Genomic DNA, 55,551 nt, shown 5'->3' with positions numbered 1-55,551 from the left:
TCCACCGAATGGCCACATGCGGAGAGTGCTGATCTCAACAATCACAAAAAAAGTTCGAGATATCAGCCAGATCGTGCGACACGCCGGCCCAATTGGCGGATGGCCCCGCGCAAACCCCTCTACCGTGTGAGTCGTGAGAAGCAGCGGCCTCATCTACGCAGTCATCGTCGGGGCCTGGGCTGCCTACTTGGTGCCGATGTGGCTCCGTAGGCAGGACGAGCTGAACGAAGCGCGTCCCACGGAGCGCTTCAGTACGGCCATCCGGCTCCTCTCCGGCCGTGCGGCCATGCAGCGCCGCTACGACAAGGAGCAGGACGACCTCACCGACGATGTCGCCGACGAGCAGGAACCGGACCACCAGCCCGACGAGGCCGACGTCCGGCCCCCCGGCGAACCCGCGACCGACCCCCGCACCCGGGTCGCCGCCCACCTGCCGCGCCCCTCGCTCACGGAGCGTGCCAAGCGGGCCAAGGTCCTCGCCCGCCGTCGGCGCACCATCACGGTCCTCTTCCTCGCCTTCACCGTCGGCGCGGTCGTCGCCGCGGTCGGCGGCACCGCCTTCCTCTGGGCCCCCGCTGCCCCCGCCCTCCTTCTGAGCGCGTACATCGTCTACCTCCGCACCCAGGAGCGCCGCCGCTTCACCTTCACCATGGACCAGCGCAAGGCGGAGGCGGCGGCGCAACGGCTGCGGGAAGGCCGCCCCCGCCCTCCGCGGGCGGCCGACCAGCCGCCCGCCGCCGACCACCCGGCCGACCCCGTCGCTGACGCCCCGGCCGAACCCCACCCGGAGCCGCGCCCCGAGCCCGCCCACACGGCCGGCCGCCGCGCGCTCGTGGAAGAGACCGACCACGCCGAGTGGGTCGACCAGCAGCGCGAGCGGGAGCGCCCGCACCCGGCGTCCGGCAGCTGGGAGCCGGTCCCCGTACCGCTCCCCACTTACGTCACCGCGCCCGTGGCCCCCCGCGCCACCAGCCACGTCGACCTCGACACCGACGACGCCTGGAGCTCCGCCCGCTCCAGCGCCGCCGCCGAGCACCCCGAGCCGCAGCGCCAGGAGCAGCCCGCCCCGTCCCGCCGCCCCAGGGGCCGCACCCCGCTGTTCGACCAGTACGCCTCCCCGGCGCCCGCCGACCACGACGCGGCCCCGGACGACTACGAGAGGCCGCGCGCCGCGAACGAGTAGCCCCCCGCTGACCAGCACGGGAAGCGATTTCCGGGCACCGCCATCGGGATGCTAGAGTTTCACACGTCGCAAGGGCCTGTGGCGCAGCTGGTAGCGCACCTCGTTCGCAACGAGGGGGTCAGGGGTTCGAATCCCCTCAGGTCCACCGCACGTCAGAGCCCCCGCCGGAGAGATCCGGTGGGGGCTCTTTCGCGTGGTGCAGCAACTGCGTGGAGCACCGCGAGAAGCGATCCGCAGGCGTGGCGTGCCGTGCAGTCGGATCTTCCGAACGCCGGCCTTGGCCGAGCGGGCATCGGACTTCCGGTTGATGTTCCTCGCATGCAGGCGAGCCCGGAGGAGGGGATGGGCGACACGGCCCGAGGCTGATGCCTCTTCTGCGCGTACAAGGTGGAGTCGACGGACTTCAGGCGTCCGCTGCCATCCTTTGAAGTGTGCAGATGCTGTCGCCCCGCCTCCTGAAGGCGCTTGAACGGTTCAACGCCACCTACCCCTGGGACCATAATGCCCACTACCACCGTTGGATCCTGCAGCAGTTGCCGAGGCGGTTCGACCGGGCGCTGGACGTCGGATCCGGCAGCGGGGGCCTGGCGAGACTCCTGGCCGGACGCGCGGCCACCGTGGAAGGTATCGACGCCGATCCGGTGATCACCGCGCGGGCGCGGGAACTGACCCCTGAAGCGCTCCCGGTGACCTACACCGTCGCCGATGCGGTGACCGGCCTCCCCGAGGGGCCCTACGACGCCATCAGCTGTGTCGCCACGATCCACCACCTGCCTTTCGCCCAGATGCTCACCGGCTTCCGTCGCCGTCTGGCGCCGGGAGGGACCGTGGTGGTCGTCGGCCTGTACCGTGCTCAGACCCCTGGGGACCATGTGCTGGCGGCTCTCGCCAGTCCGACCAACGCCGTCGTGGGATGGCTGAGGAACAGAGGTCGCCCCACGCCCCGGCCGGTCTCCATGACAGCCCGTACCCGGCCTGCGGACATGACCTTCGGCGAAATCGTTCGGGAGGCCGGTGTGGCCCTTCCCGGGGTGCGGGTGCGGCGGCGTCTGTTCTGGCGGTACACCCTTGTGTGGCGGCGACGGTGAACGGGCTGAGGCTCGCACGGGAAGAGCTGTCCGGCGTGGGTACCGCCACCGGGCGTGGGGGCGCTGCGGACCGTAGGGGTTCCGGCGATCCGGCCTCCGGCAGGTTTTCCCGCCGAGGTGCACGGCCGGGGAGACGTAGGACGAGGCGGGCGTCGTTTAACCGGACGGCGCGCGGCCCTGGATGCGGCGGGCCACGGCGAGCACGATCGGCGCTGCGAGCCAGCACAGGTACGCGCCGGAGCCCATGGGCAGGAACGAGAGGGGAACGGACGCCCCGAACACCGCGGCCAGGCAGATGCTGCGCACCAGGCTCTCGGCGACCACCCGGGGCGGGACGTCCGTGCGGTACAGGTGTGCGCGCCGGATCTCCCGGATGATCAGCGCGAACGACGCGGACGCCAGGACCTGCACGAGCGCGTACAGGCCGAACCGGGGCGGGAGGCGCCGTCGGCGGTGATCACCCGGGTCGCGAACGGCATCAGGACCTGCATGAACAGCCATGCCAGGGTGAGGCTGGTCAGGCGGCTGTTCAGCGAGCGGACATGCCGGAAGATCTCGTGGTGGGCGCGCCAATGGGCGGCGATCACCACAAAGCTGAGCGCGAAGGCCAGGTACTCCTTGCCGTGGGCCGACACCGAACTCAGCATGGCGCCGGTGCTGTCGCCGGCAGGGACGGGGAGATCCAGCGCCAGCAGGGTGAGTGCGATCGCGATCGCCGCGTCGACGAACGCGATGAGCCGCTCGGCGGCGAGCGCTCGCGCCTCGCCGGTCTTGTCGTCGGGCTTGTGGCCGGTATGAGTCGCCATGGTGAGGAACAGCTCCCTGCGGCTCAGGCGCCGGTTTCCGCGGTCGCCCGGGGCGTGGCCGCCAGGCGCCGGGACCGCACGGCCAGGATGATCATGACCGCCGGGATCAGGAGGTCGTTGACGAGGACTCCGCCGGTGTTGCCGGGGGCGTGGTCACCGTTGACGAACCACTGGTAGAGGTGACCGGCCACGGCTCCCCAGAGGAGCATCCCGCCGCCGATCCCGATGGTGATGCGCTCCCGCGCGGATGCCGAGGCGGCCCGGAAGCCCATGACGGCCAGTCCGAGGTTGGCGAAGGCGATCTCGAACATGAAGGGCGTCCGGCCGAAGCCGATCGCCGTGGCCATGACATCCGGGAAGGCGAGGAACGCGACCGTCATCCACAGGCTGCCGCACCCGAAGGCGCCGATGGCCCACCAGCGCTGCCAGGTTTCCAGCGCCTGCTGGGGTGACCGTGCGCGGCGGGTCCGCACGAAAGCCCCGACGGCCGGCACCAGGATCCAGACCAGCGGGAAGGCGGACTGAGCGAGGTAGGAGAAGTTGTCCATGACCCCATTCTTAACTGGTTAATATTAACCCGTCAACAGTCGGGTACAGTGGTAGCTGTGGATGACGGACTCGCAGACGCGCTGCACCGCGTGGTCATGCTGCTGGGTGAGGCGGCCCGGCGGCGCACCGATGACCCCGGCGGCTTGACCTACAGCCAGATACGACTTCTGGGCACGCTGGAGGACATCGAGCCGGTGACGCAGCATCGGCTCGCGCAGGCGCTGTCGGTGTCCGACCCGGCGATCAGCCGGGCGCTACGACCGCTCGAAGCGGATGGTCTGGTGCAGATCACCATCGACCCCGGACACGCGCGGCGGCGGCTGGTCCGCCTCACCGAAGCCGGCCGGGATGCCTTCCACGCCGCCGGAAAGCCACTCGGCGACGAGTTCCGGGCCGCGCTCGTCGCGGCCGGTTTTCCCTACGAGCGCTACTTCGAAGACACCCTTCGGCTGGCCGAGCTGCTCGCATCCGACTGAGAGCGCCGCCACGCGTTCCGCGACAGCACCGCCCACGCCCGAACCACGCCCCCGCCCAGCCCCGGACAGAACCGCGACGCTCCGGCGAGCAGCGCGGGTCCGGTCATCGAGTACGAGCACAGCTTCACCAGGCAGGGCAACAGGCTCCGGCCCGGCGAGTCCCCCGGACCTCTACCTGTTCGGCCACGAGGAGCTGCACATCCGTGTCATCGCCGCATTCGGCGAACGGCTCGCCGCCTACAGGGAGCAGCTGCACGCGTGGGCCGGCGGATATCACGGCCCACGCTGGTCATCCGGCCCCCCGAGTACCTGCTGCGCGGCTACCACTCGATGCCGCCGGCGGAAGAGGAGATCGAGCGAGCGGTCAAGCCGAGCACGGACCCGGACCACCACGACCGCATGTCAGCCACTGGACCTTGCCCGGCACTTCCGATACACGCCCTAGTGTTCTGAGTCGGGAATTCTGTTCAGATGTATAGGTTTGGTCTGTGGTGCGTACTGGGCGGCCGAAGGCCGAGTTGATCCTGTCGGATGAGGAACGGGCTGCGCTGGAGGGGTGGGTGCGGCGCCGTTCCACGCCGCAGGCGTGGGCTCTGCGCTGCCGCATCATCCTGGCCTGCGCGGAGGGGATGTCGAATAAGGATGTGGCGGTTCGGCTCGGCTCGACTGCGCATGCGGTGGGCCGCTGGCGGGCGAGGTTCGTCGAGCACCGGATCGCCGGTCTGGGAGACATGCCCCGCTCGGGTGGTCCCCGGTCGGTCACCGACGAGCAGGTAGCCGCACTGGTCGCAAAGACTCTGGAGTCCGCCCCGAAGGATGCGACGCACTGGTCGACGCGGTCGATGGCGAAGCAGACGGGACTGTCGCAGTCGACGGTGTCACGGGTGTGGCGGGCGTTCGGTCTGCAGCCGCACCGCTCGGAGACGTTCAAGCTGTCGACAAATCCGTACTTCGTCGACAAGGTCCACGACGTCGCCGGACTCTATCTGGACCCGCCCGAGCGGGCTCTGGTGTTCTGCGAAGTACGGACGGCCTCGAAGTCCACCTTGTGCTGGACAACTACGCCACCCACAAGACCCCGGCGATCAAGACGTGGCTGCTGGCGCACCCCCGGTTCCACCTGCACTTCACGCCGACGGGATCGTCCTGGCCCAACCTCGTGGAGCGGTGGTTCGCCGAGCTGACGAACAAACAGATACGGCGAGGCGTCCACAAGACCGTCCAAGCCCTGGAGAACGACATCCGGACCTGGATCGCCGCTTGGAACACCGACCCCAAGCCCTACGTCTGGACCAAGACCGCGGACGAGATCCTCGAACGCCTCGCCTCATATCTGAACAGAATTCCCGACTCAGAACACTGGTCGTTGTCGTAAGGGTGCCGTTGATGGGCCATCCGCCCGCCGCCGGCGCGGCGTCCACGCCGTCACCGGTGGACGATGCGGTGCCGAAGGCCCTTCGTGCTTGGTTTGTTGGTGTTCGGGGCCGGGGCTGGGCAGTTGTCCGCCGCAGGGACGGAAGTTGGGGCAGGGGAGGGGCCCGTGAGACCCGATGGCCGTCTGTCGCCGTGTGAGGCGAGGTCAGTCGCTGACGAGGCCCTCCGGGGAGGTGCGGGCGAGGGCGGCGAGGGTGCCGAGGGCCTGGGCGAGGACGTCGGGCTGGGGTGAGGCGAGTCCGACGCGGAGGGCGTTCGGGGCGTGGGCGCGGCCGACGGTGAACGCGGCGGCGGGCACCACCCCGATGCCGTGCCGGGCCGCGGCGGCGACGAACGTCTCCGCGCGCCACGGACGGGGCAGCCGCCACCAGCAGTGGTACGAGCGGGGGTCGCTCCGTACGGCGAACCCGTCGAGGTGCCGGGCCGCGAGCTCCTGGCGTACCGCCGCCTCCCGCTTCTTGGCCGCCACCAGCGCGGCGAGGGTGCCGTCCTGCTGCCACCGGTGGGCGGCCTCCAGGGCGAACCGCATCGGGGACCAGCCGCCCGACCGGAGCGCGGAGGAGATCTCGCCGCTCAGCGCGGCGGGCGCGACCACGAAGCCGAGGGTCAGGCCGGGGGCGACGCGTTTGGAGAGGCTGTCGATCAGGACGGTGAGCTCGGGCGCGTGGGCGGCCAGCGGCGGGAGTTCGTCGCGGAGGAAGGCCCAGATCGCGTCCTCGATCGCGGGGAGGCGGAGCCGCAGCAGGGTCTCGGCCAGCTGCTCCACGCGGGCGTCGGGCATGGTGAGCGAGAGCGGGTTGTGCAGCCGCGGCTGCACGTAGACGGCGTGCAGCGGGGCGGCGGCATGGGCCTCCGCGACCGCCTCGGGGACCAGCCCCGCGTCGTCCATGGCCAGCGGTACGAGGGTGATGCCGTGCCGGGCGGCCACGGCCTTGACGACCGGGTAGGTCAACTCCTCGACGCCGAGCCGTCCGCCGGGCGGCACCAGGGCGGTGACGGTGGCGGCGATGGCCTGCCGCCCGTTCCCGGCGAAGAGGATGCGCGCCGGATCGGGCCGCCAGCCGCCGCGCGCGAGGGCGTCGGCGGCGGACTCCTGTACGGCGGGGAGCCCGGCCGTGCCGACGGGACGCAGCGCGTACGCGAGGCCGTCGGGCCGCAGCAGCCCGCCGAGCCCGGCGGCGAGGAGGGCGCTCTGCTCGGGGACGACGGGGTAGTTCAGCTCCAGGTCGATGCGGCTTCCGGCGGGTTCGGTGAGCGCGGGGGAGGCGGCGGGGGCCGTGGGCTCGGCGCGGACGAAGGTGCCGCGGCCCACCTCACCGACGGTCAGGCCGCGCCGGGCGAGCTCCTGGTAGACGCGGGTCGCGGTGGAGGCGGCGATGCCGTACTTCCGCGCGAAGGCGCGCTGCGGGGGGAGGCGGTCGCCGGGCCGGAGCGCGCCGGTCCGGATCTCCTCGGCCACCGCGTCGGCGACGCTCCGGTAGTGGTGCACGGTGCTCTTCCTGTCGTCGTTCCGGTCCGTCGCCGTCCTGGTCGGTCGGCCCCGTCCGCGCTCGGCGGTTCGGCCTGGAGCCCGTCCAGGGTATTGCACTCGGTGCAATATTTTTATTGCACTGAGATGAGGGCGGTTCTAGGGTCTGTCGTAGTGGCCGTGTGGCCCTCGCATGCAGGCATGTTGGCGCTGGTTTCCGCTCGGGGCAATGTGTGGTGCCGTCGCGATTGTTCTGAGGGGTGGACGAGGTGGGCGGCCTGCGGTGGGTGGTGCTCCCTTGGGTGCGTGATGCGAGGGGCGCGGCATGCAACCCATCGGCGTGCGGCGGGTTTTCCTGAACGAGGAGGTTCCATGCTGGAGTTGAGTGGGGTTCTCGGGGTGTCGGCGGTGGCGCTGGGTATGGTGCTCACGCCCGGGCCGAACATGATCTATCTGGTCTCCCGCAGCATCACCCAGGGGCGGCGGGCCGGGATGATTTCGCTGGGCGGGGTGGCGCTGGGCTTCCTGGTGTATCTCCTCGCCGCCAACCTGGGCCTGTCGGTCGTCTTCCTCGCCGTGCCCGAGCTGTACGTCGCGGTGAAGCTGGCGGGCGCCGCCTACCTCGCCTACCTGGCGTGGAACGCCCTGAAGCCGGGTGGCCTCGCGGTCTTCGCGCCGCAGGAGGTGCCGCACGATGCGCCGCGCAAGCTCTTCACCATGGGGCTGATGACCAACCTGCTCAATCCAAAGATCGCCGTCATGTACCTCTCGCTCATACCGCAGTTCATCGACCTGGACGAGGGGTATGTGCTGCTCCAGGGGCTCGCCCTCGGTGCGGTCCAGATCGTGGTCAGCGTCGCCGTGAACCTCGCCATCGTCCTGACCGCCGGCGCGATAGCCACCTTCCTCGCCCGCCGCCCCTCCTGGCTGAAGCTCCAGCGGTACGTGATGGGCGGGGTGTTGGGGGTGCTCACGGTCATGCTGGCCGCGGACACCTCGGGTCCGGTCAGGGCGGGTTAGGGCGAGTCGGGGCGGGCTGCGGCGAGTTGAGGTGTGGTGTGCCTGACTGCTGACCCGTCAGCGCCCCCTCCTCTCTTCCGTTCAGGAAAGTGCTTTCCACGGTGGAAAGTGTGTGGCAGGGTGGGGTTGTACGGCGAAGTGCGGCGCCCGGTTGGGGCGTCGGGGAGAGGGGACGGTGAGCGTGATGGCGGCGCAGGAGAACGCACCGGCTGCGGTGGGCGACGGAGCGGGTGTTTCGGCTCTGGACGCGACGGGCGGGCTGCGGGAGGCGGAGGCGGCCCGGGTGCGGGCCGGACTCCGGGCGAGGCTTTTCCCTCGGTGGTACGGCCCGGTGCTCGCGTTGGTCGTGGCGGTGCCCGGCGTCGTGCAGAGCTGGAGCGTGGGGCGGCGCGGGTACCCGGTCCTGGTGTCCCTGCTGGTCTGGTGCGTCGGGATGGCGCTGCTCCTCGTGATACGGCAGTTCGGCGCGCGCAGCACGGGAGTTGTGGTGTCGGAGTCCTTGTCGGACCGGCTGCGGCGGAACCGCCTCTGGATGCTGGCCGCCTTTGTGGGGTGCGGGGCGACGTGGGGCGCGGGGCTGTTGCTCGGGGCCGGGGAGTCCGCGCTGCGCCTCGCGGTGTCCGTGGTCGCGGGCCTCTTCATCTGGGGCCTGTTCGCGTGGCGCAACGCCACCGTCCGGCGGGAGTTGTCGCAGCTGCGGGGCGCTCCGGGGGCGGCGTGAGCGGCGATGCGGGCTCCGGCGCGTCCGGGGCTCCGCAACTGGACGCGGCGATCCACCAGCCGACGCGGCTGGCGGTGGTGGCCTTCCTCTCGGCCTGTGACGAGGCGGAGTTCGCTGCCGTACGCGACTGCTGTCAGGTGTCCGACTCGGTGCTCAGCAAGGCCGCGTCGGCGCTGGAGGCGGTCGGTTACGTCGCCATCCGCAAGGGGTACGCGGGCAAGCGCGCCCGCACCTGGCTCTCCCTCACCGATGCCGGGCGCCTGGCGCTCACCGGTCACCTGGCGGCGCTCCAGGGGATCGCGGATGCGGCCCGGAGTGCGGGCACGCGGGCGCGCGCCGGTGGGGTGGGGGAGTAGCTGGGGTGAGTGCCCTGGGGCCGGTGTGACCACGCCTGGTGCGGCTCGGCCTTGTCCGGCCCGCTTCGGTGCGGCCCGGCCTCGTGCGAACTGGTCCTGTGCGGGCGGCAGGTCAGTCGGCCAGGCGCGCCACCGCGGAGACGACGGCGGCGATGCCGTCCTCCGCCTCCATCCGGCGGGCGGCGCCGTTGGCGCGGGTGCGGTGTGTGGGCTCGGTGGTGGCCCTGATGAGTGCCGAGGCCAGTCGGTCGGCGGACTCGTCGTCGGAGAGGTCGGCGAACGGGATCGGGGGTGTGGCCGCCCCCAGTGTGGCCAGGCGGCCGGCCCAGAACGGCTGGTCGGCGGTGACCGGTACGGGCACGCTCGGGACGCCCGCGCGGAGCGCGGCGGCCGAGGTGCCGGCGCCCGCGTGGTGCACCACCGCCGCGGTGCGGGGGAAGAGTAGGGCGTGCGGGACCTCTCCGATGGTGAGGACGTCGGACGCGGTGTGCGTGGTGTGCGTGCGAGGCCCGGCGGTTGGGGCGGGCCCCGTACGGGTTCCCGTAAGGGGCTCCGTGATGCCCTTGACGGGCGTGGGGGAGAGCCCCGTAAGGGGAGCACCGCTGCCGCTGCCGCTGCCGGTGCTGGTGGCGGCGCCGGGCTCGGAGTAAGTGCCGGTGTGGGCAGGGGCGTCGCTGTAGGAGACGGGTTCGGCATCCGGGGACGTCAGGCCCGCGTTGCCCGACTGGAGGATGCCGCGGACCTTGGCGCGGCGTAGGGCCCGTACGGCGAGGGCGCCGAGGCGTTCGCCCCCGCCGGACGCCATGCTGCCGAAGCCGATGAAGACCGGGGGCGGGCCGTCGGCCAGGAAGTCTTCGAGGTCGGGTGGGAGTTGGGCGTCGGGGGCGTGCCAGGGCCACCAGTTGCCGACGACGTCGAGGCCGGGGCGCCAGTCGGCGGGCCGTGGCAGCAGGACCTCGCTGAAACCGTGCAGCACCCGCGGCCGGGCCGCCTCGGTGCGGCGGCGGACGGCGCCCGGGGTGGCGGGCGGCAGGCCGAGGCGGGCGCGGAGGGCGCGGGTCGCGTCGGCGTGGAGCCGGTCGACGATGCGTGGGGTGAGGCGACCCGCGAGGAGGTTGCCCCAGCGGCCCAGGTTCCGCCCGCCGGACACCACGGGGGCGAACTCCCTTGTGGGTGCGGTGGGTTGGAGGGAAAGGTCCAGCGCGGGGATGTCGTGCGCCTCGCAGAGGTGGCGGCCGAGCGGGGCGGTGGTCGTGGAGAGCAGCAGGAGTTCCGTGCCCGGGGCGACGGCGTCGGCCATGCCCGCCCCCAGTTCGTCGATGAACGCGGCGGCGGTGCGCATCAGGGCCCGTTGACCACCGCGCCCGGTACCGGGACCGGCGCCGCCCGGACGCCGGGCGTGTGGATCGGCGGGCAGCCGCCGGAACTCCGGCCCGGCGGCGCGGACGAGCGGGGCGAAGGTGTCGTGTGTGGCGATCGCCACGTCGTGACCTGCGGCGATGAGGGCGGCGCCGATACCGGTGTACGGGGCGACGTCGCCGTACGAACCGGCGGCGGTGATGAGGATCTTCATGGCGTGGGCCTTCCGTGAGGGCGCCGTCCGGAACGGGAGAAGCGGGGGAGAGGGCGGCGGAGAGCGCGTGAGGTGCGGTGCGGGCACTTGGCTCCGGCTCCGTAGGGGAGCGGTGGTCTGCCAGTAAGGGATGTCCGCCCGGCGACGTAAGGGGACTGCGGGGCCAGCCCGTCAGGGGCGCCTGTCCACCCGTAAGGGAGCCCCCGAGTCCGTTCGTAAGGGGAGCGCCCGTCCGCTGCGAGGTGGTCCCCATCCGCCCTCAAGGGGCGCCGGGCAGGCCGTAGGGAATGCGGGGCCGCTCCGCACGGAGGTGTGGCCGACGGAGCGTGCGCCCCGGTGTCCGGAAGAGGCGTGTGCCGGGTGGCCGGAAGGCGCGTGCCAGGCGTCAGGGCCCAGGCGTGGGGCCGGACGGTGGCGCGGACACCGAGCCGGAGGACGCCGAGCCGGAGGACGCCGAGCCGGAGGACGCCGAGCGGGAGGACACCGAGCCGGAGGACGGTGGGCCCGACGGTCCGGACGGCGGTGCTGACGCCGGACCGGAAGGTGGCGGCTCCGCCGGGCCGGACGTTGCCGGGGATGCCGAGGAAGACGGCGGGTGCGTCGAGCCGGACGTCGTCGGCGACACCGGACCGGCAGACGACGGGCGACCCTGCCCAGACGCCTCCACCCCCACCGACGGCGAAGCCGTCCCCTCCCGCACCGACGGCGAAGCCGTCCCCGCTCCCCGCACCGCATTGGCGCACACGGCCGTATGCACATACAACGCCAGCCCCGGGCGCTGCTCCGACGGGGGAACAAGGAGGGCGAAGGCGCGGGGGTCGGTGAGGAAGTCGTCGGCGATGCGGGTGTGCATGTCGGTGGGGCAAGGGGTGAACCAGTGGCTGATGTGGGCGCGGTGCTCCTCGGCCAGGTCCATCGCCGTCGGGCCGTCCGGGGGTTCCTCGGCGTCGTAGGCGGCGAGCAGGCGGGTGCGCCAGGCGGCCGCCTCGGCCATGAGGCGGGCCCAGTCCTCCTTGGTGTGGGAGTCGGCGCGGGCCATCGCGCGTTGATGGCCCGCGCTGTGATGCCACTTGCGCTGGGCGTCGGTGGCGTAACTGAGGTCGAAGGCGACCTCGCCGAACACCTCGAACCGTTCGTCGGGCGTCAGCCGTACGCCGGTCTGCTAGACCTCCATGGCCCGCTCGGCGACCTCGACCAGGCGGCCGAGGCGGGCGATCTCCTCGGTGAGACGCCGGTGGCGGGCGCGCAGCCGGCCGAGGAGGTCGGCGTCCGGGTCCTGGAGGAGGGTGGCGATCTCATCGAGCGGGAAACCCAGCTCGCGGTAGAAGAGGATCTGCTGGAGCCGGGCGAGGTCGGCGTCGTTGTAGAGGCGGTACCCGGCCGGGCTGCGGTCGCCCGGGCTGAGCAGTCCGGCCTTGTCGTAGTGGTGCAGGGTGCGCACCGTGATGCCCGCGAAGCGGGACACCTGGCCGACCGTGTAGCTCATCGCGGCGCCTTCCGTCATGGCTCCTCGCGGCGGAGCCCCGGACCACCCGTAGGGGCCCGGGGCGAGCCGCCCCCGTTACCCGTACAGGGTGCGCCCTGACGTGACGTAAGGGTCAAGCGGGAGCGCCCTGGGGGAGCGGGAGCGGCCCGGAAGCGGGCCACCGGGAAACGGGAACGCTTCGGGAAGCCGAACGCCCCCGGAGGCATCCCAGGGAAGCGGAACGCCCCTGAGAGCGGCGCGCTCTCAGGGGCGGTGCGACAGGGAGAGGACCCCGGTGGTGGGAGGCTCCAACGGCGCGAGGACCCCAACGGCGCGAGGACCCCAACGGCGGGAGGCCCGGCGCCGGGATGTCCCACCCGGCCCGGTGCCCCACCCCCTCCGGAGGGCGCCTCAGTCACTCTCCGGATACGTGTCCTGCACCACGGAGTTGAGCACCGCCTGGGTGTCCTCGCGGGTGAGACCGGCGGTGCGGGCCCGGGTCATCCAGGCGCGCAGTTCCTCGCGGAGCTGGGTGTCCGCCGCGGACTGGGGGCGGGCCAGGGTGCGGCTGACGAAGGTGCCGAGGCCGGGCCGCGGCTCGACCAGGCCCTCGCGCTCCAGCTCGCGGTATGCCTTCAGCGTGGTGTTCGGATTGACCTTGGTGGTGGCCGCGACCTGCGCCGCGGTCGGCAGACGGTCGCCCTCGACCAGGGTGCCCAGCCGCAGCGCCTGCTGTACCTGCTGGACGATCTGGAGGTAGGTGGCCACGCCACTGCGCCGGTCGATCCGGAACTCGACCACGCTCACCACCTCTCCGACTCTTCCGCCCGTCGCAGCCCGGCGGCCCCGTGCGGGCCCGGCCGCCCCCACTGCCACCGTATGCCGTGGGAGCCGGACTCCGTACGGTCCGACCGATTGATGATGGTGCGGCCACTACCGGGTGTCAAAGCGCGGCACGGCAGGTGACCGGGGGCGACGGGCCGGTCGGCGCTCAGAGCGGCCGCCGGCGGGCACGCCGGACGACGAACCCGAGGATCAGCACGCTCGCCACCAGCAGGATGATCGACCCACGCCACTGCATGCCCGCCATCTGATCGAAGCTGAAGTAGTCGGTGACGCTCTGGGTGATGCCCATCTTCGCCCGGCACGCGTCGGTGGCGGCTTCGGAGGAGTCGAGGCAGGTGCCGAAGCCGTAGAACTTGCCGTCGGCGGTGGCCACCCAGTTGTCCATGTAGATGGCGTCCGCCGCGATCGACGGTTCCTGATCGAGCGGGGCGAACGCATGCCGCAGCTGGCCCAGGCGCTCGGGGATGCGGCTCCAGGCGATGCTGAACGCGCCCATGAAGACGACGCCGGCGACCATCGAGGTGAGAATCCGCTTGAGGACGACGCCGAGCGCGATGCCGCAGACCGCGAAGAAGAGCGACGTGGCCGGGAGCATCGGGCCGGTGACGTCGAACGGGCCGCTGAGCAGCCAGTCGCCGTTGAACGCGAGGGTGTGGGCCGGAAGCCACATCCACCGGTACGACATCGACAGCGCGGTGGTGCAGACGACGACCACGGTCAGGGGCAGCGCGAGGGTCGCGGCGATCCACCGGCCGCGGCTGACGGACTGCGTGGTGACCAGCCGGACCGTGCCGTGCTCCTGCTCACCGGCGATCAGCGGGGCGCCGAGGAAGAGACCGATGAGCGCGGGCAGGAACTGCAGCAGCGTGGCGCCGCCCCGGAAGGCGATGCGGAACTGTTCGCCGAACTTCACGCCCGTCCGCTCGTTGAACTCGGTGCCGTACCGCTGGACGAAGTCGACCACGGCGAAGTGCTGGTACGTGAAGTACGCGGAGACCAGCACGGTGACGGCGAGGCCGCTGGCCAGGGCCGCACGGTGGCGGCGCCAGACCAGCCAGGGCAGGCCGTGCAGCAGCCCGCCGGAGGGGGCGGGGGCGCGGCCGGTGGTGGTGTCACTCCTGTGGGGGGTGTTCCGCTCGGGGCGGGGGTGGTGCTCCGCCCGGGTGTCGGTGGTCATGCGGCACGCCCAGCGGGGCCGTCGAGGCGGGCCTCGTCCGCGATCAGGTTGGGCGCCTGCGGCGACCGCAGATACGCCAGCAGCACCTCCTCCAGGCCCGGCGCCTGCTGGTCCCAACTGTCGGAGAGCGGCCCGCCGGGGCGGATCAGGGCGGTGAACTGCCGCCCGGTGACGCGGGATTCGACGACGGTGTGGTGGCGCGACAGCTCGTCCGGGACGCCGTTGTCGGCGGCCATGCCCGTCACCAGGGAGTGTGCGGGGACCAGTTCGTCGGTCGGGCCGCCCATCCGGAGCCGGCCTTCCGAGAGGACGAGGAGGAAGTCACACATGTCCTCCATCTCGGAGAGCATGTGGGACGACATCAGGACGGTCGTGCCGTGCTCGGCGGCCTCGGACATCAGCAGCCCGGCCATCTCGTGGCGGGCCAGCGGGTCCAGGTCGGCCATCGGCTCGTCGAGCATCAGCAGGTCAGGCCGCTTGCCGAAGGCCAGCGCGAAGGCGACGCGGGTGCGCTGGCCGCCGGAGAGGGTGCCGACCTTGGCGGTGAACGGGACGTTGCCCGACTTCACGATCCGCTCGGCCAGGGACTGGTCCCAGTCGGGGTTCAGCTCGCGGCCCATCCGCAGCGTCTCGGCCACCGTGAAGCGCGGGTAGAGCGGCTTGTCCTGGGCGAGGAACGCGATCCGCTTCAGAACGGCCGGGTCGGAGACCGGCACCCCGAAAAGCCGCAGCGAGCCGGTGGACGGCTGCACCAGCCGCGTCGCGGTCCCCAGGAAGGTGCTCTTGCCGGCGCCGTTGGGCCCGACCAGCGCGCAGATACGCCCTGCCGGGAGCCGGAACGAGCAGTCCTGCAGCGCCCAGCCGCGGCGGTACTTCTTCCCCAGGCCGTCGGCCTCGATCGCCCATGGGCTCTGGTCGCTCACCCGGCTCACCCCTTTAGCTAGTTGATTAGTGGAATGAGTATGGAGAGGTGGGCGGAGACCTGTCAAACAGGGGTGACGAGTGGGGGTGATGCATGACCGACGTGCGTGGGGGCGGCGAGCCGAGGCGCCCGGCCGAGGTGCCGGGCCGAGGCGCCGGGCCGAGGGCGCACGCGCCGAACGGGCGCACGTGGAAACGCCGCCCCGGGCGGGAGCGGGACGGCGGAGGAAGGAAGGGGAATAGGGGGGAGAAGGCGGGCGGCGGGTGGCCCTACACCAGCGCCTTTGTCATGCACCGGCTGTCGTCGTACGTCCGGAACTCCCCGAACTTCTCCGGCTCGGGGACCATCAGATACCCGCAGGACGCGTACAGGCTCAGCGCTTCCGGCTGTTCGGTGCCGGTCTCCAGCACCATCCGGGTGCGGCCCGCCGCCCGTGCGTCGGCCTCCAGGGCGGCCAGGATGCGCCGGGCCAGCCCGCGTCCCCGGGCCTCCTCGATCACGAACATCCGCTTGATCTCGGCGTCCCCGGCGGCGTACCCCTTGGCGATGTCCTCCTCGGTCCGCCAGCCGCCGGTGGCCACCGGCCGGCCGCCGTCGTACGCGAGCAGATACCTGCCGCGCGGCGGGACGAACATCGCGGCGTCGAGCGGTGTGAAGTCCGTCTCGCCGTAGCGGCGGACGTACTCCTGCTGCACCAGCGCGTCGAGGACCACCGCGTCGGGGTGGTCGTAGCGCGCGTGCCGTATCTCCACACCGGTCTCCATTCCGGAAAGGGTACGGCGCACCCGCCGGACCGGGCGAGCGGCTTTGCGGCCGGGCCCCGCGGGCTGGGTATCGTGCCGGGATGCTCACCGTGACGACCGGGAACGCGTGGGACTGCCGCCGCCGCTTGTGAACCTGAGGAGCCCGCCTTGCTCACCGTGACCACCGTGAACGTGAACGGCCTGCGCGCCGCTGCCAAGAAGGGCTTCGTGCCGTGGCTGGCCGAAACCGCCGCGGACGTGCTCTGTCTCCAGGAGGTTCGCGCGGAGACCGCCCAGCTCCCCGCGGAGGTCCGCGAGCCCGAGGGCTGGCACGTCGTGCACGCCCCCGCCGAGGCGAAGGGGCGCGCGGGTGTGTCGCTCTACACGCGGCGGGAGCCGGACGCCGTACGGGTGGGCTTCGGCTCGACGGAGTTCGACGCCAGCGGTCGCTACGTGGAGGCCGATCTGCCCGGTGTGACGGTGGCCTCGCTCTACCTCCCGTCCGGCGAGGTCGGCACCGAGCGCCAGGACGAAAAGGAACGCTTCCTGAAGGAATTCCTGCCCTACCTGACCGGTCTGCGCGCCCGCGCGGCGGCCGATGGCCGTGAGGTGCTGGTCTGCGGCGACTGGAACATCGCCCATCAGGAAGCCGACCTGAAAAACTGGAAGGCCAACCAGAAGAAGTCCGGTTTCCTCCCCGAGGAGCGCGCCTGGCTGACCGAGGTGCTGTCCGGGACCTCCGGCGGCTACGTCGACGTCGTTCGCGCCCTGCACCCGGACACCGACGGTCCGTACTCCTGGTGGTCCTACCGCGGCCGTGCCTTCGACAACGACGCGGGCTGGCGCATCGACTACCACATGGCCACCTCCGGCCTGGCCAGCCGCGCGACCAAGGCGTTCGTGGAGCGCGCGGAGAGTTATGACACCCGGTGGAGCGATCACGCACCGGTGACGGTGGCGTACGAGGGCTGAGGGGCGGCGGGGCCGGGTCAGGCGTTCTCTTTCGGGCTCTTTCGGATCACGCTCACGGGCGTGCGATAGGTTGCCCGCCATGGCTGAACTCGGACCCGTTGCCTGGCCACCCGCCCCGATCGGAACCGAGCGGCTCGTGCTCCGCGCGCCCGAGGCCCGGGACCGTGCGGCGTTCATCGAACTGCTCGCCTCGCCGGAGGTGCATACCTACCTCGGCGGCCCTCGACCGCGTGATGAGGTCGAGCGCGCGGTGCCCGAGATACCCGAACGGCGGCTCGGCCTCTTCGTGATCGATCTCGACGGAGCGATGATCGGCCAGATCATGCTCACCAGAAACACGGGGCATCTTCGTCAGGCCGCCGGGAAGGCCGAGCTCGGCTACCTGTTCCTGCCGGAGGCATGGGGATACGGGTACGCCGCCGAGGCGTGCGCCGCGGCACTCGACTGGTTCGCCGACGCGCTTCCCGGCGAACCAGTGGTACTCGCCACCCAGACCGCCAACGAGCGCTCGATGCGCCTCGCGGCAAAGCTGGGGTTCACCGAGGTGGAGCGGTTCGAGGCTTACGGCGCCGCGCAGTGGCTCGGAGCGTGGTCGTCGGTCACGTCGTGCGCTCACCGGCGATCGGATGATCCGAAGGAAACGGCCTAGGCCCCCCTTCGTCCCCCGCCCGTTCCTCGTCCCCTTCCCCCGTCTCCCGCCGCAACCAGCAGTCCAGCTCCGTACGCACGCGGCGGTCCATGGCCATGGTGATTTCCGCGTCGATGACGGCCTGGAAGACGGGGTGGAGTTCTTCGATGGTGCGGGTGAGGTGGTCGATGTCCTGGGGGGTGGGGGGTGTGCCCGTGGGCGGGCCGACGAGGTGGGTGCGGATCAGGGTGCTCGCGATGGCGGCGACGGCGTCGGCGTGGGTGCGGACGGCGCGGCCCGCCTCCAGGACGGCGGCCAGGGGGATGCCCCGGGCGACGAGGGTGGTGGAGGCGTCCAGGAGGCGGCGGCTGGTGTGGACGAACTCGTCGCCGTCCACCGCGAGATAGCCGATGTCGAGGGAGGCGGCGAGGTTTTCGGCGGTGACGTCGCCGCTGTAGTGGTCGGCCAGTTCCTCGGGGGTGAGGCGGACCGGGGTCTCGTCCGACCAGGGGGTCACGAACGTCGCGTCCAGGCCCAGGAGTTCGCCGACGTCGCGGCCGCTCTCGAAGGCGGCGAGGAGTTCGGTGATGCCGCCGAGGGTGTGGCCGCGCTCCAGGAGGGCGGAGATGGAGCGGAGCCGGGCGAGGTGGTGCTCGTTGTACCAGGCGATACGGCCCTCGCGGCGCGGCGGCGGGATCAGTTTGCGTTCGCGGTAGAAGCGCAGCGTCCGGACGGTGATACCGGCTTCGGCGGCCAGCTCTGCCATCCGGAACTCGCGCTGTTTATGCTGGTCGTTCGGGTTCTCGTTCGCGGCCACCCGGTCACCCTAGGCGCGGACAGCAGCCCGGGGTGCAGCCAGCGGTAACTTCCCTGCGTGCGCCCCCTACCGCTCGGTACGCAGCTGCCCTACGCTCCAACCGTGCCAGTGATTGCTGGCGCGATGGGTAGGGTCGGTGACCTGGGGAGGCGGTGGCATGTCCGAGCGGGAACACGTGCGGGTGGCGGTGATCGGATCGGGGTTCGGTGGTCTGGGGGCGGCCATACGGCTGCGCCGTGAGGGGATCACCGACTTCGTGGTCCTGGAGCGCGCCGGGGCGGTGGGCGGCACCTGGCGGGACAACAGCTATCCGGGGTGCGCGTGCGATGTGCCCTCGCACCTCTACTCGTTCTCCTTCGCGCCCAACCCCCGGTGGCCGCGGAACTTCTCCGGGCAGCCCCATATCCGCGCCTATCTGGAGCATGTCGCGGACACCTTCGGGATCCGCCCCCATCTGCGGTTCCACGCCGAGGTGGAGCACGCGCGGTGGGACCGTGACGCGCTGCGCTGGGAGATCCGGACGGCGAGCGGATCGCTCACCGCCGACGTCCTCGTCTCGGCGACCGGGCCGCTCTCCGACCCGAAGATCCCCGACATCCCGGGCCTTGCGACCTTCCCCGGCAAGGTGTTCCACTCCGCCCGCTGGGACCACGACTACGACCTGCGCGGCAAGCGCGTCGCCGTGATCGGCACCGGCGCCTCCGCCCTCCAGATCGTCCCGGCCATCCAGCCCGAGGTCGGCCGCCTCAGCCTCTTCCAGCGCACCCCCGCCTGGGTGCTGCCGCGCGCCGACCGCAAGATCACCGGCCTGGAGCGTTGGCTGCACGCCAAGGTGCCCGCCACCCGCGCCGCGCGCCGCGGGATTCTCTGGGGCATCCGGGAACTCCAGGTCAGCGCCTTCACCAAGTGGCCGAACGCACTCGGGCTGGTCGAGACGGTCGGCCGGGCGCACATGCGGCGGGCGGTCAAGGACCCCGCACTGCGTGCCAAGCTCACGCCCGACTACCGCATCGGCTGCAAACGCATCCTGCTGTCCAACAGCTACTACCCGGCGCTCACCAGGCCGAATGTCGACGTGATCGCCGCCGGGCTGCGGGAGGTCAGCGGCTCCACCCTCATCGGCTCCGACGGCAGCCGCACCGAGGCCGATGCGATCGTCTTCGGCACCGGCTTCCACGTCACCGACATGCCCATCGCCGAACGCATCACCGGCGCCGACGGCGTCACCCTCGCCGAACGCTGGAAGGACGGCATGGAGTCGCTGCGCGGCACCAGCGCCGATGGGTTCCCCAACTTCCTCACCCTCATCGGCCCCAACACCGGCCTGGGCAACAGCTCGTTGGTCCTCATGATCGAGTCCCAGCTGAACTATCTGGCCGACTACCTGCACCACCTCGACGTCCTCGGCGGCCGGATCGCGCTCGACGCCCGCCCCGAGGCGGTGGCCGCCTGGAGCGACCACATGCAGCGGCGGATGGCGCGCACCGTATGGACGACCGGCGGCTGTGACAGCTGGTACCTCGACGCCAACGGCCGCAACACCACCGCCTGGCCCGGCACCACCGCCGAGTTCCGGCGCGAGACCCGGCAGGTCGACCTGGCCGAGTACGCCCTGCTGCGCCCGCCGTCCGGCCGCCGCCCTCCCGCCCTCGCCGAGGAGGCCGCTGTATGAAGCGCCCCGGACACGTCACCAGCGGACCGTACGCCCCGCCGCCGCCCCGGCGGGCGCTGCACGTCACCTCCGGCGGCGCCCGGCTGTACGCAGAGATCCACGGGCCCGAGGGCGCCCCGGCCGTCGTCCTCGCCCACGGCTGGACCTGCTCCACCGCCTTCTGGGCGCCAGTCGTCCGCGACCTCGCCGTCGACCACCGCGTCATCGTCTACGACCAGCGCGGCCACGGCCGCAGCCCGGCCCCCGGGCCCGGCGGCTACAGCGCCAACGCCCTCGCCGACGATCTGACCGCGGTCCTGGAGGCGACGCTGGCGCCGGGCGAACGCGCCGTCGTCGGCGGCCACTCCATGGGCGGCATGACGATCATGGCCGCGGCCGACCGCCCCGCCCTGCGCGAACGGGCCGCCGCCGTCCTGCTGGCCAGTACCGGCGCCGCCGATCTGCCCGCCGAATCGCGGGTCATCCCGCTGCGCACACCGCAGGGCCGCCGCCGGGCGCACCGGCTGATGCTCGGCTCGCGCGTGCCGCTCGGCCCGGTCAGCCCCGTGACGAAGGCGGCGCTGAAGTACGCCACGATGGGCGCCGGTTCGTCCCCCGAACAGGTCGAGGCGTGCGCCCGTATCGTCCACGCCTGCCCGACCGGGGTCCGCGGCCACTGGGGGCGGGTGCTGTACGGACTCGAACTCACCGGTGGGGCCGCGCGGTTGGAATTACCGGCGGAGGTCCTCGTCGGCACCGCGGACCGGCTCACCCCGGTGGTGCATGCGCAGCGGCTGGCGTCCGTGCTGCCCGACTGCCGCCGGGTGACGGAGCTGCCGGGCCTGGGCCATATGACGCCGCTGGAGAACCCGGGCGCGGTGGTGACCCGGCTGCGCGCGCTGGTGGCCGAGCATCTGGCGGCGGAACCCGAGGAATCCGTCAGGAAGCCATCCGGAAAGAAAGCCGACACCGCCGCGCGGCGCAAGGGCGGGAACACGGACGGGAACACGGACGGGAACACGGACGGGAACACGGACAGGAAGACGGACGGGAACACGGACGGGAAGACGAAGGGGGAGGCGGCATGAGCGGGCGCAAGGGACTTCAGGGCCACGTCGTGGTGGTGACCGGGGCGGCGCGCGGGGTGGGGGAGCTGCTGGCCCGCAAGCTGTCGGCGCGCGGCGCCACCCTCGCGCTGGTCGGTCTGGAGCCGGACGCGCTCCGCGAGGTCGCGGTCTCGCTGCGCGGCCCGGCCCACCACTGGTACGCCGATGTCACCGACCACACCGCGATGGCGCGGGTCGCCGCCGAGGTGAAGGAACGGTTCGGGAAGGTCGATGCGGTCGTCGCCAACGCCGGGGTGGCGACCGGCGGTCCGTTCGCCGACTCCGATCCGGACGCGTGGCGGCGGGTCATCGAGGTCAACCTCATCGGCGGCGCGGTCACCGCCCGCGCCTTCCTGCCCGTCCTGACCGAGTCGCGCGGCTACTTCCTCCAGATCGCCTCGCTCGCCGCGCTCACCCCGGCGCCGATGATGACGGCGTACTGCGCCTCCAAATCGGGCGTCGAGGCGTTCGCGCACAGCCTGCGCGGCGAGGTCGGCCACAAGGGCGTACGGGTCGGCGTTGGCTATCTGAGCTGGACCGACACCGACATGGTGCGCGGCGCCGACCGGGACGACATCATGCGGGAGCTGCGGTCCCGGCTGCCGTGGCCGTCGAACAAGACGTATCCGCCGGGGCCCGCCGTCGACCGGATCGCGGACGGCGTCGAGCGGCGCTCCGCGCACGTCTACGGCCAGTGGTGGCTGCGCGGGATGCAGTCGGTCCGTGGGTATCTGCCCGCGCTCATCGGCACGGTCGGGCAGCGGGAGATGCGGCGGTTCGGGGACCGGCTCGACGGGATGCGCATCGGGCTGGTCGGCGCCGGGGGCGAGGCCGACGAGAAGGTGCGCGCGGAGCGGTGACGGACGGCGTATGACGGGCTTCCAAGTCGGGCACCGCCCCGCCCGAAGCGGTCCGCGCGGCCCCGGCCCGGCAGGCAACGCGCCGCCCCCGCCGCCCCGTTGATCAGCAATTGATCGAAATGCGGGTGGCGGGGGTGCGTGCGAGGCTGGTCGCGTCCGGCACCCGACATCCGACGGGAGTGAACCGCATGGGGCTCAGGGAGCAGTTCCAGGCCAAGGCCGAACAGCTGGCACAGCGGGCGCGTGCGGAGGCCGACGCGGAGGCGGCCCGGCGCGGCGCGGGGACCGCCGACGGGCCGGGCGAGCCCGAGTGCGGCACCGAGCAGACGGAGCACACCGGGTACTGACCCCGGCGACCCGCCCCGTATACGGAAAGGCGCACCCGGACCACACACCGGGTGCGCCTTCCGCGTACGGCCGTCCCGGGGCCGGGCCGCGGCGAGTAGCACGGAGAGGTGTCGCCAACGGCTCCGCGTACGGCCGTCCCGGGGCCGGGCCCTCGTACCGGCCCGCTCCAGCGCGCTCAGCCCGTACCGCTCAGCGTCCGTACCGCTCAGCGCGGCGGCAGCTCCGGGCGGCGCAGGTCCGGGACGTCGGAGAGGTCGGGCGGGGTGGCGGCCGGGTGGCGGTCGAGGAGTTCCAGGGCGGTGCGGACGGCGACGCCGAGCTGCGGGTGGCGGTTCTCGGCCCAGTCCAGCGGGGAGCGCAGCGCCTCGATGTCGACCTCGACGCCGTGGTTCTCCACGCCCCAGCCGTACACCTTGAACCACGCCGCGTTCATCGGCACCGTGATCGCCGTACCGTCGCCCAGCCGGTGCTGCCCGGTCATCCCGACCACCCCGCCCCAGGTGCGCATGCCCACCACCGGGCCGATGCCCTGGAGCTTGAACGCCGCGGTGATCATGTCGCCGTCGGACGAGGTCATCTCGTCGGCGACCGCGACGACCGGCCCGCGCGGTGCGTTCTGTGTGTACGACACTGGCTGCGCGTCGCGCGTCAGGTCCCACCCCATGATGGTGCGGGTCAGCTTCTCGATGACCAGCTCGGAGATGTTGCCCCCGGCGTTGCCGCGGACGTCGACGATCAGTGCCGGGCGCGACACCTCCATCCGCAGATCGCGGTTGAACTGCGCCCAGCCCGAGCCGCCCATGTCTGGGATGTGCAGATAGCCGCACCGGCCGTCGCTCAGCTCCCGGACCACCGCCCGGCGCCGCTGCACCCAGTCCTGGTAGCGCAGCGGCCGCTCGTCGACCAGCGGCACCACCGCCACCCGGCGCGGCGGCCCGGACCCCTCCGCCGGGGCGAACGTCAGCTCCACCGTCGTACCGCCCGCCGCCGACAGCAGCGGCGAGGGCCCGGCGACCGGGTCGACCCGGCGGCCGTCGACATGCGTCAGCGCCGCGCCCTCGCGGATGCCGGTACCGGCCAGCGGGGAGCGGGCCTTGGAGTCCGACGACTCGCCCGGCAGGATCCGCTTGAGCACCCAACGCCCGCCGCGCGGCACGAAGTTGGCGCCCAGCAGGCCCATCGCCCGCTGGTAGTGCGGCGGGCCCTCGTTGCGCCGCGCCCCGGCGACGTACGCGTGCGAGGTGCCCAGCTCGCCCAGGACCTCCCGCAGCAGATCGGCGAACTCGTCGGGGGAGGCGACGCGGTCGAGCAGCGGACGGTACTGCGCGAGCACCGCGTCCCAGTCGATGCCGGACATCCCCGGGTCCCAGAAGTACGCCCGGACGATCCGTCCCGCCTCCTCGTACGCCTGCCGCCACTCGGCCTCCGGATGCACCTCGTGGAGGATGCGCCGCAGGTCCATATGGACCGTCGAGTCGCTGTCGGCCTGTTCGGTGGCGGGGACCGCCCGTAGGTCGCCCTCGTCGTTGACGACGAGCCGGGTGCCGTCGCCGCTGAGCGCGAACCGGTCGAGCGCGGAGGTCAGTTCGGTGCGCCGCGCCTTGACCAGGTCGAAGTGTTCGAGGGTGGGCTGGCCCGAGGTGTTGTCCGGGTTGGCGAACGTCTCGCCGAGCGCCCCGGAGATCGGCCAGCGCAGCCACACCAGCCCGCCCCCGGCGACCGGTCGCAGCGAGGAGTACTTCGACGCGGCGACGGGGAACGGCGTGACCCGCTCGGGCAGCCCCTCCACCTCCACCAGCACCGGGCCCTCGGCCACCGGCGGGTTCTCGGCCGGGTCGAGCCCGCCCGCGGCCGGGCGGCCCTCCGGCGACAGCGCGAACGGCGACGGCGTCGCGGACGACAGCGGGACGAGGTGCGGGCGGCAGCCCAGCGGGAACGACAGGTCGCCGGTGTGCACGTCGTAGACCGGGTCGAAGCCGCGCCAGGACAGGAACGCCAGATAGCGGCCGTCGCGGGTGAAGACCGGCTGCTCGTCCTCGAACCGGCCGTTGGTGACGTCCACGATCATCCGGTCGGCGAGCCGGGCCATCTTGATCTGCCGCAGCGACCGGCCGATCCCCGGATGCGACCAGGTGAGCCACCGTGAGTCCGGCGAGAACGCGAGATCGCGCACCGGGCCGTTGGCGGAACGGATCAACTCGGCGACGTCGTCGGGGAGTTGGTGCTCACCGGGTTCGTCGTCCCCTTCCGTCCCGGGCGGTTCCTCCTCGGCGCGGTCCTCGGGCCGCCGCACGTCCACCAGCAGCAGGCGGCCGTCGTGGGCGGCCACCGCGAGGCGGGTGCCGTCCGGCGACGCCACCGCCTCCTGGACCCGGCCCAGCCGCCCGGCCGCCAGCCGCCGCGGCTCGCCCACCCCGCTGGCCCGCGGCAGCCCGGCGATCTCGACGGCGTCCTCGCCCTCCGCGTCGGTGACGTACGCGATGCGGTCGGTGTCGCCCAGCATCTCCGGGAGCCGCACCCGGATGCCGGGTACGTCGTGCAGGGCGCGGGCCGGGCCGTCGCGGTGGGTGAGCCAGTACAGGCTGCCGCGCACCCCGATCGCGCTGGCCCGGCCGGTGGCGTCCACCGCCAGCGAGGTGACGTTCGAGGCGGTCGGCACCTGGTACGTGCGGCGCCCGGTGCGCGGCCCGCCCACCCGGACCGCCAGCCTCCGCGGCCGGGCGGCGGGCGCGAGGTCGTCGACCAGCCAGAGGTCACCGGCGCACTGGTAGACGATGCGGGAGCCGTCGGTCGAGGCGTGCCGGGCGTAGAAGCCGTCGTGATCGGTGTGGCGGCGCAGATCGGTGCCGTCCGGCAGGCAGGAGTAGACGTTGCCGACGCCCTCGTGGTCGGAGAGGAACGCGATCCGGCCGCCGACGAACATCACCGAGTCCAGATGGCCGTGCAGCTTCGGCAGCAGCCGGGTGCCGTGCAGCCACATCCGGCCCATGGCGCCGCCCCGGTACCGCTTCCACGAGGCAGGTTCGTGCGGCGGCTTCCCGCCGAGCAGCAGGGTGCGCCGCTCCCCGCCCAGGTCGGCGACGGCGATGTCGGAGACCGGCCCCCAGGGCAGCCGCGCGCCGGGCCCGCCCTCCACGGGGAGGCGGTACGCCCACGAGTAGTACGAGAACGGCTGGCCGTGCGAGGTGACCGCGAGGATGTGGGAGACGCCGTCCTTGTCCGGCGGCGTCCAGCCGCAGACCCGGGCATCCGTGCTGCCCCAGTACGTCAGCCGCCGCGCGGGCCCGCCCTCGACCGGTACGAGGTGCACCTCCGGGTCGAGGGAGCGCCAGGTGGTGAACGCGAGGTGGCGGCCGTCGGGGGAGAAGCGGGGATGGCCCACCCGGGTGCGGTCGACGGTCAGCCGCCAGGCGCGCTCCGGCTCCACGCCCTCCGGTACGAGGGGCGCGACCCACAGGTCATCCTCGGCGGTGAAGCAGATCAGATCGCCGTGGAGATGCGGATACCGCAGGTAGGACGCGGGTGGCGGGCCCGGCGGCACCGGCATCCGGCGCAGCCTTCCGGGTGGTGCGGCGGGATCCGGCTCCGGGTGCGGCCCGACGGCCTCGCGTGCGTCGCTCACCCGTCTCATCGTTCCGCCGCCTCGGCCGGGCGGCAACTCGGCAGGTGCGTACGGCGGGCCGCAGGGGCCATCGGGGCGACTCCGCCCAAGGCAGGCGGCCCGTCGGCCGGTTCGCGGGCGGCGCCCGGGGCCCGCGCCGCGATGACGAGCTGAGGCATACCCACCGTCCGGTACGGCCCCGCCGGTTCGGCCCGTACCCGGTGGCCGCGGGGCCCGCCGACGCGCATCCGGCCCCGCTGTGACGAACCCCACGCCGAACCGGCCCCGGTCATGAGCACCGCTTCGCGCGAGGCACCATGGAAGGGTCACCAAAGCGACGGAACAGTGGGAAGCGGGAAACACGTGGTGGACGTCCAGGGCAGGGTCGAGGACGGCTTCGAGCCGGTCCGGGACGCTTTCACGGCCAACTTCACCCACCGCGGCGAGCGCGGCGCCGCCGTCGCCGTCTACCGCGACGGCCGCAAGGTCGTCGACCTCTGGGCCGGTACGAAACACGGCGACGGCGGCGACGACCTCGGCCCCGCCGCCGACGGCCGCCCCGACGCGCCCTGGCAGGAGGGCACCGCCCAGGTTGTCCGCTCCGCCACCAAGGGCGTCGCCGCCGTCGTCCCGCTCCTGCTCCACCAGCGCGGACTCCTCGATCTGGACGCGCCGGTCGGTACGTACTGGCCGGAGTTCAAGGCCGCGGGCAAGGACCGCGTCCTCGTCCGCCACCTGCTGTCGCACCGCGCCGGACTGCCCGTCCTCGACACCCCGCTCACCCCCGAGCAGGCCGTCGACGGCGTCAGCGGACCCGCCGCCCTCGCCGCGCAGGCGCCCGTCTGGACGCCCGGCACCGACCACGGCTACCACGCCCAGACCTACAGCTGGCTGCTGGCGGAACTCGTCCTGCGGGTCACCGGCCGCACCATCGGCGCCTGGATCGCCGACGAGATCGCCGGCCCCCTCGGCCTCGACCTCTGGCTCGGTCTGCCGCCCGGTCAGCAGGCCCGCGCCGGACGCCTCGCCGACGTCACGGCGCCCGAGCCGGACCCCGCGGGCGGCCTGCGGGTGCGCCCCAAGCGGTCGGTCGCCGACGCCTACCGCGACCCGGCGTCCCTCACCAGCCGCGCCTTCGCCGCCATCACCCCGGCGCCCGACGAGAACGCCCCGGCCTACCGCGCCGCCCAGCTGCCCGCCTCCGCGGGTATCGCCACCGCCCGCTCGCTGGCCCGCTGTTACGCCGCGCTCATCGGCCCGGTCGACGCCGACGGCACCGGCGGCCACCCGCGCCTCTTCGCGCCCGCCACGCTGACCCTGGCCCGCACGGAGGAGTCCGCGGGCCCGGACCGCACCCTCGTCGTGGGCACCCGCTTCGGCCTGGGCTTCATGCTGCACAGCGGCGCGTCCCCGCTGCTGGCGCCCGGCTCGTTCGGCCACCCCGGGCGCGGCGGCGCCCTCGCCTTCGCCGACCCCGAGTCCGGCCTGTCCTTCGGGTACGTCACCAACGGCATGCAGCGCAACGTCACCGCCGACCCCCGCGCCCAGGCCCTCGTCCGCGCCCTGGCCGCCTCCGCACCCACCTGCTGAACGGACGAAGGGGCCCCGGCCGCGCCGGAGCCCCCGCTTTCCCGGTGGTCAGCTGTGCAGCATCAGCCCGATGCCGACCACCATCAGCCCGGCGGCCGCGATCCGCGGCGCACCGAAGCGTTCCTTGAAGAACAGCGCGCCGATGGCCGCGCCGACGATGATCGACGATTCGCGCAGCGCCGCGATCGGCGCCAGCGGCGCCTGCGTCTGCGCCCACAGCACCAGCCCGTACGCGAACACCGACAGCACTCCGCCGAGTGCCCCGCGCAGCGCGAACGGCTTCAGCTGGACGAGGAGTTGACGGCGGCGGACCGCCAGCGCGTAGACGGGGATGGCGATGCCCTCCAGCAGCATCAGCCAGGCGATGTAGCCGAGCGAGGTGCCCGACGCCCGGACGCCGAGCCCGTCGACGGTGGTGTACGAGGCGATGGACAGGCCCGTGGCGAGGGCCGCGAGGAGCGCCGGCCACTGCGGGCGCGCCCCCGAACCGCGCAGCCCCCACAGGGCGACACCGAGCAGTCCGGCCGAGGCCAGCGCGACCCCGGCGAGCGCCCAGGGGCCGGGCACCTCACCGACGAAGACCGCCGCGAGGACGGTGACGACCAGCGGCGCGGTGCCGCGGGCGATCGGATACATCTGCCCGAACTCGCCCAGCCGGAACGACTGCATCAGCAGCACCTGGTAGACGATGTGCAAAACGGCGGAGCCGAGGAGATACGGCCAGGCGGCGGCCGTGGGGAGCGGGGTGAACGGGGCGAGGACGAGGCCGCAGACGGCACCGCCGCCGCCGACCAGGGTGAAGGCGAGAAGCTGGTCGCGGATGCCGTGGGCGATGGCGTTCCAACTGGCGTGGGTGACCGCGGCGATGAGCACGGCCACGACGACGAGGGGCGTCATGCGGTGGGCTCGGCGGGGCTCGCCGCGGGGGCGGTGGCGCGGCGCCGGCGGATGAGGGCGGCCCGGCAGGCGCGCGCCCGATCGGCCGCCGGGACGGGGAGGTTGGGCGGGAAGACGCTCATACCCGCACGCTAGCCAGGGCTGAACGGGCCACGCGACGAAAAGGTGAGCGGTCTCTCACCGGCAGATCGCATGGTGGATGCCGGACGGTCTTCTCCCGGTCGTCGCAGTTCATCTTCCGGGTGTCGCGGAACCGCCCCGCACCGCTGGAGGGCGGGGCGGGGCGGTGTACCGGTACGCGGGATGGTCAGCCCTCGGAGAGCAGGGCGCGGACCACCGGGCCCGCGTTGTCGCCGCCGTGGCCGCTGGCCGGGACGAGCGCCGCGGCGGCCATGTCGTTGCGGTACGCGGTGAACCAGGCGTTCGGCTTCTTCTGGTTGTCGACCTCGGCGGAGCCGGTCTTCGCGCCGATGTCGCCGCTGAGCCCGGCCATCGGCTTGACCGCCGTACCGGCCACCGCGGTGGTGCGCATCAGCGACTTCAGCCCGGCGGCGGTGCCCGGCTTCATCCGGCGCGCCGCGGTGGCCAGCTTCCGGTGGTCGACGTCGGGGGAGACGAGGTAGGGCTGGCGGAAGACGCCGGACTGCGCGGTCGCGGCGAGCGAGGCGACGTTCAGCGGGTTCATCCGCACCCCGCCCTGGCCGATCAGGGACGCGCCCATCTGCGCGCCGTCCTGCACCGGCACGATGCCGTCGAAGGTCGGGACGCCGGTCTGCCAGTTGAGGCCGATGCCGAAGACGTCCCGCGCCTCCACCGTCAGGTCGTCGTTGTTGAGGTTCTTCGCCTCGCCGATGAAGGCGTTGTTGCAGGACGCGGCGAAGCTCTGCGCGAAGGTGCCGTGCGGGATCTCGCTCATCTGGTCGTTGTGGAACTTCCAGCCGGCGACCGTCGTGTACTTCGGGCACGGGTGCTGCTTGCCCGGCGAGGTCAGGCCCTTGTCCATCAGCAACGCGGCGGTGACGATCTTCATCGTGGAGCCGGGGGCGAGGGAGCCTCCGGTGGCCACGTTGAAGCCCTTCGCGGGGGAGTGCGCCAGCGCGAGGATCTCGCCGGTGCTGGGCTTGATGGCGACGGCGGAGGCGTTCTTCCGGGCGTCGACCTGCTTCTGCGCGATGGCCTGGAGCGTGGCGTCCAGGGTCGTCTTCAGGGTGCCCGGGCTGCCCTTGGTGAGGACCTTCAGCGGGGTGTCGGGCTTGGTGTTCTTGCCGTCCGCGGCGTGGTGGACGGCCAGCTCTATCCCGGGCGTACCGCCCGCCTTGCCGCCGAACTTGTCGCGCAGGCCCTCCAGCACCCCCGCCAGCTCCGGGTGGTCCTCGGCGGTCAACGGCTTGCCGTTGCGGTCCACGGCGTTGATCGGGGCCGTTCCGGAGGGCCCGGTGCGCAGGGTGTCGCCGTTGGTGAGGGCGGGGTGGAGCACGGCGAGGTTCCAGTTGACCCGGGGCTCGCCGGTGGCGGCGTCGCGCCGGACGTGGAGCGCGGAGGTGTAGGAGTACGGCGCCTGATGGCCCTGGTAGGAGAGCTGCGCGGTGACGGTGTAGGGCACCTTGTCGCCGTTGGGGGCGCCGGGCTTGACGGTGACGTGGCTGAAGTGCGCCTGCTTGGCGAAGGAGCCGAGCGCGGTCTTCGCGGCGGCCGGGTCGTCGGTCAGGCCCGCCGCCTTCGCGGCGTCGGCGGACTGCCAGGCGGCCAGGAAGTCCCGGGAGGTGGTGGCGATCTCCTGCGCGGACGCCGGTCCGGCCTTCGCCCCGGCGCCGCCGTTCTTGGCGTCGGCGGCCGTCACCCCCTGCGCGGACGAGTCGTCCGAACCGCCGCCGAACAGCGCGAACCCGCCGACCACCCCGGCGACCAGCACCGCGGATCCGCCGATCAGTCCGTACTTCACCTCACGGCGCATGCGACCGTTCCCCTCCCAGTGCCTCACCCCGCGTGGCCGGGGCCTGATGCGCACTCTATGGGACGGCGGAAACCCGGAGAGTGCCGGTCCGTCTCGATCGGGGCACGGTCGGATGAACGGTCCGGTGCGGGGCGCGTTCCCTGCTGTAGGGGAACCGGCCGGGCCGCCCGCACGGGTGCCCCGCGGCGCGGGAGATCCTCCGCCGCGGGGCGTCCGCTCACCGCCGTCCGGGGCCCGCGAACAGCGCGGACGCGGGGGTGCCCAGACCGGTGACGTGGCCGCCCGCCCGGCGCCGAGGGCTGCCGCCCGGCCCGCCCGCCCGCCGGAAAACCCGATGCGCCCCACCCCGCCCCTGCCGAGGATGGACGCCATCCCCGGCGCCCGCCGCCACCTCGTCCACGACACGGGCGGGGCGCTGCTGTGGACGCATGCCGCGGAGGTGCTGACGACGCTGCTGGGACGCGCGGGTGGGGACACCTGACCCGGACCCCGGGCGCCGCCCTCAGAAGCGTGGCCCGCCCCGCCTCACACCCACGTGTCGAACCACATCCGCCGATGCCAGTCCGACTTCGGAATCGGCAGCCCGGTGTAGATCGGGTAGAAGTACACGAAATTCCACACGATGAGCAGGACGAGGACGCCCGCGCCGACCGCGCCGAGGGTGCGGCGGCGTTCCGACGAGCCCGGTGGGCCGATGATCGCGCCGATCATCATCGCCAGGGCCAGGCAGAGGAACGGCACGAACACCACGGCGTAGAAGAGGAAGATCGTCCGTTCCTGGTAGAGGAACCACGGCAGATACCCGGCGGCCACACCGCAGACGACGGCGCCCGCGCGCCAGTCGCGCTTGAACGCCCAGCGGTAGAGGACGTAGGCGAGCGCGAAGCACGCCGCCCACCACAGCAGCGGGGTGCCGATCGCCAGCACCTCGCGGGCGCAGCCCTCCGCCGCGGTGCAGCCGTCGTGTCCGGCCTTCGGGTCCTCGTAGAAGTACGAGACCGGGCGGCCCAGGACCAGCCAGCTCCATGGGTTCGACTGGTAGGTGTGCGGGGTGGTCAGGCCGGTGTGGAAGGCGTAGACCTCGGTCTGGTAGTGCCAGAGGCTGCGCAGCCAGTCCGGTAGCCAGGTCCAGGCGCCGGTGCGGCCCTCGGGGGTCGTCGCCCACTCGCGGTAGTAGCCGCCCTTGGTGGCGAACCACCCCGACCACGACGCCAGATACGTCGCCACCGCCACCACGACCGTCGCGCCGAACGCGGGCACCACATCGCGCCGCAGCACCGACCGCACCGGGCGCCGCGCCCCGGCCGTGCGCCGCGCGCCGATATCCCACACCACCGACATCAGCGCGAACGCGGCCAGGAAGTACAGGCCGTTCCACTTCGTCGCCGACGCCAGGCCCAGGCAGACCCCGGCCGTGATCCGCCAGGGCCGCCAGCCCAGCCGAAACCGGTCGCCGACCGTGCCGTCCGGATGCGCCTGCCCCTCCGCGTCGACGGGCAGCGCCGCCGCCAGCCGGGCTCGCGCGTGGTCCCGGTCCAGCAGCAGCGCGCCGAACGCGGCGAGCACCCAGAACATCACGATGAGGTCCAGCAGCGCGGTTCGGCTCATCACGAAGTGCAGCCCGTCCACGGCGAGCAGCGCGCCCGCCAGGCAGCCCAGCGCCGTCGACCGCAGCAGCCGCCGCCCGATCCGGCAGACCAGCAGCACCGACAGCGTGCCGAGCAGCGCCACCATGAACCGCCAGCCGAACGGATTCATCCCGAACGCCCACTCACCGACGGCGATCAGCCACTTCCCCATCGGGGGATGCACCACGTACGACGGGTCGGAGTGCAGCAGGATCCGCGCGGGATGGCCGACGAGCGCGTCGTTGGCGTGCTTGTCCCAGGTGCCCTCGTAGCCGAACTGCAGCAGCGACCAGGCGTCCTTGGGGTAGTACGTCTCGTCGAATATCACCTTGTCCGGGCTGCCGAGATTCCAGAACCGCAGCACCCCGGCGAGCAGCGTCACCAGCAGCGGACCGGCCCATCCCGAGGCGCGGGCCAGCCGCGCCGCGAGCAGCGGGTTCGCGCCGCACAGTTCCCACAGCCGGGTGCCGGGCTTCGGGAAGGGAGGCACCAGCCGCGTGCGGACGTCGGGCCGGGGGCCGCCCGCGTAGCCGAAGCGGCGCAGCCTGCACTGCCACGCGGGCGGCCGCCGGTCGGGCTGGTCGGCGCTGCGGGCTACGGCGTCGGTCGCGGTGTCACTGGTCACCCGGCCCATCGTAGGGAAGCGGTCTGTGGACGGCGGGGTACGCCGCAGGGCGGGTGACGAGGGCGTCACGGACCGGGCGGCCCCCGCCGGCTGGGAGGATGGGGGCGTGACTGGAACGCTGGTACTTGCAGGGACGCCCATCGGCGACATCGCGGACGCCCCGCCGCGCCTCGCCACCGAGCTGGCCGCCGCCGATGTGATCGCCGCCGAGGACACCCGGCGGCTGCGCCGCCTCACCCAGGGGCTCGACGTGACGCCCCGTGGCCGGATCGTGTCGTACTTCGAGGGCAACGAAGCGGCCCGGACGCCGGAGCTGGCCGACGCGCTGGCCGGGGGCGCCCGGGTGCTGCTGGTCACCGACGCCGGGATGCCGTCGGTCTCCGACCCCGGCTACCGCCTCGTCGCTGCCGCCGTCGAGCGGGGCGTGAAGGTCACCGCGGTCCCCGGGCCGAGCGCCGTGCTGACCGCGCTCGCGGTGTCCGGGCTGCCCGTCGACCGTTTCTGCTTCGAGGGCTTCCTCCCCCGGAAGCAGGGCGAACGCCTCACCAAGCTGCGGGAGGTCGCGGACGAGCGCCGCACCCTCGTCTACTTCGAGGCCCCGCACCGCCTCGACGACACCCTCGCCGCGATGGCCGAGGTGTTCGGCGCCGACCGTCGCGCCGCCGTCTGCCGGGAGCTGACCAAGACGTACGAGGAGGTCAAGCGCGGCGGGCTCGGCGAGCTGGCGGCGTGGGCGGCCGAGGGCGTGCGCGGGGAGATCACCCTCGTGGTCGAGGGCGCTCCCGAGGCCGGGCCGCAGGAGCTGGGGCCCGAGGAGCTGGTGCGCCGGGTGCGGGTCCGGGAGGAGGCCGGGGAGCGCCGCAAGGAGGCCATCGCCGCGGTCGCCGCCGATGCGGGGCTGCCGAAGCGGGAGGTGTTCGACGCGGTGGTGGCGGCGAAGACCGCCGAGAAGGGCGCGGGGAAGGCCGACGGGAAGGGCGCCGGCGCCTGACCGCCGGTGCCTGACCCCGGGCCCGGCCGCGTCCGGTGTCCGAAAGCCGCTGCCGGAAGGTAAACGGTCCGCCTCGAAGGGTAAAGGGAGCATCCGGACGGCCGGGACTTTGGCCTGGAGTCGGCCAAATCTGGGCCAACAGGTAAGAACATCCGCCGCACCTCGCCCGGGACAGGAGTCCACTGGTGACCGGGACGCACGGTTCCCCGGAGAACTTGTCCTACGGACAAGAGGAGCGGCACATGAGTGAGATCGCGGACATCCGCACCACCTACCCCGACACCCACCCCACCACCGACGCCCCCGTCCACGAGGCGTACGCGTTCGCCTGCATGAGGTGCGGTCACGGCTGGGAGCAGGCGTACGAGATACGGCACCACGTGGACGTCAAGGGCGTCACGCACGTCGTCTACTTCGCGGACGGCGAGCGGGTGCCGTCCCCGCTGACCAGTCCGGGCTGCCTCAGCTGCGGCTCCACCGTGGTGCGGATCATGCGCGCGGGCGAGGTCTCGAAGGTGTCCCATGCGATCGAGAGCCTGCACCAGCGCACCGGCGGTACGACGAAGCGACCCGCGGCGAAGAAGCCCGCCGGTCGGCCGGAGAATCCGGGCAGCTCCGCAGCCGAGACGCCGCACGGCCACCACTGGCACCTCTCCGACCTGCTCCACCCCTTCCAGCACCACCGCCGCTGACGCGGGCGCCCGGGCCCGGCCCTGGGTGAGGCCGTGGCCGCCGTCCTCGTAGGATCGCGGCCATGGCCCCGCACGACACCGGCTCCGAGACCGCCCAGCCCACCGCCGCCGCGAGCGGCGACTCGTCGAAGGCGGTGAAGGCGGCGAAGGACGCCCCGCCGCCGCTGCCCGAGCCGCTACGGGTGCCGGTCGCCGACTCCCACACCCACCTCGACATGCAGCAGGGCAGCGTCGAGGACGCCCTCGCCAAGGCGGCGTCCGTCGGCGTCACCACCGTCGTGCAGGTGGGCTGCGACGTCGCCGGATCGCGGTGGGCGGCGGAGACCGCCGCCGCGTACGAGGCGGTGCACGCGGCCGTCGCCCTGCACCCCAACGAGGCGCCGCGGATCGTCCTCGGCGATCCCGACGGATGGTCCCGGCAAGGGGCCCGCGAGCCCGGTGGCGACGCGGCCCTGGACGAGGCGCTCGCCGCCATCGATGAGCTGGCCGCCCTCCCGCACGTCCGGGGCGTCGGCGAGACCGGTCTCGATTACTTCCGTACCGGCGCCGAGGGCATGGCCGCCCAGGAGCGTGCGTTCCGCGCGCACATCGAGATCGCCAAGCGGCACGGCAAGGCGCTGGTCATCCACGACCGGGAGGCCCACGCCGACGTGCTGCGGATCCTGCGCGAGGAGGGCGCCCCGGACCGCACCGTCTTCCACTGCTTCTCCGGCGACGCCGCGATGGCCGAGGAGTGCGCGGCGGCCGGGTACTTCCTCTCCTTCGCCGGGAACGTCACGTTCAAGAACGCCAAGCCGCTGCGCGACGCGCTCGCGGTGGCCCCCGCCGAGCTGCTGCTCGTCGAGACCGATGCGCCGTTCCTCACCCCCGCGCCGTTCCGTGGCCGCCCCAACGCGCCCTATCTCATCCCCGTCACGCTGCGGGCGATGGCCGAGGTCAAGGGCGTCACCGAGGACGCCCTCGCCACCGCCGTCGCCGCGAACACGGCACGGGCCTTCGGGTACTGACCGCGCGGGCGGTCCGGGCCCCGCCCGGCCCGTACGGCCTTGCCCGCGAAGGCCCCGGACGCCGCTTCTTCTCCCACTGGCCATCGCGGGCAAGGCCGTAAGCTGCACCGGTGAACCAGCGCAGTGAGCGAACAACGGAAAGGCGCGCCCCGTGGACGGTCACGGCGGCGCGCGGCGAGGCTTCGGCATGAGTGAGAGCACCACCGGCGGCGAGTCCGGCCCCCTGCTGGGCCCCGCCGACATCCGCGAGCTGGCCGCCGCGCTGGGCGTACGCCCCACCAAGCAGCGCGGCCAGAACTTCGTCATCGACGCCAACACCGTCCGGCGGATCGTGCGGACCGCGGAGGTGCGGCCCGACGACGTCGTCGTCGAGGTCGGTCCCGGTCTCGGGTCGCTGACCCTGGGGCTGCTGGAGGCCGCCGACCGGGTCACCGCCGTGGAGATCGACGAGGTGCTGGCCGCCGCGCTGCCCGCCACCGTCGCGGCCAGGATGCCCGGCCGCGCCGACCACTTCGCGCTGGTCCACCAGGACGCGATGCAGGTCACCGAGCTGCCGGGGGCCGCACCCACCGCGCTGGTCGCCAACCTGCCGTACAACGTCGCCGTGCCGGTGCTGCTGCACATGCTGGCGACGTTCCCGACCATCGACCGCACGCTGGTCATGGTCCAGGCCGAGGTCGCCGACCGGCTCGCCGCCCGCCCCGGCAACAAGGTCTACGGCGTGCCGTCCGTCAAGGCCAACTGGTACGCCGAGGTCAAGCGCGCCGGGTCGATCGGCCGGAACGTCTTCTGGCCCGCGCCGAACGTCGACTCCGGCCTGGTGTCGCTGGTGCGGCGGCAGCCGCCGGAGACCACCGCGAGCCGCGCCGAGGTCTTCGCGGTCGTCGACGCCGCGTTCGCCCAGCGCCGTAAGACGCTACGGGCGGCGCTGGCGGGCTGGGCCGGTTCGGCCGCCGCCGCAGAGGAGGCGCTGACCGCCGCCGGGATCTCCCCGAAGGCGCGCGGCGAGGCGCTGACCGTCGAGGAGTTCGCCCGCATCGCGGAACACAAGCCGGGACTGCCGGGCAAGCAGGACGAGCAGCAGGACCAGCACGACGAGCAGGGGGGTGCGCGGTGAGCGTGGCGGTGACGGTACGGGTTCCGGCGAAGGTCAACGTTCAGCTGGCGGTCGGCGCCGCCCGTCCGGACGGCTTCCATGACCTGGCCAACGTCTTCCTCGCCGTCGGCCTGTACGACGAGGTCACCGCCGCCCCGGCCGACGGGCTGCGGATCACCGCCGAGGGCGAGGGCGTGGACAACATCCCGCTCGACGCCACCAACCTCGCCGCCCGCGCCGCCACCCTCCTCGCGGCGCGGCACGGCCGCACCCCCGATGTCCATCTGCACCTGAAGAAGGACATCCCCGTCGCGGGCGGTATGGCGGGCGGCAGCGCGGATGCCGCCGGTGCGCTGCTGGCCTGCGACGCCCTGTGGGGGACCGGCGCCTCCCGGGGCGAACTCCTGGAGATCTGCGCGGAGCTGGGCAGCGATGTCCCGTTCAGCCTGGTCGGCGGCGCGGCTCTGGGCACCGGCCGCGGTGAGGTGCTGACGCCGCTGCCGGTCGGCGGCGCCTTCCACTGGGTCTTCGCGGTCGCCGACGGCGGCCTGTCCACCCCGGCGGTCTACGGCGAGTTCGACCGCCTCACGGCAGGCACGGACGTACCGGAGCCGGCCGCGTCGCCCGCGGTGCTTGCCGCGCTGGCCGACGGCGACGCCACCGCACTCGCCGGGGCGCTCGCCAACGACCTCCAGACCGCCGCGCTGTCCCTGCGCCCCGCTCTCGCCGCGACGCTCGACGCCGGCAGGGAGGCGGGCGCGCTGGCCGCCCTGGTCTCCGGTTCGGGCCCGACGACGGCGTTCCTGGCCAAGGACCCGGAGGCGGCGGAGCGGGTGGCGGCGGCCCTGTCCGCGTCGGGCACCTGCCGCGCGGTACGCACGGCGGTCTCGCCGGCGCCGGGGGCGACGGTCCGCTAGGCGCCTCCGCCCGCACGGGCGGAGGCGCTACGGCTGCTCAGGCGCGCGCGGCGTTCTCGGCGATGGCCGCGGTGACCTGGTCGAGGAGCGGCTCGGGCAGGTCGTGGCCCATCGCGTCGAGCGGCAGGTAGGCCGAGTCGGCGAGCGCGGCGTGGGTAGCCTCGCCGCCGGCGATTTTGATCAGCGGATCCTCGGCTCCGTGGATCACCAGCGCCGGGATCCTCAGCTTCTGGAGTCGGCGCCTGCGGCCGGGCGCGATCAAGGCCGCGGTCACCTGGCGCGCTCCGCCGTCGGGGTGTTGTGCGCGGTCGTATGCCTCCGTCGCCAGCGCGAGGCGGCGTTCGTGCTCATTGTCCGCGCAGGTCTTCGAGCCGATGAGCGTGTACAGGTCGGCGATCTGCGTGATCGCCTCCGCACGCTCCGGCGGCAGCGGTTTGGCCAGCTCCTGCAGCACCTCCCCGTCGCCCATGCCGATGCTGAAGTGCGGCGTGCTCATCATCGAGCACAGGCTGCGCACGCGCGGCGCGTGCTCGATCGCGAGCAGCTGGGCAATCATCCCGCCCATCGAGGCGCCGACGACGTGCGCCTGCTCGATGCCGAGATGGTCGAGCAGCTCGACCGTGTCACGCGCGAGCGCTCTCAGGAAGTACTGTCTCGGTGCCTCCTTCCATTCCGTCAGACCGCTGTCGCGGTTGTCGGGACGAATCACCCGGTAGCCGCGCTCGCCGAGCGCGTCGACGACCTCCTGCGGCCAATGGATCAGCTGCGAGCTGAGTCCCATGATCAGCAGCAGCGGCTCCCCCTTCGGATCCCCCTCGTCGCGGAAGCACATCCTCACCGTCGTCAGCTCCGCGAACTGATCGCGCTCATCGCTCATGACACCCTCTCTGGCAGCTGGAGCCCCTGCCGACCGAGCACCGTCGGCCCGACGCACGCGTGTACAGCTCCGCAACGCCAGGCCCTGGCATCGTGCCGGAAAGCAGAATGGGGCGAGCCCGATGGCTCGCCCCAGAACAACGAGTCATCGGTCGATGGGACACGCTTCAGCTGACGAAATGGTCGAACTCGCCGTTCTTCACGCCGAGGATGAAGGCGGCGAGTTTTTCCGGGGTGGTTTTGACGATGACGGTGGGGTCGTCACTTTCGCGCAGGAGGATTTCACCGTCGGCTATGGCGGTTTCGAGGCACTGCTCACCTTCCCCGGAGAAGCTTGACTTCTGCCACTTGGTTTCGCTGTTCATTCTCTGACTCTCACAGTTCTTTTGTGACGTGGTGGATAAAACTTCGTGACTCTTCGGGCGTGAGTGCAGCTTGCTCGGCACGGTCGAGCAGTACGCGGTAACGGCCGAGGCCAGCGGCTGCATCAAGAAGTTTTCCGCCGATCGGGGAGTCGACGTGGACGGTATCGAGCTGTGAGACGACCCCACTCGCGTACAGCACTGTCTGCGTCACATCGATGAAGACATCGCTTGTGAACGGGATGACCCGGAGGGTCAAGCCGGGGTGCTCGGACACGGACAAGAGATGTTCGAGCTGCCTGCGCGCAACCTTTCGTCCGCCGATACGCATGTGCAGTGCCGCTTCATGAATGATGGCCTCGAATTTCGGCGATGCATCTCGTTCCAAGATGTCCCGCCGCTTCATGCGATGCTCGACCCGGGCCTTCAACTCGTCGTCGGGCAGTTTTTCCTCACTGACTCCGACGCGGCCAGCTTCGATGTGACTGATCTTGGCCTGGTCGGTCGACATCATTCCCGCCGCCTCTCGGGCGGTTTTGCCCGCGCGCTCACGCAATTTGCGCAGCTCGCCTCCGAGACGAGCTTGCCGGGCCGTTGGGACGTTCCTCGGCGGCATGCCACCTTCTCCAGTTTGTGCGCAGTGTCGCGTGTAACGGTGTCACGGTCCTTGTCGACCTGACCCGGTTATCCCTGAAGGCAACCTTGCCACGGGGTATATATGCCACTTTTTCCGGCGTAATTCTGACGCTATGGTCCTGACGATGCCGCGCAGTACACGGGAATTCCCGGGGCGCTGTCATCTGCGCGCCCGTTGGGCGATCCAAGGGCGTTCCACGTCAGTGCGCCGAATGCCGCGCACAGGAAGGTGTAGCCGCATGCCCATCCACCCCTTCACCCCCGACGACGTACACGACCTCGCCAAGGAGCTGCGTACCGCGCTCAAGGACCACGGCATCACGCTGCCGTCGCTCGGTGTCGATCTGCCCGGATTCGCGGGCAGTTACGGCGTCCCGCTCGTCGCTCTCGGCAACTGCAACGCGGCTACCGCCCACAAGCTCACCGAGGTTCTCCGCAAGGCGGCCACCCGTTGAGCGGTATGACCGCCCGCACGGCCCTCGGAGCGCTGCTGGGCCGGTTACTTCCGGGGCGGGGCGGCCATCGTGCGATCCGTAGCACCGGCTCCCTCGCCGCAACGGCCCGGCCACCGGCGGTTACGCCGAGGCGACGCCTCGTATGCGTCCCCCGGGTGCCGCCCGGCCTGCTCCCCCTGGGAGGCGAGGGCAACCGCCTCGTCCGGCCGTACGTACCCGCGGCGCAGGAGCGGCAGCGTCCCGTGGATCAGGGCGCCAGGCGCCGGGAGCTGGAGGAGGCCGTGAGGACACTCAACGCGTGGTCGTCCGGTGGCGGCGGGCGCGGCTGAGGCCGCCCGCACCCCTCGCCCTCCCTCCGGGGGACCGGGGCAGCGCCCCGGCCCCCGACTCCGCCATGGGATCCTGGAAGGGCCCAGGGAGCGTGCGCCGTACCGGAGCCGCGCGGGCCGTCAGCAGGGAGAGCAATGGCCAGCAACCTCGTCAATCTGGAAGCCGTCGGCAAGGTCTACGGGACGCGTGCCCTCCTCGACGGTGTCTCGCTCGGCGTCAACGAGGGGGACCGGATCGGCGTCGTCGGGCGTAACGGTGACGGCAAGACCACCCTGATCCGGATCCTCGCCAAGCTGGAGGGCGCGGACGACGGCCGCGTCACCCACGCCGGTGACCTGCGCCTGGGCGTGCTCACCCAGCACGATTCGCTGGACCCGACGGCCACCGTCCGCCATGAGGTCATCGGCGATCTCGCGGACCACGAGTGGGCGGGCAACGCCAAGATCCGCGACGTGCTGACCGGTCTCTTCGGCGGCCTGGACCTGCCGGGCTTCGGGCAGGGCCTGGACACCGTCATCGGCCCGCTCTCCGGTGGTGAGCGCCGCCGTATCGCCCTGGCGAAGCTGCTCATCGCCGAGCAGGACCTCATCGTCCTCGACGAGCCCACCAACCACCTCGACGTCGAGGGCATCTCCTGGCTCGCCCGCCATCTGCGCGCCCGCCGCTCCGCGCTGGTCTGCGTCACCCACGACCGCTGGTTCCTCGACCAGGTCTGCACCCGTATGTGGGACGTGCAGCGCGGCGCGGTCCACGAGTACGAGGGCGGCTACAGCGACTACGTCTTCGCGCGGGCCGAGCGGGAGCGCATCGCGGCGACGGAGGAGACCAAGCGGCAGAACCTGATGCGCAAGGAGCTGGCCTGGCTGCGGCGCGGCGCCCCGGCGCGCACCAGCAAGCCGCGGTTCCGCATCGAGGCGGCCAACGAGCTGATCGCGGACGTACCGCCGCCGCGGGACAGTGCCGAGCTGATGAAGTTCGCCAGCTCCCGGCTGGGCAGGACCGTCTTCGAGCTGGAGGACGTGACCGTCCAGGCCGGGCCGAAGGTGCTGCTCAAGCACCTGACCTGGCAGCTGGGCCCCGGCGACCGGATCGGTCTGGTCGGCGTCAACGGCGCGGGCAAGACCTCGCTGCTGCGGGCGCTCGCCGAGGCGGCGCGTACGCAGGGCGAGGTGCAGCCGGTCGGCGGCAAGGTCGTCGTCGGCAAGACCGTGAAGCTGGCGTACCTCTCGCAGGAGGTCGCCGAGCTGAACCCGGCGTGGCGGGTGCTGGAGGCGGTGCAGGCGGTCCGTGAGCGCGTCGACCTCGGCAAGGGCCGGGAGATGACCGCGGGGCAGCTGTGCGAGAAGTTCGGCTTCACCAAGGAGAAGCAGTGGACGCCGGTCGGGGATCTCTCCGGCGGTGAGCGGCGCCGCCTCCAGATCCTGCGGCTGCTGATGGACGAACCCAACGTCCTCTTCCTCGACGAGCCCACCAACGACCTGGACATCGAGACGCTGACGCAGCTGGAGGACGTGCTCGACGGCTGGCCCGGCTCGATGATCGTCATCAGCCACGACCGGTACTTCGTCGAGCGCACCACCGACCGGGTCTTCGCGCTGCTCGGAGACTTCCGGCTGCGGATGCTGCCGCGCGGTCTCGACGAGTACATCGAGCGGCGCCAGGAGATGGCCGAGGCGGCGGCCCCGGCGCCCGCGCAGGCCGAGGCGCCGAAGAAGCCGGCGGCGGTCAACCGCGCGGCGCAGAAGGAACTCCAGCGGATCGAACGGCAGTTGGACAAGATCGGCGACCAGGAGAAGAAGCTCCACGAGCGGATCGCCGAGCACGCCACCGACTTCGAGAAGGTCGCCGGCCTCGACGCCGAACTGCGCGAACTGGCAGGCCGCCGCGAGGAGTTGGAGATGAACTGGCTGGAGCTGGCCGAGGACGCCTGACGGGCCCGGCCCGGACGGCGCGCCTCCCCGGGCCCCGGCAATCCGGCCGAGTCCGGCCGGACGGGGCGCGCCCGGCGCGGTGAGCGTGTAGCTTCCCGTGCACGGCGGGCCCGGCGGGGGCCCCGCGCGCCGGGAGGAGGGCCGCGGGATGGGCGTACGGCTCATGGTGGTCGACGATCACCGTCTGCTGGCCGAGGCGCTGGCCTCGGCCCTGAAACTGCGGGGGCACCGGGTGCTGGCCGCGGCCGCGCCGTGCGCCGGGGCCGCGGATCTGGTGGTGAGCCGGGCGCCGGAGGTCTGCCTGCTGGGGACGGCGGTGCCCGCCGAGCCCGGGGTGTTCGACCCGGTGGTGCGGATCAAGCGGGAGCGGCCGGGCATCGCGGTGGTGGTGCTGGGCCCGGTGCCGTCGCCGCGGGGCATCGCCGCCGCGTTCGCCGCGGGCGCCTCCGGCTACGTCCGGCACGACGAGCGCATCGAGGGCGTGGAGCGGGCGATGCTCAAGGCGCGGGCGGGCGAGGTGGCCGTCGCGCCGCTCCTCCTCCAGCAGGTGTGCGAGGAGCTGCTGCACCCGGCGGCGGAGCCGGACGACGAGGGGGCGCGGCTGCTGGCGCTGCTCACCCCGCGCGAGGTCGAGGTGCTGATGCGGGTCGCCGACGGCGAGGGCACCCGGCAGATCGCGGCGGGTATGGGCACCGCGCCGTCCACCGCGCGCACCCATGTGCAGCGGGTGCTGATGAAGCTGGAGGTCGGCTCGCGGCTGGAGGCGGCGGCGCTGGCGGCCCGCACCGGGTTGCTGGAGCGGGCCGCGGAGGCGGCGGAGGGCCCGGACCCGCGGCCGTAGCGGGGCCCGGACCCGTGGCGTGGACAGGGCCCGGACCCGCGTACGCAGCGAGGGCCCGGGCCCGTCGGATCAGGGTGCCGGAGTGTCCTCCGGCTCCTGGGCGCCCAGCTCCTCGGCGGTCGGCGGCACGGTGGGCCGCAGCTTCAGCCAGACCAGGAAGAACACCCCGAGGGCGAACATGCCCAGGCCGGTCCAGAGGTTGATGTTGATCCCCTGGGCCTTCTTCAGATCCGCGTCGGAGGCGGTGAATCCGGCGACGGTGACGATCACGCCGTAGACGGCGAACAGTCCGCCGATGATGCGCCGGACGTCGAAGAGCCGGGCGGCGGTCGCCGATTCGTGTTCGAGGGCGGCAACGTCGTGCTGGTGATCGGACATGGTGGGCTCCCGGCCGGCTCAGAAGGAGAAGGGGACGTAGCAGAGGGCGGCGAGGACGACCGCGCCCCAGCCCAGCAGGGCGGGCTTGCGGTACCACGCGTCGTCACCGTCGGCGGGCAGCTCCGCCATGCCCGGCGACCTGGTGCCGTAGACGAGCCCGGCGAGCGATGCGGCCGGTTTCGGCTTGGTGACGAGGGTGACGAGGACCATCACCACCGCGCCGACGACGAACGCGACGATCGACGAGACGAAGTTGGCGCCCTGCTCGGACGGGATGGCGATGACGCCCTGCTTGTAGAGCCCGAAGTAGTTGACCATCGCGGCGGCGGTGCCGGACAGCAGGCCCCAGAACCCGGCGGCGGCGCTGGTGCGCTTCCAGAACATCCCGATGATGAAGACGACGAACAGCGGGACGTTGAAGAAGGAGAACAGCGTCTGGAGGTAGTTCATGATGTTGCTGAAGGACGAGGCGATGAACGCGGTGCCCATGCCGATCAGCACACCGACGGCGGTGACCACCCGCCCGGTCTTGAGGTAGTAGCCGTCCTCGCGGCCCTTCTTCAGGTACGCGCCCCAGATGTCGTTGGTGAAGACGGTGTTGAACGACGAGACGTTGGCGGCCATACCGGCCATGAACGCGGCGAGCAGACCGGTCACCGCGATACCGAGGACACCGTTGGGCAGCAGATCGCGCATCAGCACCGGAATGGCGTCGTTGTACTGGAGCCCGTCCTTGGTCTTGCCGAGCGTCGGCTCCATGACCAGGGCTATCAGCCCGGGGACGACCACGACCAGCGGGATGAAGATCTTGGGGAACGCGGCGATCAGCGGGGTGCGCCTGGCGGCGGAGAGGTTCTTCGCGGACAGCGCGCGCTGCACCTCGGCGAAGTTGGTCGTCCAGTAGCCGAAGCTCATCACGAAGCCGAGACCCAGGACGAGGGTCAGCCAGTTGGCGCCCAGCGGGTTGGCCTCGCCGATGCCGGTGCCCTTCCAGGCGGTGAGGAACGCGTCGCCGTGCGAGGCGGTCAGCGAGTCGGTCAGCCCGTCCCAGCCGCCGACGCGCTTGAGCCCGACGATCGTCAGCGGGATCAGCGCGGCGAGGATGACGAAGAACTGCAGCACCTCGTTGTAGATCGCCGAGGAGAGCCCGCCGATGGTGATGTACGCCAGGACGAAGAACCCGGCGACGACGATCGCCACCCACTGCGGCCAGCCGAGCAGTGCCTGGAGCACGATCGCCATCGCGTAGAGGTTGACGCCCGCGATCAGCACCGACGACACGGCGAAGATCACCGACGACAGCAGATGCGAGGACGGGCCGAAGCGGTGCAGCAGGAATTCGGGCACCGAGCGGACCTTGGAGCCGTAGTAGAACGGCATCATCACCAGGCCCAGGAAGACCATCGCGGGGATGGCGCCGATCCAGTACCAGTGGACGGTGTAGGCGCCGTACTGCGCACCGTTGGCGGCCATGCCGAGGATTTCGGTGGCGCCGAGGTTGGCGGCGACGAACGCGAGACCGGTGACCCAGGCGGGCAGCGACCGGCCGGAGAGGAAGAAGTCCAGGCTCGTGCGGACGCTGCGCCGGGCGGCGATACCGATGCCGAGAACGACGGCGAAGTAGAGGGCCAGGATCGCGTAGTCGAGCCCGTTGGTGGGGAGCCTGAGCCCTTCGGCCAAGGTGATCATGGGGCACTCATTTCCGGGGGCTGGGGGAGACCCCCAGGAGGACACGTCGTTGTGCTCACGTGGAACGCACAAAAAGCTACGCCCGAGATTCCGGAAACTGAACACTTATGTTCGTTTCAGTTTGGGCAAGGGGCGGGGGTGCGATGCTTTTGTGGGGTAATGCCCGATCTGAAGCGCATCCGGCGCCCGGGGTCCGCACCTCACCCCCGTGTTGACTGCCCTGTTTGGTTGTGCTTCATTGTGTTTGTTTTTGTGTTCGGTCGAGGTTGCGGCAGCGACCGAGTGGCAGGCGGAGGAGCCCCCCGTGAAGAAGACGACGACCCGGCTGGCCGACGGCCGGGAGCTCATCTACTACGACTCCCGCGACGACGTCGACCGCGCCGCCCCCGACCGCCGCCCCCTCCCACAGGTCGCCACCGCCTCCGAGATCCGCCGCGACCCGCTGCTCGGCGACCACGTCGCCATCGCCTCGCACCGCCAGGACCGCACCTACCTCCCCCCGGCCGACGCCTGCCCGCTCTGCCCCTCGCGCGAGGGGCAGCCGTCCGAGATCCCCGCCGCCGACTACGACGTCGCCGTCTTCGAGAACCGCTTCCCCTCCCTCGCCGGGGACAGCGGACGCTGCGAGGTCGTCTGCTTCACCCCCGACCACGACGCGTCCTTCGCCGACCTCACCGAGGAACAGGCCGCCCTCGTCCTCGCCGCCTGGACCGACCGCACCGCCGCCCTCCAGCGCCTCCCGCAGGTCGCCCAGGTCTTCTGCTTCGAGAACCGCGGCGCCGAGATCGGCGTCACCCTCGGCCACCCGCACGGCCAGATCTACGCGTACCCCTTCACCACCCCGCGCACCGCCCGCATGCTCGCCTCGCTCGCCGCACACCGCGAGGCCACCGGCGTCAACCTCTTCGACGAGACCGTCGCCCGCGAACGCGCCGACGGCACCCGCATCGTCCTCGACACCGACCACTGGACCGCCTTCGTCCCGTACGCCGCCCACTGGCCGTACGAGGTCCACCTCTACCCGCGCCGCCGGGTCCCCGACCTGACCGCGCTCGACGACGCGGCGCGCACAGAGTTCCCACAGGTCTATCTGGAACTGTTGCGCCGGTTCGACCGGATCTTCGGCGAGGGCGACGGCCAGGGACCGGACGCGGACGCCGCGGCCCGCACGCCGTACATCGCCGCCTGGCACCAGGCGCCGGTGCACGCCCCCGACCGCGCGGAGTTCGCGCTCCATCTGGAGCTCTTCACCATTCGCCGTACCGCCGGAAAGCTGAAGTTTCTCGCGGGTTCCGAATCCGGCATGAACGTGTTCATCAACGATGTGCCGCCGGAAGCCGCGGCCCAGCGACTGCGAGAGGTAGCGACCAAGTGAGTGTGAGCGTGCCGCCCCAGAAGCCGACCACCCGAGCGAAGTGCCTGGTCACCGGCGGTGCCGGCTATGTCGGCAGCGTCGTCGCCGCCCATCTGCTCGAAGCCGGGCACGACGTCACCGTCCTCGACGACCTCTCGACCGGCCACCGCGAGGGCGTCCCCGCCGGTGCCCGCTTCCTTGAGGGCCGCGTCCAGGACGCCGCCCGGTACCTCGACTCCTCGTACGACGCCGTGCTGCACTTCGCCGCGTTCTCGCAGGTCGGCGAGTCCGTCGCGGACCCGGCGAAGTACTGGCGCAACAACGTCGGCGGCACCATGGACCTCCTCGACGCGATGCGCGGCGCGGGCGTGCGTGCGCTCGTCTTCTCCTCGACCGCCGCCACCTACGGCGAGCCGGCCGTCACTCCGATCACCGAGGCCGCCGCCACCGCGCCGACCAGCCCGTACGGCGCGAGCAAGCTCGCCGTCGACCACCTCATCGGCGGCGAGGCGGCCGCCCACGGCCTGGCCGCCGTCTCGCTGCGGTACTTCAACGTGGCCGGGGCGTACGGCGACTGCGGTGAGCGTCACGACCCCGAGTCGCACCTCATCCCGCTCGTCCTCCAGGTCGCCCAGGGCCGCCGCGAGACGATCTCCGTCTACGGCGACGACTACCCGACCCCCGACGGCACCTGCGTCCGCGACTACATTCACGTCGCCGACCTCGCCGAGGCCCATCTGCGGGCGCTGGAGGCGACACTCGGGACGGCCCCGGCGGCTTCGGAAGCGGCCCGTCCGGCTCCGGACGGCGCGGCGCCCGAGGGCGAGGCCCTGGACGCCCGACCCCACGTCCGCCCCGGCGAACACCTCATCTGTAACCTCGGCAACGGCAACGGCTTCTCCGTCCGCGAGGTCATCGACACCGCCCGCAAGGTCACCGGCCACCCGATCCCCGAGATCCTCGTGGAACGCCGCCCCGGCGACCCGGCCGTCCTCGTCGCCTCCGCGCGGACCGCCGCCGACCGCCTCGGCTGGCGCCCCACCCGCGCCGACCTCGCCGGAATCATCGCGGACGCCTGGGAGTTCGCCCGCCGCACCGCCCGGACGAAGGAGTCCTGATGCCCGCGCACGAAGCCGCCGCCCCGCCGACCGGCCTGCCGCACGGCGCGGCCCGCACCGACGCGGCGTTCCGCGCCGTGTACGGTGCCGGCCCCACCGGCGTCTGGGCGGCGCCCGGCCGGGTCAACCTGATCGGTGAACACACCGACTACAACGACGGCTTCGTGCTGCCCTTCGCCCTGACCGACACCACCCTCGCCGCCGTGGCGCCTCGCACCGACGGGGCGCTGCGGCTGCACTCCGGCGACGTCCCCGGCGGCGTCGTCGAGGTCCCGGCCGACGCCCTGGAGCCCGGCCGGGACCTGGGCTGGGCCGCGTACCCGGCGGGTGTGGTGTGGGCGATGCGCGAGGCCGGACTGCCCGTCGGCGGCGTCGACCTGCACGTCGACAGCACGGTGCCCACCGGCGCCGGACTCTCCTCGTCCGCCGCCCTGGAGGTCGCCACCGCCCTCGCCCTCGACGGGCTGTACGGGCTCGGGCTCGACCGGCGGGAGCTGGCCCGTCTGGCGCAGCGCGCCGAGAACGCCTTCGTCGGCGTGCCCTGCGGGATCATGGACCAGACGGCTGCCGCCCGCTGCACCACCGGCCACGCCCTCCTCCTCGACACCCGCGACCTCACCGCCCGCCAGGTCCCCTTCGACCTCACCGGCCACGGCCTGCGGCTGCTCGTCGTCGACACCCGCGTCCGCCACGCCCTGGCCGACGGCGCGTACGCCGAGCGCCGCGCGGGCTGCGAACGCGCCGCCCGCCACCTCGGCGTCCCCGCCCTGCGCGATATCGCCCACGCTCAACTACCGGATGCTCTGGCCGAGTTGGCGGAACTCCCCGATGTGCAACCCCTGGTGCGGCACATCGTCACCGAGAACCAGCGGGTCCAGGAGGTCATCGCCCGGCTGGACGCCGGGGAGCCGCGCGCCGTCGGCCCGCTGCTGACCGCCGGGCACGCCTCGCTCCGCGACGACTTCGCCGTCTCCTGCGCCGAACTCGACCTCGCCGTCGACACCGCGCTGGCCGCCGGTGCGCTCGGCGCCCGGATGACCGGCGGCGGCTTCGGCGGCTCGGCGATCGCCCTCGTCGAGGACGGGGCGGCGCGGGAGATCACCGAGGCCGTCCACGCGGCGTTCACCGCCGCCGGGCACGCCGCCCCGCGCGTCTTCACCGCCCGCCCCGGGCCCGGCGCACACCGCTCCGCCTGACGCACCGCCGGGCGCGCGCCGGGGCGGGCGCCGGGGCGGGCGCGTCAACCCGGTGCACCATCCCGTCGGTACGCACCGGCGCGGGCGAGGGAGCGCGCCGCGGCCGCGCGCGCCGGGACTTTCGGCAAAGGGCCGCTGCCCGCCGCCCCCGTCCGTATCCTGAGATGCGCGCCGGTGGGGGCCGGTGCTCAGCAGGGGGAGCGGCACCCGACCGGCGCCATACCGCGCGCGCCGGGCGGCGACCACGGGGGCCACGGCAGCAGCCGTGCGCGTACGGCGATCTTCACCCCGGGCCAGGTGCCCGCTAGGGTCCGTTCCCCACGACAGGGGGTCCACGTGCAACGCATCCGGGTACTGGTGGCCGACGGCCACCGCATCTTCGCCGAATCGCTGGCCGCGGCGCTCGCCGCCGAGGCGGACGTCTGTGTGGCGACGGCGGGCGGTGCCCATGCCGCGCTGCACGCCCTCGAACGCGCCGCCGCCGAGGGCCGCCCCGTCGATGTCCTGCTGGCCGATGCCGACCTCACCGCCGCGGCGCCGACGCTCGCCACCGTCCCCGCCCAGCCGTCGCGGGGCCAGGGCGGCGCGGCGCGCCCGCCCCGCGACGGCATCGCGCTGGTCTCCGCGGTCCGCGCCACCCACCCGGAGGTGCGCACCGTCGTCCTCGCCGAACGCGACGACCCGCGCCGCGCGGCCGCCGCCCTCCAGGCAGGCGCCCAGGGCTGGGTCGCCAAGGACTGCTCACTCTCCCGGCTGCTGGCCGTGATCCGCGGGGTGCTCCGCGAGGAAACGCATCTGCCGCCCGCCCTGCTGACCGGCGTCCTACGGGAGCTGACCGCCGCCCGCCGTCACCGTACGGAGAGCGAACGGCTCGTCGAGACCCTGACGCCCCGCGAACGCGAGGTGCTGCGCTGCATGGTGGCGGGCATGGGCCGCAAGGCCGTCGCCGAGCGCCTCTTCCTCTCCCCGCACACCGTCCGCACCCACATGCAGAACGTCCTCGGCAAGCTCGACGTCCACTCCACCCTCGCTGCGGTGGCCCTGGCCCGCCGCGCGGGCATCGGCCCGGCGGAACCGGAGCCCGCGCCGGTGACGGCGCGGGCAGGGGGAGGTGGGGCGCTTCCGGTGCGCTGAGGGAGCGCTCGTCGCTTACGCGGTTCCGGTGCGCCGTGGGGCCCCCGCCGCCTGGCCCGCGGTTCCGGGAAGGGCGAGCACTGTGACGCCCCGGGGCCAGAGAAGCGGGGGCCGACGTCCGGGCCGTCCGGCGCACCCGTGTCCATGACCCGGTCGAACCAGTCGAAGTTCCAGACGCTGGGCCGGGGTTCGACCCGGGCCCAGGAGAAGATCCCCGCGGTTACCGAAGTCCCGCAAGTCCGCCGAGTACACCACCAGCGGCTTCCGCTTCCGCGACGGCAAGCTGACTCTCGCAAAGATGACGGAGCCGCTGGACATCGTCTGGTCCAGGCCGCTCCCCGAGGGCGCATCGCCGTCCACGGCGACCGTCTCCCAGGACGCGGCAGGCCGCTGGTTCGTGTCGCGGCCGACCGATGGTTCCCGAGCTCGAAGCTGTGCTCCGTCTGTGGAGCCTTGCAGGGCAGGATGCCGCTCAGCGTCCGTACCTGGACGTGTGACTGCGGTGCGACCCATGACCGGGACGTGAACGCGGCGAAGAATCTGCTGGCCGTCGGACTGACGGTGACAGTCTGTGGAGCCGGCGTGAGACCTCAGCGGAGCGTTCCGGGCGGGCAGTCGGCGTTGAAGCAGGAAGCCTCACGGCGCGAGCCGTGAGAATCCCCTTCGTTCACGAGGGGGAGAAGTCAACAGCTCCAGGTCCTCGGCAACACCTGCTCGGGCCGCTGCTCCGGGTGGGAGCCGCTGCCGGATCGGATGCCCATCGTTCAGCCCTCCAGGGTCGGATCCGGCGCACACACGGCCGCCGGTACGGACGCGGACTGCGGCGCCGCCCGGCCCACCCGGTGACGCCCGCGCCAGCATCCGCGGCCCGATCGCCTGCCACCAGGGGCACGACGGCGTGGCCCTCGCTGTTCAGGGAGAGTTCTCGCACAGGAAGGGTTCCTGAAGGTTGCGCGAGGGCCTGGCTCATACAGGAAGGGTCCCTGAAGGCTGCGCGAGAAGCCCGGCTCATGCAGGAAGGGCGCCTGAAAGCGTCACGAAGCCCGGCCCATACAGGAAAGCTTCACGAAGCCCGGCCCATACAGGAAGGGTGCCTGAAAGACGCACGCGGCCCGGCCACAACCTCCGGGCACGCCCCCGCCTTACCCCGGAATATTGTCGAACGGGCCCGTCAACCGCCGGAGCAGGCCAGCGAGTTCGCGGCGCTGTTCGCGGGACAGCTCGGCGAGAATGGCCCGTTCCTGGGTGAGCAGACCGGCCAGCGAGGCGTCGGCCTTGTCCCGGCCCGCAGGGGTCAGCCGGACCAGCACGCCGCGCCGGTCGTTGGGGTCGGGAAGCCGCTCGACGAGGTCTTTTTTGGCGAGCCGGTCGATGCGGTTGGTCATCGTGCCGGACGTCACGAGGGTCTGGGTGAGGAGTGCACCGGGGGAGAGCTGGTACGGCGCCCCGGCGCGGCGCAGCGCGGTGAGGACGTCGAACTCCCAGGGCTCCAGCCCCACCTCGGAGAAGGCGAGGCGACGGGCCCGGTCGAGGTGCCGGGCCAGCCTGCTCACGCGGCTGAGGACCTCAAGCGGTTCCACGTCGAGGTCCGGGCGCTCGCGGCGCCATGCTGTGACCAGACGGTCGACCTCGTCCTCCATGACGATCAGTGTAAGGGGTCTGTCGACATGAAGTCTCTTGACGCGTACCTTCTCGATATCAACTATCTTGATATCGAGATATACTTTCCATGCTCCTGGGCAGGTCGGCCTGAACCCGTCGTTCCGGCGACTTGTCCTGAACGCGGCCCCCGATCCACCCGAACCGGCCGCACCAGCAGAGGGGTTAACGCCCATGCCTGACGCACCCACCTGGGACCCGCAGCAGTATCTCCGCCACGCCGCGCATCGCACCCGCCCCTTTTACGACCTCCTCGCCCGTATACCCGAGCTCCCCGCGCGCGGCCGCCCCGCCCGTATCGCCGACCTCGGCTGTGGCCCCGGCAACGTCACCACCGTGCTCGCCGACCGCTGGCCCGACGCCCACATCACCGGCCTCGACAGCTCTTCCCAGATGCTCGCCGAGGCCGCCGCCCTCGCCGGACCCACCCCCGGCGGCGGCCACCTCGACTTCGCCGCCGCCGACGCCACCGACTGGGCCCCCGTCGAGCGCTACGACCTGATCGTCTCCAACGCGGCCCTCCAGTGGGTCCCCAACCATCCCGAGTCCTTCGGCCGCTGGCTCGACGCCCTCACCCCCGGCGGCACCTTCGCCTTCCAGGTCCCCGGCAACTTCACCGCCCCCAGCCACGCCCTGCTGGGCGAGCTGTGCGACGCCCCCCAGTGGCGCGACCGCCTCGCCGGTCACGGCCACCGCTACGTCCACATCCTTCAGCCGGCCGACTACCTCGACCTCCTCACCGACCTCGGCTGCACCACCGACGTCTGGGAGACCACCTACGTCCAGCTCCTCCAGGGCGAGGACCCCGTCCTCGACTGGGTCAAGGGCACCGCCCTGCGCCCCGTCCTCACCGCCCTCGCCGACGACCCGCCCGCCCGCGAGGAATTCCTGGCCCAATACCGCGACCTGCTCCGCAAGTCCTACCCGACGGGCCGCCACGGCACGGCCTTCCCCTTCCGCCGCATCTTCGCGGTGGCCCGGCGGGGGTAGCGGCCTTCCTCCAGGCCACGCCCCTTCGCCCCGGGCGCCCGCGGCGAAGGGACGCCCGCGTCAGCCGTACCAGGTGGCGTTGCAGACGTAGACGCACCGGTGGCGGGGCACCGCCAGGAAGCTGAGGAAGCCGCGTCCGCGCATCAGGTCGAATTCCCGGAGGCCGCCTTCCCGGTCGAAGGGGCGGCCGACCTTCGCCGCTTCCGGGCCCAGCGCGGCCAACTCGGTCGTCAGCCGCTCGACCTCGGCCACGACGCCGGGCGGCAGCCCTTCGGTGACGTATGCGGCGCTCGGGTTGTAGTCCCAGGTCCACTCCGTCACAGCTGGGCCTCCGCCTCCGCCGCCTCCTGGATCCGGCGGATCTCGGCGATGGCGTCCGAGGGGTCCTGCTCGCCGTCGGCCACGATCCGCTCCAGCTCGTGCAGGCGGGCGGCGCGCTCCGGATGGCGTTCGATCGCGACGAAGACCGCCCATGAATGGACGAAGGCCCGCAACGGCGCGAGGCTCTGCGTCTGCTGCGCGTTCGTCGTGGCCTCGAAGAGATGCTGGGTCAGCGCCGGAATCCGGCTCGGGGCGATACGGGCGACCGCCGCCCGCAGCGCATCCGGCGTGAGTTCGGGCATGGGCAGCAGCGGCCCGTAGGGGCTGTCGGACTGAGCGCTCACGGCGACCTCCGGTGCGGTACGGACTTCGTACAGTACCGACACCCGACGCCCGCGCCGGAACCCCCGGCGTGGGCCCTCAATTCTTCCGATGCCCCACCAGTCGAGGCTTGGCCTCCAGGCCGTCCAGGCCGTGCCAGGCGAGGTTCACCAGGTGGGCGGCGACCTCCGCCTTCTTCGGCTTGCGGACGTCCAGCCACCACTGGCCGGTCAGGGCGACCATGCCGACCAGCGCCTGCGCGTACAGCGGTGCCAGCTTCGGGTCGAAACCGCGGGCCTTGAACTCCAGGCCCAGGATGTCCTCCACCTGCGTGGCGATATCGCTGATCAGCGACGCGAAGGTGCCCGTCGACTGCGCGACGGGGGAGTCCCGCACCAGGATGCGGAAACCGTCCGTGAACGTCTCGATGTAGTCGAGCAGCGCGAACGCCGCCTGTTCGAGGAGTTCCCGCGGGTGACCGGCGGTGAGCGCGCCCGTCACCATGTCCAGCAGCTGCCGCATCTCGCGGTCGACGACCACCGCGTACAGCCCCTCCTTGCCGCCGAAGTGCTCGTACACCACCGGCTTGGAGACGCCCGCCTTCGCGGCGATCTCCTCCACCGACGTGCCCTCGAAGCCCCGCTCGGCGAAGAGCGTGCGGCCGATGTCCAGCAGTTGCTCACGGCGCTCCGCGCCCGTCATCCGGACCCGGCGGGGCCTCCTCCCGCCCCCGCCGGAGGAGGAAGACTTGCCCTTGTTGCCGTTGCTCACGCTGCTGCCGTCGATCGCCACCCGACAATCATGCCGCCTGGGCGGCCTTTCCCTTGCGCCGGGCATCGATGCGGGACGCATGAGGCCACCGCACGTCGTACGCCCAGCCCGCCTTCTCGAACCAGCGGATCAGCCGCGCACTCGAATCCAGCTGCCCCCGCAGCACCCCGTGACGCGCGCAGGTGGGGTCCGCGTGGTGCAGGTTGTGCCACGACTCACCGCACGACAGGACCGCCAGCCACCACACGTTCCCCGACCGGTCCCGCGACTTGAACGGCCGCTTGCCCACCGCGTGGCAGATGGAGTTGATCGACCACGTCACATGGTGCAGCAGCGCCACCCGGACCAGCGAACCCCAGAAGAACGCCGACAGCGCACCCGCCCACGACAGCGTCACCAGCCCGCCCACCAGCGGCGGGACCAGCAGCGACACCGCCGTCCACAGCACGAACTGCCGCGAGACCGCCCGGAGCGCAGGGTCCTTGACCAGATCCGGTACGTACTTGTGCTGCGGCGTCTGCTCCTCGTCGAACATCCAGCCGATGTGCGCCCACCACAGGCCCTTCAGCAGCGCCGGGACCGTCTCGCCGTACCGCCACGGCGAATGCGGGTCGCCCTCCGCGTCGGAGAACTTGTGGTGCCTGCGGTGATCCGCCACCCAGCGCACCAGCGGCCCCTCCACCGCCAGCGACCCCATGATCGCCAGCGCGATCCGCAACGGCCGCTTCGCCTTGAACGCGCCGTGCGTGAAGTACCGGTGGAAGCCGATCGTGATGCCGTGGCAGCCCACGTAATACATCACCACCAGCAACCCCAGATCCAGCCAGCTCACCCCCCACCCCCACGCCAGCGGCACCGCCGCGGCCAGCGCCAGGAACGGCACCGTGATGAACAGCAGCAGTGTGATCTGCTCGACGGAACCCTTGCTGTCACCGCCCAGCGTCGCCGACGGCAGCGGCGTACCGGGTCTGGGTGACTCTTCGACGGTCTGCGGATCAGCGGTCATGTGGTGTCCCTCGTCGGGGGCTCGGGGCACGGCTACGGAACCGTAACCTACGGTTTCGTAAGTATGGCAGCGCGGATGCCCCGGACAAGGCTGTGACAGGCCCGTACCCGCCAGCGGGGTGCCCCGCCGTCCCGCCCCGCCGCGACCGCCTCGCCGCCCCCGCCCGCCCCTGACCTGCGGCCCCGCCCGGACGGCCGGTTCCCAGCCGGTGGACGGTGTGACCACCCTCCGAACGGGAGACCTATCCTGGTGGGCGTCGGACAGCGCGGTCCGCAACCCGCCCACAAGCCCGGACGTGCACCCCGTCGCCCGCGCCCCACCCGCAAGAAGGAGCCGCGAAGCGACGCACCTCCCGGGCCGTCGCCCGCCGCGCCCCGGGACCGCACAGGCCCCGGACCGGTACGGCACGACGCCCCGCCCAGATCGCCGCAAGGAGCCGCACCTGTGAGCAGCGCCGACAACACCTCCGCCGCCGAGATCAGCGCCCCCGGAAGCAGCCGGCCGGACCGGCCGGGCACGACCAGCGACAACGGCGACCACACCGCCCTGCGCGCCGACATCCGCCGCCTGGGCGACCTCCTCGGCGAAACCCTCGTCCGCCAGGAAGGGTCCGAACTCCTCGACCTCGTCGAACGCGTCCGCGCCCTGACCCGCTCCGACGGCGAGGCCGCCGCCCGGCTCCTCGGCGACACGGACCTGGCCACCGCCGCCAAGCTGGTCCGCGCCTTCTCCACCTACTTCCACCTCGCCAACGTCACCGAGCAGGTCCACCGCGGCCGCGAGCTGCGCGCCCGCCGCGCCGCGGAAGGCGGCATCCTCAGCCGCACCGCCGACATGCTCAAGGACGCCGACCCCGAGCACCTGCGGGAGACCGCCGCCCACCTCGGCGTACGCCCCGTCTTCACCGCGCACCCCACCGAGGCCGCCCGCCGCTCCGTCCTCACCAAGCTCCGCAAGATCGCCGAACTGCTGGAGC

53 protein-coding genes, 1 tRNA gene and 3 pseudogenes (1 of these 57 only partly in view) are annotated in these 55,551 nt (G+C 72.5%); 31 read left to right on the top strand and 26 right to left on the bottom strand.

All coding sequences use genetic code 11. The features are described from left to right. The first annotated feature begins 133 nt into the window (after window positions 1-133). The 3 genes from OG422_RS12045 (at window position 134) to OG422_RS12035 (ending at window position 2,271) form a co-directional block, all read left to right on the top strand. Window positions 134-1,183: a hypothetical protein gene (locus OG422_RS12045; RefSeq protein ID WP_405742623.1), complete on the top strand. Its 1,050-nt coding sequence runs from the start codon at window positions 134-136 to the stop codon at window positions 1,181-1,183. A gap of 72 nt (window positions 1,184-1,255) precedes the next feature. Then, window positions 1,256-1,328: transfer RNA gene (locus tag OG422_RS12040), tRNA-Ala, on the top strand. A 292-nt stretch (window positions 1,329-1,620) separates the two neighbouring features. After that, on the top strand, window positions 1,621-2,271 hold the full coding sequence (locus OG422_RS12035) for a class I SAM-dependent methyltransferase (protein ID WP_405747749.1): 651 nt from the start codon (window positions 1,621-1,623) through the stop codon (window positions 2,269-2,271). Window positions 2,272-2,427: 156 nt separating this feature from the next. On the opposite strand, the gene OG422_RS12030 is transcribed toward OG422_RS12035, so the two are convergent. The 3 genes from OG422_RS12030 to OG422_RS12020 are packed head-to-tail and all read right to left on the bottom strand — an operon-like array spanning window position 2,428 to window position 3,625. Then, window positions 2,428-2,682 (bottom strand): hypothetical protein, encoded by a 255-nt coding sequence (locus tag OG422_RS12030; RefSeq protein WP_405742622.1) that lies wholly within the window; start codon window positions 2,680-2,682, stop codon window positions 2,428-2,430. Beyond that, a complete protein-coding gene (locus tag OG422_RS12025) occupies window positions 2,649-3,077 on the bottom strand; it encodes a TMEM175 family protein (RefSeq protein WP_405742620.1) in 429 nt (142 codons plus the stop codon). Before OG422_RS12025 ends, OG422_RS12030 begins: the two co-directional genes overlap by 34 nt. A 23-nt stretch (window positions 3,078-3,100) precedes the next feature. Beyond that, window positions 3,101-3,625: a DUF6790 family protein gene (locus OG422_RS12020; protein WP_405742618.1), complete on the bottom strand. Its 525-nt coding sequence runs from the start codon at window positions 3,623-3,625 to the stop codon at window positions 3,101-3,103. Between the two features lie 57 nt (window positions 3,626-3,682). On the opposite strand from OG422_RS12020, the gene OG422_RS12015 reads away from it, so the two are divergent. Together OG422_RS12015 and OG422_RS12010 are read left to right on the top strand one after the other, a co-directional pair. After that, complete coding sequence (locus tag OG422_RS12015; protein WP_405742616.1) at window positions 3,683-4,102, top strand: MarR family winged helix-turn-helix transcriptional regulator; 420 nt, start codon at window positions 3,683-3,685, stop codon at window positions 4,100-4,102. A gap of 491 nt (window positions 4,103-4,593) precedes the next feature. Continuing rightward, window positions 4,594-5,477, top strand: a pseudogene (locus OG422_RS12010) (IS630 family transposase). 204 nt (window positions 5,478-5,681) lie between these two features. Here OG422_RS12010 and OG422_RS12005 read toward each other — a convergent pair. Continuing rightward, window positions 5,682-7,025: a PLP-dependent aminotransferase family protein gene (locus OG422_RS12005; RefSeq protein ID WP_405742614.1), complete on the bottom strand. Its 1,344-nt coding sequence runs from the start codon at window positions 7,023-7,025 to the stop codon at window positions 5,682-5,684. A 351-nt stretch (window positions 7,026-7,376) separates the two neighbouring features. On the opposite strand from OG422_RS12005, the gene OG422_RS12000 reads away from it, so the two are divergent. From OG422_RS12000 to OG422_RS11990, 3 genes are all read left to right on the top strand, one after another. Further along, window positions 7,377-8,024 (top strand): LysE family translocator, encoded by a 648-nt coding sequence (locus tag OG422_RS12000; RefSeq protein WP_405742612.1) that lies wholly within the window; start codon window positions 7,377-7,379, stop codon window positions 8,022-8,024. Between the two features lie 175 nt (window positions 8,025-8,199). Beyond that, the gene (locus OG422_RS11995; protein ID WP_405742610.1) at window positions 8,200-8,745 is read left to right on the top strand and encodes a hypothetical protein; all 546 of its coding nucleotides are present in this window, start codon (window positions 8,200-8,202) and stop codon (window positions 8,743-8,745) included. Beyond that, window positions 8,742-9,101 carry a transcriptional regulator gene (locus OG422_RS11990; protein ID WP_405742608.1) on the top strand — a complete coding sequence of 120 codons (360 nt, stop codon included), beginning with the start codon at window positions 8,742-8,744 and terminating at the stop codon, window positions 9,099-9,101. The genes OG422_RS11995 and OG422_RS11990 overlap by 4 nt, the downstream gene beginning before the upstream one ends. A 112-nt stretch (window positions 9,102-9,213) precedes the next feature. On the opposite strand, the gene OG422_RS11985 is transcribed toward OG422_RS11990, so the two are convergent. From OG422_RS11985 to OG422_RS11960, 6 genes and pseudogenes are all read right to left on the bottom strand, one after another. Further along, window positions 9,214-10,674: a glycosyltransferase gene (locus OG422_RS11985; RefSeq protein ID WP_405742607.1), complete on the bottom strand. Its 1,461-nt coding sequence runs from the start codon at window positions 10,672-10,674 to the stop codon at window positions 9,214-9,216. A 715-nt stretch (window positions 10,675-11,389) separates the two neighbouring features. Further along, window positions 11,390-12,160: pseudogene (locus OG422_RS11980) on the bottom strand (MerR family transcriptional regulator); the annotation flags it as partial. A gap of 390 nt (window positions 12,161-12,550) precedes the next feature. Further along, window positions 12,551-12,949, bottom strand: coding sequence for a GntR family transcriptional regulator (locus tag OG422_RS11975; RefSeq protein WP_143944895.1), 399 nt, complete (start codon window positions 12,947-12,949; stop codon window positions 12,551-12,553). Window positions 12,950-13,130: 181 nt separating this feature from the next. Beyond that, on the bottom strand, window positions 13,131-14,162 hold the full coding sequence (locus OG422_RS11970; protein ID WP_405742604.1) for an ABC transporter permease: 1,032 nt from the start codon (window positions 14,160-14,162) through the stop codon (window positions 13,131-13,133). Further along, entirely contained in the window at window positions 14,159-15,085 is a 927-nt protein-coding gene (locus tag OG422_RS11965) for an ABC transporter ATP-binding protein (RefSeq protein WP_405742602.1), read from the bottom strand. The genes OG422_RS11970 and OG422_RS11965 overlap by 4 nt, the downstream gene beginning before the upstream one ends. A gap of 268 nt (window positions 15,086-15,353) precedes the next feature. Further along, a complete protein-coding gene (locus OG422_RS11960) occupies window positions 15,354-15,836 on the bottom strand; it encodes a GNAT family N-acetyltransferase (RefSeq protein WP_143944573.1) in 483 nt (160 codons plus the stop codon). Window positions 15,837-15,995: 159 nt separating this feature from the next. Here OG422_RS11960 and OG422_RS11955 point away from each other — a divergent pair, with 159 nt between their 5' ends. Together OG422_RS11955 and OG422_RS11950 are read left to right on the top strand one after the other, a co-directional pair. Beyond that, window positions 15,996-16,799: an exodeoxyribonuclease III gene (locus tag OG422_RS11955; protein WP_143944571.1), complete on the top strand. Its 804-nt coding sequence runs from the start codon at window positions 15,996-15,998 to the stop codon at window positions 16,797-16,799. A 79-nt stretch (window positions 16,800-16,878) separates the two neighbouring features. Then, complete coding sequence (locus OG422_RS11950) at window positions 16,879-17,448, top strand: GNAT family N-acetyltransferase (protein WP_405742600.1); 570 nt, start codon at window positions 16,879-16,881, stop codon at window positions 17,446-17,448. Here the strand turns inward: OG422_RS11950 and OG422_RS11945 are convergent. After that, window positions 17,399-18,193, bottom strand: a complete 795-nt coding sequence (locus tag OG422_RS11945) for a MerR family transcriptional regulator (RefSeq protein ID WP_405747746.1) — start codon at window positions 18,191-18,193, stop codon at window positions 17,399-17,401. The two genes, OG422_RS11950 and OG422_RS11945, sit on opposite strands and share 50 nt — an antisense overlap. 208 nt (window positions 18,194-18,401) lie before the next feature. Here OG422_RS11945 and OG422_RS11940 point away from each other — a divergent pair, with 208 nt between their 5' ends. The 4 genes from OG422_RS11940 to OG422_RS11925 all read left to right on the top strand — a co-directional run bounded on the left by OG422_RS11940 (window position 18,402) and on the right by OG422_RS11925 (window position 22,208). Then, window positions 18,402-19,916, top strand: a complete 1,515-nt coding sequence (locus OG422_RS11940) for a flavin-containing monooxygenase (RefSeq protein WP_405742598.1) — start codon at window positions 18,402-18,404, stop codon at window positions 19,914-19,916. After that, window positions 19,913-20,983 carry an alpha/beta fold hydrolase gene (locus OG422_RS11935; RefSeq protein WP_405742596.1) on the top strand — a complete coding sequence of 357 codons (1,071 nt, stop codon included), beginning with the start codon at window positions 19,913-19,915 and terminating at the stop codon, window positions 20,981-20,983. Before OG422_RS11940 ends, OG422_RS11935 begins: the two co-directional genes overlap by 4 nt. Continuing rightward, window positions 20,980-21,861, top strand: a complete 882-nt coding sequence (locus OG422_RS11930; protein ID WP_405742594.1) for an SDR family oxidoreductase — start codon at window positions 20,980-20,982, stop codon at window positions 21,859-21,861. Before OG422_RS11935 ends, OG422_RS11930 begins: the two co-directional genes overlap by 4 nt. A 188-nt stretch (window positions 21,862-22,049) precedes the next feature. Beyond that, a complete protein-coding gene (locus OG422_RS11925; RefSeq protein ID WP_405742592.1) occupies window positions 22,050-22,208 on the top strand; it encodes a hypothetical protein in 159 nt (52 codons plus the stop codon). 206 nt (window positions 22,209-22,414) lie between these two features. On the opposite strand, the gene OG422_RS11920 is transcribed toward OG422_RS11925, so the two are convergent. After that, window positions 22,415-25,756: a S41 family peptidase gene (locus OG422_RS11920; RefSeq protein WP_405747744.1), complete on the bottom strand. Its 3,342-nt coding sequence runs from the start codon at window positions 25,754-25,756 to the stop codon at window positions 22,415-22,417. Between the two features lie 417 nt (window positions 25,757-26,173). Between OG422_RS11920 and OG422_RS11915 the strand changes: the two genes are divergently transcribed. After that, entirely contained in the window at window positions 26,174-27,400 is a 1,227-nt protein-coding gene (locus OG422_RS11915) for a serine hydrolase domain-containing protein (RefSeq protein ID WP_405742590.1), read from the top strand. A gap of 48 nt (window positions 27,401-27,448) precedes the next feature. On the opposite strand, the gene OG422_RS11910 is transcribed toward OG422_RS11915, so the two are convergent. From OG422_RS11910 to OG422_RS11900, 3 genes are all read right to left on the bottom strand, one after another. After that, window positions 27,449-28,297, bottom strand: a complete 849-nt coding sequence (locus OG422_RS11910; protein WP_405742588.1) for an EamA family transporter — start codon at window positions 28,295-28,297, stop codon at window positions 27,449-27,451. Further along, complete coding sequence (locus OG422_RS11905) at window positions 28,294-28,419, bottom strand: hypothetical protein (protein ID WP_405742586.1); 126 nt, start codon at window positions 28,417-28,419, stop codon at window positions 28,294-28,296. Before OG422_RS11905 ends, OG422_RS11910 begins: the two co-directional genes overlap by 4 nt. Window positions 28,420-28,604: 185 nt before the next feature. Then, complete coding sequence (locus OG422_RS11900; protein WP_405742584.1) at window positions 28,605-30,251, bottom strand: penicillin-binding transpeptidase domain-containing protein; 1,647 nt, start codon at window positions 30,249-30,251, stop codon at window positions 28,605-28,607. Window positions 30,252-30,585: 334 nt separating this feature from the next. On the opposite strand from OG422_RS11900, the gene OG422_RS11895 reads away from it, so the two are divergent. Next, window positions 30,586-30,732 (top strand): hypothetical protein, encoded by a 147-nt coding sequence (locus tag OG422_RS11895; protein ID WP_405742582.1) that lies wholly within the window; start codon window positions 30,586-30,588, stop codon window positions 30,730-30,732. 44 nt (window positions 30,733-30,776) lie between these two features. Here OG422_RS11895 and OG422_RS11890 read toward each other — a convergent pair whose 3' ends face one another. Then, window positions 30,777-32,513, bottom strand: coding sequence for a dolichyl-phosphate-mannose--protein mannosyltransferase (locus OG422_RS11890; RefSeq protein ID WP_405742580.1), 1,737 nt, complete (start codon window positions 32,511-32,513; stop codon window positions 30,777-30,779). Window positions 32,514-32,610: 97 nt separating this feature from the next. Here OG422_RS11890 and rsmI point away from each other — a divergent pair, with 97 nt between their 5' ends. The 5 genes from rsmI (at window position 32,611) to OG422_RS11865 (ending at window position 37,207) form a co-directional block, all read left to right on the top strand. Then, window positions 32,611-33,495 (top strand): 16S rRNA (cytidine(1402)-2'-O)-methyltransferase, encoded by an 885-nt coding sequence (gene rsmI, locus OG422_RS11885; protein ID WP_405742579.1) that lies wholly within the window; start codon window positions 32,611-32,613, stop codon window positions 33,493-33,495. Window positions 33,496-33,737: 242 nt separating this feature from the next. After that, window positions 33,738-34,187, top strand: coding sequence for a hypothetical protein (locus OG422_RS11880; protein ID WP_185993934.1), 450 nt, complete (start codon window positions 33,738-33,740; stop codon window positions 34,185-34,187). Between the two features lie 62 nt (window positions 34,188-34,249). Next, window positions 34,250-35,194, top strand: coding sequence for a TatD family hydrolase (locus OG422_RS11875; RefSeq protein ID WP_405742576.1), 945 nt, complete (start codon window positions 34,250-34,252; stop codon window positions 35,192-35,194). Between the two features lie 187 nt (window positions 35,195-35,381). Further along, window positions 35,382-36,311, top strand: a complete 930-nt coding sequence (gene rsmA / locus OG422_RS11870) for a 16S rRNA (adenine(1518)-N(6)/adenine(1519)-N(6))-dimethyltransferase RsmA (protein ID WP_405742574.1) — start codon at window positions 35,382-35,384, stop codon at window positions 36,309-36,311. Further along, the gene (locus tag OG422_RS11865) at window positions 36,308-37,207 is read left to right on the top strand and encodes a 4-(cytidine 5'-diphospho)-2-C-methyl-D-erythritol kinase (protein WP_405742572.1); all 900 of its coding nucleotides are present in this window, start codon (window positions 36,308-36,310) and stop codon (window positions 37,205-37,207) included. Before rsmA ends, OG422_RS11865 begins: the two co-directional genes overlap by 4 nt. Before the next feature lie 37 nt (window positions 37,208-37,244). Here the strand turns inward: OG422_RS11865 and OG422_RS11860 are convergent, their stop codons facing one another. From OG422_RS11860 to OG422_RS11850, 3 genes are all read right to left on the bottom strand, one after another. Then, window positions 37,245-38,084 (bottom strand): alpha/beta fold hydrolase, encoded by an 840-nt coding sequence (locus OG422_RS11860; RefSeq protein WP_405742570.1) that lies wholly within the window; start codon window positions 38,082-38,084, stop codon window positions 37,245-37,247. 166 nt (window positions 38,085-38,250) lie between these two features. Next, window positions 38,251-38,448, bottom strand: a complete 198-nt coding sequence (locus OG422_RS11855; RefSeq protein WP_143941413.1) for a DUF397 domain-containing protein — start codon at window positions 38,446-38,448, stop codon at window positions 38,251-38,253. A gap of 10 nt (window positions 38,449-38,458) precedes the next feature. Continuing rightward, complete coding sequence (locus OG422_RS11850; protein ID WP_405742568.1) at window positions 38,459-39,061, bottom strand: helix-turn-helix domain-containing protein; 603 nt, start codon at window positions 39,059-39,061, stop codon at window positions 38,459-38,461. Window positions 39,062-39,320: 259 nt separating this feature from the next. Between OG422_RS11850 and OG422_RS11845 the strand changes: the two genes are divergently transcribed. From OG422_RS11845 to OG422_RS11835, 3 genes are all read left to right on the top strand, one after another. Beyond that, entirely contained in the window at window positions 39,321-39,536 is a 216-nt protein-coding gene (locus tag OG422_RS11845) for a hypothetical protein (RefSeq protein WP_405742566.1), read from the top strand. Window positions 39,537-40,000: 464 nt separating this feature from the next. Then, complete coding sequence (locus OG422_RS11840; RefSeq protein ID WP_405742564.1) at window positions 40,001-41,797, top strand: ABC-F family ATP-binding cassette domain-containing protein; 1,797 nt, start codon at window positions 40,001-40,003, stop codon at window positions 41,795-41,797. Window positions 41,798-41,945: 148 nt separating this feature from the next. Next, window positions 41,946-42,638, top strand: a complete 693-nt coding sequence (locus OG422_RS11835) for a response regulator transcription factor (RefSeq protein WP_405742562.1) — start codon at window positions 41,946-41,948, stop codon at window positions 42,636-42,638. A 69-nt stretch (window positions 42,639-42,707) separates the two neighbouring features. Here the strand turns inward: OG422_RS11835 and OG422_RS11830 are convergent, their stop codons facing one another. Next, on the bottom strand, window positions 42,708-43,016 hold the full coding sequence (locus OG422_RS11830; RefSeq protein WP_405742560.1) for a hypothetical protein: 309 nt from the start codon (window positions 43,014-43,016) through the stop codon (window positions 42,708-42,710). Window positions 43,017-43,034: 18 nt separating this feature from the next. Further along, window positions 43,035-44,705: a sodium:solute symporter family protein gene (locus OG422_RS11825; protein ID WP_405742558.1), complete on the bottom strand. Its 1,671-nt coding sequence runs from the start codon at window positions 44,703-44,705 to the stop codon at window positions 43,035-43,037. A gap of 304 nt (window positions 44,706-45,009) precedes the next feature. Between OG422_RS11825 and galT the strand changes: the two genes are divergently transcribed. The 5 genes and pseudogenes from galT to OG422_RS11800 all read left to right on the top strand — a co-directional run. Further along, the gene (gene galT, locus OG422_RS11820; protein WP_405742556.1) at window positions 45,010-46,080 is read left to right on the top strand and encodes a galactose-1-phosphate uridylyltransferase; all 1,071 of its coding nucleotides are present in this window, start codon (window positions 45,010-45,012) and stop codon (window positions 46,078-46,080) included. Window positions 46,081-46,082: 2 nt separating this feature from the next. After that, window positions 46,083-47,177 carry a UDP-glucose 4-epimerase GalE gene (gene galE, locus OG422_RS11815; protein WP_405742554.1) on the top strand — a complete coding sequence of 365 codons (1,095 nt, stop codon included), beginning with the start codon at window positions 46,083-46,085 and terminating at the stop codon, window positions 47,175-47,177. Beyond that, entirely contained in the window at window positions 47,177-48,373 is a 1,197-nt protein-coding gene (gene galK / locus OG422_RS11810; RefSeq protein WP_405742552.1) for a galactokinase, read from the top strand. The genes galE and galK overlap by 1 nt, the downstream gene beginning before the upstream one ends. Before the next feature lie 336 nt (window positions 48,374-48,709). Continuing rightward, window positions 48,710-49,507 carry a DNA-binding response regulator gene (locus OG422_RS11805; RefSeq protein ID WP_405742550.1) on the top strand — a complete coding sequence of 266 codons (798 nt, stop codon included), beginning with the start codon at window positions 48,710-48,712 and terminating at the stop codon, window positions 49,505-49,507. 196 nt (window positions 49,508-49,703) lie between these two features. Continuing rightward, a pseudogene (locus OG422_RS11800) lies at window positions 49,704-50,161 on the top strand (zinc ribbon domain-containing protein); the annotation flags it as partial. A gap of 488 nt (window positions 50,162-50,649) precedes the next feature. Here OG422_RS11800 and OG422_RS11795 read toward each other — a convergent pair. Next, window positions 50,650-51,147, bottom strand: a complete 498-nt coding sequence (locus OG422_RS11795) for a MarR family winged helix-turn-helix transcriptional regulator (RefSeq protein WP_143941423.1) — start codon at window positions 51,145-51,147, stop codon at window positions 50,650-50,652. Between the two features lie 193 nt (window positions 51,148-51,340). On the opposite strand from OG422_RS11795, the gene OG422_RS11790 reads away from it, so the two are divergent. Then, entirely contained in the window at window positions 51,341-52,156 is an 816-nt protein-coding gene (locus OG422_RS11790) for a trans-aconitate 2-methyltransferase (RefSeq protein WP_143941424.1), read from the top strand. Between the two features lie 60 nt (window positions 52,157-52,216). Here OG422_RS11790 and OG422_RS11785 read toward each other — a convergent pair whose 3' ends face one another. The 4 genes from OG422_RS11785 to OG422_RS11770 all read right to left on the bottom strand — a co-directional run bounded on the left by OG422_RS11785 (window position 52,217) and on the right by OG422_RS11770 (window position 54,575). Continuing rightward, window positions 52,217-52,477: a hypothetical protein gene (locus tag OG422_RS11785; protein WP_405742547.1), complete on the bottom strand. Its 261-nt coding sequence runs from the start codon at window positions 52,475-52,477 to the stop codon at window positions 52,217-52,219. Then, complete coding sequence (locus OG422_RS11780; RefSeq protein WP_143941426.1) at window positions 52,474-52,821, bottom strand: DUF6247 family protein; 348 nt, start codon at window positions 52,819-52,821, stop codon at window positions 52,474-52,476. Before OG422_RS11780 ends, OG422_RS11785 begins: the two co-directional genes overlap by 4 nt. A gap of 76 nt (window positions 52,822-52,897) precedes the next feature. Next, window positions 52,898-53,590, bottom strand: coding sequence for a TetR family transcriptional regulator (locus OG422_RS11775; protein WP_405742544.1), 693 nt, complete (start codon window positions 53,588-53,590; stop codon window positions 52,898-52,900). A 7-nt stretch (window positions 53,591-53,597) separates the two neighbouring features. After that, on the bottom strand, window positions 53,598-54,575 hold the full coding sequence (locus tag OG422_RS11770) for an acyl-CoA desaturase (RefSeq protein ID WP_405742542.1): 978 nt from the start codon (window positions 54,573-54,575) through the stop codon (window positions 53,598-53,600). 444 nt (window positions 54,576-55,019) lie between these two features. Here OG422_RS11770 and ppc point away from each other — a divergent pair, with 444 nt between their 5' ends. Then, a protein-coding gene (gene ppc / locus OG422_RS11765; protein ID WP_405742540.1) for a phosphoenolpyruvate carboxylase crosses the window boundary here: on the top strand, window positions 55,020-55,551 show its 5' portion. It continues 2,258 nt past the right edge of the window; 532 of the gene's 2,790 nt are visible here — the first part of the coding sequence; the start codon lies at window positions 55,020-55,022; its stop codon lies beyond the right edge, outside the window.

The sequence above is a fragment of the Streptomyces sp. NBC_01525 genome (genome assembly GCF_045040405.1).
GTDB lineage: Bacteria > Actinomycetota > Actinomycetes > Streptomycetales > Streptomycetaceae > Streptomyces > Streptomyces benahoarensis.
This window is presented reverse-complemented; position numbering and strand designations above follow the sequence as displayed.

Bases quoted from the DNA above. Each gene is read 5' to 3' on its own strand.
- OG422_RS11790 (WP_143941424.1), top strand. From the start codon at position 51,341: ATGCCTGACGCACCCACCTGGGACCCGCAGCAGTATCTCCGCCACGCC.
- OG422_RS11840 (WP_405742564.1), top strand. From the start codon at position 40,001: ATGGCCAGCAACCTCGTCAATCTGGAAGCCGTCGGCAAGGTCTACGGG.
- OG422_RS11835 (WP_405742562.1), top strand. From the start codon at position 41,946: ATGGGCGTACGGCTCATGGTGGTCGACGATCACCGTCTGCTGGCCGAG.
- OG422_RS11905 (WP_405742586.1), bottom strand. From the start codon at position 28,419: ATGAGCGTCTTCCCGCCCAACCTCCCCGTCCCGGCGGCCGATCGGGCG.
- OG422_RS11795 (WP_143941423.1), bottom strand. From the start codon at position 51,147: ATGGAGGACGAGGTCGACCGTCTGGTCACAGCATGGCGCCGCGAGCGC.
- OG422_RS11900 (WP_405742584.1), bottom strand. From the start codon at position 30,251: ATGCGCCGTGAGGTGAAGTACGGACTGATCGGCGGATCCGCGGTGCTG.
- OG422_RS11890 (WP_405742580.1), bottom strand. From the start codon at position 32,513: ATGGGCCGGGTGACCAGTGACACCGCGACCGACGCCGTAGCCCGCAGC.
- OG422_RS11845 (WP_405742566.1), top strand. From the start codon at position 39,321: ATGCCCATCCACCCCTTCACCCCCGACGACGTACACGACCTCGCCAAG.
- OG422_RS11880 (WP_185993934.1), top strand. From the start codon at position 33,738: ATGAGTGAGATCGCGGACATCCGCACCACCTACCCCGACACCCACCCC.
- OG422_RS12035 (WP_405747749.1), top strand. From the start codon at position 1,621: ATGCTGTCGCCCCGCCTCCTGAAGGCGCTTGAACGGTTCAACGCCACC.
- OG422_RS11825 (WP_405742558.1), bottom strand. From the start codon at position 44,705: ATGATCACCTTGGCCGAAGGGCTCAGGCTCCCCACCAACGGGCTCGAC.
- OG422_RS12020 (WP_405742618.1), bottom strand. From the start codon at position 3,625: ATGGACAACTTCTCCTACCTCGCTCAGTCCGCCTTCCCGCTGGTCTGG.
- rsmA (WP_405742574.1), top strand. From the start codon at position 35,382: ATGAGTGAGAGCACCACCGGCGGCGAGTCCGGCCCCCTGCTGGGCCCC.
- OG422_RS11875 (WP_405742576.1), top strand. From the start codon at position 34,250: ATGGCCCCGCACGACACCGGCTCCGAGACCGCCCAGCCCACCGCCGCC.
- OG422_RS11860 (WP_405742570.1), bottom strand. From the start codon at position 38,084: ATGAGCGATGAGCGCGATCAGTTCGCGGAGCTGACGACGGTGAGGATG.
- OG422_RS11935 (WP_405742596.1), top strand. From the start codon at position 19,913: ATGAAGCGCCCCGGACACGTCACCAGCGGACCGTACGCCCCGCCGCCG.
- OG422_RS11850 (WP_405742568.1), bottom strand. From the start codon at position 39,061: ATGCCGCCGAGGAACGTCCCAACGGCCCGGCAAGCTCGTCTCGGAGGC.
- OG422_RS11770 (WP_405742542.1), bottom strand. From the start codon at position 54,575: ATGACCGCTGATCCGCAGACCGTCGAAGAGTCACCCAGACCCGGTACG.
- OG422_RS12025 (WP_405742620.1), bottom strand. From the start codon at position 3,077: ATGGCGACTCATACCGGCCACAAGCCCGACGACAAGACCGGCGAGGCG.
- OG422_RS11950 (WP_405742600.1), top strand. From the start codon at position 16,879: ATGGCTGAACTCGGACCCGTTGCCTGGCCACCCGCCCCGATCGGAACC.
- OG422_RS11985 (WP_405742607.1), bottom strand. From the start codon at position 10,674: ATGAAGATCCTCATCACCGCCGCCGGTTCGTACGGCGACGTCGCCCCG.
- OG422_RS11895 (WP_405742582.1), top strand. From the start codon at position 30,586: ATGCGCCCCACCCCGCCCCTGCCGAGGATGGACGCCATCCCCGGCGCC.
- galK (WP_405742552.1), top strand. From the start codon at position 47,177: ATGCCCGCGCACGAAGCCGCCGCCCCGCCGACCGGCCTGCCGCACGGC.
- OG422_RS11940 (WP_405742598.1), top strand. From the start codon at position 18,402: ATGTCCGAGCGGGAACACGTGCGGGTGGCGGTGATCGGATCGGGGTTC.
- OG422_RS11930 (WP_405742594.1), top strand. From the start codon at position 20,980: ATGAGCGGGCGCAAGGGACTTCAGGGCCACGTCGTGGTGGTGACCGGG.
- OG422_RS11830 (WP_405742560.1), bottom strand. From the start codon at position 43,016: ATGTCCGATCACCAGCACGACGTTGCCGCCCTCGAACACGAATCGGCG.
- OG422_RS11945 (WP_405747746.1), bottom strand. From the start codon at position 18,193: ATGGCAGAGCTGGCCGCCGAAGCCGGTATCACCGTCCGGACGCTGCGC.
- OG422_RS11910 (WP_405742588.1), bottom strand. From the start codon at position 28,297: ATGACGCCCCTCGTCGTCGTGGCCGTGCTCATCGCCGCGGTCACCCAC.
- OG422_RS11970 (WP_405742604.1), bottom strand. From the start codon at position 14,162: ATGACCACCGACACCCGGGCGGAGCACCACCCCCGCCCCGAGCGGAAC.
- OG422_RS12000 (WP_405742612.1), top strand. From the start codon at position 7,377: ATGCTGGAGTTGAGTGGGGTTCTCGGGGTGTCGGCGGTGGCGCTGGGT.
- OG422_RS11925 (WP_405742592.1), top strand. From the start codon at position 22,050: ATGGGGCTCAGGGAGCAGTTCCAGGCCAAGGCCGAACAGCTGGCACAG.
- OG422_RS11855 (WP_143941413.1), bottom strand. From the start codon at position 38,448: ATGAACAGCGAAACCAAGTGGCAGAAGTCAAGCTTCTCCGGGGAAGGT.
- OG422_RS11920 (WP_405747744.1), bottom strand. From the start codon at position 25,756: ATGCCGGTGCCGCCGGGCCCGCCACCCGCGTCCTACCTGCGGTATCCG.